This window comes from Novosphingobium guangzhouense (assembly GCF_002896965.1).
Taxonomy (GTDB): Bacteria; Pseudomonadota; Alphaproteobacteria; order Sphingomonadales; family Sphingomonadaceae; genus Novosphingobium; species Novosphingobium guangzhouense.
In genome coordinates this window covers 55279-111631 of the sequence record NZ_LYMM01000014.1, presented here as the reverse complement: position 1 = coordinate 111631, position 56353 = coordinate 55279, and the positions used below count along the sequence as shown (strand labels likewise).

Here is a 56353-nt window from a genome sequence, read left to right as displayed (position 1 = left end):
TTCTCCAATATTGTGAAGTACGGCGGCCAATGCTTGAATTTCCTTGGCTCGTATCGAACAATATGGTGGAATATGCCTCGATCGTCCATCCATTTCTTAAAAATCGGAAGGTAGTCGTAGCTCTGGGGCTTTTCGGCGCCAGTATCCGCGGTCAATACGGCATCCAGCCTTCGTCCCCGCGCCACCCATTCGATAATCATGGCGGTGCTGTTTACGCCCATGCCCCAGGCGGCCACAACTGGGTGGTTGGCAGATGGCATCGTCATGCCACCATCGCCAGCCAGCGATCGGGCCATGCCGGCGGCCGCATCGTAACCCTGAACGCCTGAAGCGGCGCGACGCCATGCACGACATAGTGCGGCACACCGGTCGCACGCCGCAGCTGCTGGGCCGTCCTCAGCGCATGATCGAAGCCGGAGAGTTGCCGCCGCAGAGACGACAGGCTGCTGGGCGGGACAGGCGTGGACATGAAACCTCCGGAAAAGAAGCGGCGGCCGGGATCAGGCAGCGATCGGAAGATCGACACCGGTCGGAACAGCGGTATCGAGCGCCAGCAGGCTGTGGAGCGTGACAGGTGGCCGGTTCGCCCGCCGCGTCTTCGGCCCGCGCGTGGGCCGCGCCGGATCATTGAACCGGCAGCCGAGACGCGCGGCATGCTTGCCGATGACGGCGGGATCGCGGCCAAGGGCCTGCGCGACATCGACCATCGAGACGCCATATGTCCAGGCGTTGCGGATCGCCCTGTCTTCGTCGGCGCTGAACGCGCGCATGAACCCGTGGACCAGCCCCATACGGTTCGCATGATAGAGAACGGCGCGCACGCCGCGGCCAAGCGCTTCGGCGATCTGGCGGGTCGGAACCTTGCCATAGTCCGCGCGTAATCGCGCTTCTTCCTCGGCCGTCCAGACCGGTCCCTGCCGAAATCCGTCCCGGCGGACATGCGAGCCCCTGAGACCAAGCGCCTCGGCCCGCCAGCGGATCGAGTGAGGTGTGCGGCCAAGCCGCTCGCGCAGCGGTGTCAGGCTCGCGCCCGTCGCGTAAGCATGACGCAGAAGCGCGTCCTCCTCGGCGATCCACGGACGCCCCCAGCCCCTGCCATACCCCAGCTTACGAAGCCGTTGCCCAAGGCTACGGCTGTTCCGAGCCGGAAAGCCTTCGGCCACCAGAACCTCGGCGATGGCGACATAGCGTGATCCGGTTGCCGCGAGTTCGAGGGCGCGGTTCATTTCCGCGTCGCTCCAGTCGTCCGGCTGGCAGGCATGACGCAGCCCCAGCGCAGCGGCACGCGAGATGACACCGGTGAAGGCTCGCCCGATCAGGCTCGCGATCTGGGCTACGGGAATGCCTTTCGCGTAGCCGGCGCGCAGCTGAGCGTCCTCCCAGCCACTGTACGGCGGGGATCCGGGTTCGGAGAGGCCGAGCAGCCGGGCGCGAGCATAGAGCGCGCTCACTCCGCGGCCAAGGCGGGCGGCCAGCGTCGCCGTCGGCTCGTGGGCGTAGCAGCGCGCCATTTCCTCGTCGTCCCAGTCGCTCCATGCTCGCCGCGAATTACGGCGCAGGCCCAGGTCATGGATCCGGGTAGCGACAGCGGCCCGGGACCGCCCAAGCTGGGCGGCGATCTCCTCGATCGTGCAATCGTCGATAAATGCCGCGCGGAGACGCGCCGTCTCATCGGGAAGCCATGCATCCCCGCGGAAAGCCAGTTCAGAAAGCGGAATGGTGGGCACGGTCTCCGTCGCGGGGACGAACGGGGTCAATTCGACGATATCGGCGTCGAGATCGAAGCTGGTCTGGGTCATGGTGGGCTTCCTTCAGGCCAGGCCGACGACCGGGGTGTCGACGACGCGCAGGCGCAACCGGGCGGACAGGCGCGCGATACGCGTATCCCCGCGCGGCATGGTGTCCGAGGCGCCGATCGCGGCGAGCAGATCGAGACCGGCGTCGACGTCAGTGGCGGGGAGCGCGAGATGACGCGCGAGGTCGTCTGCGGTGGTGGCGTTGGGCGCGATGCTGCCCAGCGCCCCGACAATGCGCGCGGCGGCGGGCGCGGCAGGATCGAGCAGGAAAGCATCGAGCGCGCGTTGGCCACGCATGGCGGCATGGGTGCTCCTGGCTGGTGCGACTTCGCGCAAGGTGTCGAGGTCGAGGAGCGTCCGGCTCTCGTCCGGGTCGAGGTCGGCAGCGGCGACCAGATCGGGTGTCCGGCCGATATGCGGTGTGATTGTCGTGTCGATTTTCGCCAGTACGGGCAGCGCCGAAAGCGCGGGACCGAAGGCAAAGAATTCTCCCGGTGGCAATTGCCGCAGCACCGCCGCCTGATCGCCGCCGAAACCGAGCAGGTCGGCGGCACGCGCCACGTCGCGATCGAAGACGTTGAGGCCGATCAGGTGATTGTGCAGTTCGGAGACCACCGAACTGGCGAGCTTGGCGAGACGCTGGGTGGCGATGATCGTGCCGATCCCGCGCTTGCGGCCCCGCGCGCACATGTCGGTAAGCGTGGCGACGCCCAAGCGACGGGTTTCCGCATCGCGGGCCGAGGCCGCCATATGCGGCGCGAGCAGATGCGCTTCATCGATGCAGACCAGCACCGTATGCGCCCAATGCTCGCGCGGCGCTGAGAGGAGCCCTGCGAAGAAAGCGGCGGCCTTCTCGATGCGGTGGTCGGGCTCCAGATCGGTGAGATCGAGATGCAGGGCAATGCGGTGCTGGCGTGTGCGCAGCGCGAGCGCGGTAAGACCGTCATTGGCGTAGTCGCGCGCGATGACGGTGGTGGCGCCGATATGCGCGGCAAGATTGGCGAACTCGCCTTCCGGATCGACGATGATGGTCGTCAGATAATCGAAAGCCTCCTCGATGATCCGGCGCAGCGTCTGGCTCTTGCCGGCGCCCGAGGATCCCTGGATCAGGCAGCGGCCCGACATCAGCTTGCCGAGATCCAGTTCCAGCGTGCCGGTCGAACAGTGACCGAGCGGAACTTTCGCATCGCGGGTGAAGTCATGAGTGGCGATGGTCATGGGCATGGCTCCTTCGTCCGGTATCGTCGTAGCGACGCCGGGTCTGATGCTCAGGGGATGGGTTCGGGCGGCGGCTTATCAGTCCGGCATAAAATCGGCAGTGATGCCGCCGCGATCCGCGTGGATGACAATCCGGCGATCCTTCGGGATCAGGCAGGCGAGATGATGCCGCGCCTCCATCAGGATGGCCTCGACGGTGGCGGCGTCCTCCCCCAGAAGAACGCCGGTCGCCACCTGCCGGGCTTCGCGCGCGAAGGCGCGGGACTGGGTCTCCCAGCTATCGGCGTCAGCATCGTCGCGCGAAGAGAACAACGTCGCATGGATCATGCATCCCAGGCGATCCGGGTCGATACCGCTGCCGCGGGTAACAAGGACCACGGCCTCCTCGATATCCCAACTGCCATGGGACAGATCAGGGCCGGGATTTCAATGGAGTGGACGTGTCGCGGCGCATCCTTATGCCCTGTCTCGGCAATCTCCACGTCGGCAACGATCCTGTCGACGAAACCTGAAGCGAAACCGCATGGAAGGCGATCGTCTTCACCATAAGGATGTTCGATGCCGTCCCGGTAAATCCGGAAGGAAACATAGAGGATGATCGGTAGAGCATCGTACCAGTCATAGCCGTCGAGCCAGCGTTCCTCCTCCACCAGCACGAAATCCTGAAGCGGTGGCTGATGGTGGGCGAGTGCCAGCGCCTGCGCGATCTCGGAGCGAAGCGGCGGGACAACCATCAATGCGCCAGCAGAGGCAGTCTCAGGGGCAGTTTTCGCATTGGCGGCCCTTTGATGTTCATCGCTGGACAGTGGATTCCAAATCGAGAGCCCTGGCAGTACCGCAGGCAGCATCACACCGAGTTCTCGAGCCCGCAGCCATAAGGCGAAGGGCAGGCGATGGTCCTCCTGGGCAGCGATGGCCGTGTACAGGGCCCGTTCGGTGGCGATGCGCAGCGCCTTCATCGCCTCGTTCGTGATCACCGCGTTGCGGGCCGGCAGGGCGAGGCGAATTTCAGGCGCGTCGATCACATCGATGCGAACGGACCAGCGGCAGTCCTGCCTCTTCAACTCGAATATATTGGGAAGAGAGCACGGGACAGCCAGACCATGGAAGTTGATGCGCGGGCCATCCTGCTGGACCAAATTGCCTTTATAAACGCCGATACGGCAACCGCAGGCCTCTTCGATCAGCAGTGCATCCTTCAGAAAATCCTCGCGGGGCAGCAACGCACCGTCCAGCATCACCGGCAAGGGATAGTACCGCGCGGCCTCAGCAATGGCCGAACAGATGCCCATCTTCCAGTCGCCGGATATCTCGATGCGGACCATCGTTCCCCAGCCGAGGTCGCAAGGCTCGGGTTCGAGCGCCCTGTCGCCATTCCAGGCTTCAGCGGGAATCCGGACCTTCCAGCCGTGTCCCATCGCGGGCGAGAAGACGTGGATCTCGATGGCACGACCGGCAAGGCTGAACAGGCCGATGCCGGCCGGAGCCTCACGCCGCATGATATCGTCGCCCCAATCGGATAAACCGAGGGTCAGGAGCGCAGCGGGATCGTCGATGCCGCAGCCGTCATCGTGGATATCGAGAAAGGCGCGGCCGTCTTCCTCGACAAGGTTGATCATGATGTTCTGCGCGCTGGCCCGGCGGCAATTCTGCAGGATTTCGTGGATCGCAGCGAGCGCGCTGGTCGCAACAAGGCGGGACGCGCAGCAAATGGCGTCCTGGCTGACTGCGATCTCGATCGTGGCGGGAAGAAGCATGATCATCTCCTGTCTCGGCGACGGACCAACCGGCCGTCTCCCCTACTCCGCCCCCTTCCCTTTCGTCCCGGCTTGACGCTCTGCCGACGCAAAGCGCCAAGACAGTTGTCGTCGCGGTGAGCGTCCTGCAATGAGGAGGCGATGAGCGATTCAAACGATGTGAAACTGCGGGACCTCGTGCGGCGACTGCCCGACTGGATGCGCAAGGACCTGGCCTCGAGCGATGCACCCCGGCGCGAGCGCGCGGAGGATGCCCTCCATGCGATGCTGCTGCCGCTGCTGGAGGCCGGCGCGGACGCTCCGTGATGGATTGAAGGCGATGGTATTCCGAGTGGTGCCCATCGCCGGCGGGATGCCAGCCAGACTCTTCCTGGCTGGTAAGCCGTTCCTCGATGCGGTCACCAGTCGTGGACGGGGAGATCGGCGGCGCGGTCTGCGTCGCAGTCGAGGAGCAGGAACTGGAAGCCGCGATCACGTCCGAACGCGATGATTTCCTGGAGATCATCCGGGATCTGCGCTCGGCGGTCATCCGGAAGCGGCCGCGTCGGCACGAACCAGCCATAGACGGAGGCGGCGATGTCGATGGGGCGGTCGCTCGGAGGCCAACAGGCCCATTTGTCGAGAAGGCCGGCCGTCTGCACCGTCAGATGGGCGGTCGACAGCACGCAGTAGGCGCCGCTTTCGATGGAGCGAACTGAGCGGACCGCCGGGAGAGGCTCCAGGCGCAGGATCTCGGTCGAATAGCTTTCCGAAGGGTGATCGTCGAAATAGGCTGCCATGACCTCGTCAGCTGGCAGTGTATGCGGATCGCGCCTGTCGCCGATCTCCTTCCACCATTCGCGCGCATATTCCGCCATCTCCGCGACGAGAACGTCACGGTTCAGGCCTGCGTAGAAATTGATGCCATGACGGTGCTCGATGATGCCCAGATGGACATCAATCGGCCAAGGCAGCGCACAAACCCTGAGCCCGCTTTCGCTGGCGCCGATCACCCCGATCAATGTGGCGCGCGCGGCGGCATCGAGGCTGTCCGGCCTCTCCAGGGCAGCGCGCACGCGGGCGAGCAGGGCGACATGATCGTGCCGAGTGATTTGCGGCCCCGCTGGCTCGGGCGACTTCGCCCCCGCTTGGGCCGCCGTAGTCACATTGTCCGTCATGTCAGTGCCCGAAGCATCTATCCGGATCGCCGGATTATCGGGATCCGACCAGTCGATGGTGTCGATGACCCACTGTTTCACAAAGGACCAGTCGAAACAGAAGGGGCAGGTCTCCTGGTTCCTGTACCAGGCGGCATCGACCGCATCGATCCAGCCCACGACAATGATGCGCATGGCGCAGGTCCCCATCGCCTCGAACGATTTGCGGATCGCCAGCGCACGAACGAGAGCGTCGGGTTCGGCGGCCGGATGGTCGCGCAGATCGAGAACCGCTTCCCAGAGGGAGGCGGCGGCTTCGAGATGGGAAAGTGTGTAATGTATCATATGCATCTTTCCTGGATCAGGCGGCGCGGCGATCGGTGGACCGAGGCGGCGCCAGTTCGGCGGCGGTCAGGGTGTCGATGCGCGGGACGACGGCATCGAAAGCGGCATTGAGATCAATCGTCGCGACGCGGTGGGACGCGCTTCCCGGGTCATGCTCGAGCCGAAGCGCGATCGGCGCCAACCAGGTGGTCATCTCTGGAAATACCGACGGCAACAGAAGCGCTTCGATGCGCCGCGCGGCGAGGCCGAGCTGGGCGGCAAGATCGAAGGAGACAGCCATATCCCGTTCGAACCAACGATGGGGCGCAATCGTGTCGGCAATGCGCGTGCATGCCGCACGGATGGTCGCGGTCTGGACATGCAGGACCGCAACGCGGTGTCGCCGATCGGGATCGACGTCTTCCAGTGACACCAGCGCGCGATAGGAATAGAGAGGCGCGCACTCGGCGAGGCGGGTGCGGGAAACGATGACATCCATCGGATAATCTCCTGTGGCACGAAAGAGGCAGTCGACCGCCCCGGGTCCGTCGCCCCAGCCCTCCTCCCCTCTCCGCTTCCCGCTCGCTGTCCCGCGCACACGTCCAAGATCGGCCGGAAATCGGCGGCTATGCTACGGGAGACGTCAGTTGTCGGGATGTAAGGTACGCATCATTCAGCCTGCTACGGAGCTGGTCGCCGTGTTGTCGTAGAGCGGCGTATCGCCGGGCTGCCAGTCGCCTGCGAGCCAGATGCGACCGTTATAGCTGATCCGGGCGATAACCGTGTCGCCGATGGTCAGTTCAGCTTCGGCAAGGTCCCTCGCGCCAAGGCCGCTGCGGTCGAGACGGACGCTCTACCGAGCGCCCAGTTCGCGCCCAATCAAGCCGTTCGACAATGATATGGCCGCGCTTGGAAGCAGACATACAGATTACGGGGGTCTAAGACCCGGGCGGCCCCGCTCTGCAGAGAGGGCCTTTGGGTAGGCTCACGTCGTAATCGCGGGGCGTGCAACACACGCTCATTCGTTCAGCTGTTAGCGCCTCTCCCATCGCCGCGGCTCCGTTGGCGCTACCCGTCACGGTATCGCAATGCGTCCACGAACAACTTGAAGGCTGGCGAGGCAAACCGACGGCTCGGGTAGTAAAGGTGATAGCCGGGAAGATCGGGCGTGGCACGGGACAGCACACGTTCAAGCCGACCATCACCAAGATGGTCCTCGACCTGATCGAGCGGAAGGTAGGCGAGCCCATGTCCGGCCACAGCGGCATCGCGAATGAGATCGATCGTGTTGAGAATAAGCGGACCATCGATGCGCACGCGTGTTTCGCGTTTCCGACTGTCAGTCGCCATCCGTTCAGCGTTCCGGAACTTGGCAAGCGGAGATTGATCGCTCGGTGCTCGACGAGCTCTGACGGTGAGTTCGGGCGGCCACGCGCTTCAAAATATGATGGTGCGCCAACGATGGCCATCGGGACATCCGCGCTGATGCGGACAGCGATCATGTCCTTCGCAATCTCGCCGCCGAGCCTCACGCCTGCGTCGAACCGATCCGCCACGATATCGGTCATGCCATAGTCGACCGTTATTTCGATCATGATGTCCGGATGACTTGGCAGAAGCCGCTCCATCGCCGGCAGCAGGACGACTTTGGCTGCATGCTCGACCGTCGTGATGCGGATCGTGCCCGACGGCTTGTCGCGCAGATCGCTCAACGACGCGATTGCGGCATCCATGTCGCGCATCATGGGCGCAAGCGTCGCAATTAGTCGATCACCCGCCTCTGTCGGTGCCACACTCCGGGTCGTGCGCGACAACAGTCGAAGCCCTAGCCTGGCCTCGAGTTTCCGGATGATCTGGCTGAGCGACGACTGCGACATTCCGAGCCGAACAGCGGCTCGCGTGAAGCTGCGCTCTTCGGCGACCATGAGAAACGCAGTCATGTCGGCCATCTCGTCGCGGCGCATTTATCACTCAGATGATAGGTTCATATATAATTGAACGTCTAATCGCAGAACTCGTTTTGGCCTAGATCTGTTTCACCAGCACGCACCGCTGACCACAATTTCCCGAAGTTCACGCACCATCTCGAGGAGAAGCGAAATGAACAACGAAGCCTATACGCTGGCCGCAGGCGACACCTCAGTCGATGTCGGCGCCAACGACATCGATTATAAGAAGGCCCTCGGCGCCGATGACGGCGGCCTCGTCGACACCGCGGTCGAGGCGATAAAGGGCATGGCTGGGAAGGTCGTCGACAAGCTCGACCCGCTGACCGAGCAATATGCCGGCCTGTTTAAGACCGGCCTGCGCACACCTGTGATGCGCAAACCAAGCGACTACGGCATGGACTTTGAGGAGACCTGGTTTCCATCGATGGACGGCGTACCGCTGGAAGCTTGGTTCATTCCGGCGGCCTCCGACAAGCTGCTCATCATCAATCATCCGATGACCTGCAATCGCTACGGCTTTCCGGGCCACCTGCCGGAGTACAAGGCCTATTTCGGCGGCTTCGAGGTCAACTTCCTGCCGGAGCTAAAGGCGCTCCATGACTCGGGCTACAACATCCTGACCTATGACCTTCGCAATTGCGGTCGCAGCGGGGAAGGCAATGGCGGGATCAGCGGGCTCGGACTGCTCGAATGCCGCGACGTCGTCGGCTCGGTGCGCTACGCTCGCGAACATCCCGTCATGGGCAAGATGCGCACCAGCCTGTTTAGCCGCTGCATGGGTGGCAACTCGACAATCATCGCGATGGCCAAGTGGCCGGACGAGTTCCGCCACATCGAGGCGCTTGCCCTTCTCAACGTCGTCTCCGGCCCGACCTTTATCGAGCGGGGGGCGGAAAACCTGGGTCTCGACCCCGCCGCCGCGGCGAAGCGGCTCGATGAGCGCTGCCGGGAAACGACTGGTTTCAGCGTCTTCGATTTCAGGCCGCAGGACTACGGTCACGGAGTCACCATTCCCACATTCGTAGCACAGCTGCGTCGCGACTTCCTCATCCACGGCGAGAAGGACGGTCAGGAGATTTTCGATTCTCTGGCCGCCTCGACCAAGGAACTGCTGTGGATCGATCAGTCGAACCAGCGGTTTTACGCCTACAATCACTTCGGCCAGCATCCCGAACAGCTGATCGGCTGGTTTGACAAGCACATGGTCTGATGGACAGCTGCCAGCTTGACGGCATCACGCTTCAAAATGAATAATCTGGGGTCGCTCTCCAAGCGGCCCCAGATGTCGCCGGGGGATGTGAACGTCGGGCAGCATTTGCCAGATTTGTTGTCCGAACGGCTGCTGTTATGCGCCCATTTTGGTCATTCACTATGGCTTGACACATCGCTGAAACCAGCCGTTCGTTCATGCCGCAGTTTGGTCTTAACCCGGCATCGGAGATGTAATCTCGATAGGAGCCGCATTGGCTATAGGCATAGCTTCAGTGCCCATCATCATGTGATAGTGCTGGGAGTGCCCAGTCTCCTCAAAGATACGTCTGAAGACCTCGAGATAGGCGTCCACCGTGGCGGCATCGCTGGAGATATAGAGATCGTCATGCGAGCTGTGCGAGCCATCGTTCACCCATGAAAAGAGCGAGGCGCAAATTACCTTCTCGCGACCTTCAAATTTCTCAATGATCTTGTCCTTGTCCATGTTTCCAAGTATTTTGAAATAGTTTTCCAGAATGCGGCGCAGCGTGTTTTGGATGGTGAGGTTGGACCGGTTCTCGTTCCGCACTTCGGACCAGAGTAATTCGTAGGAAGTTCTGATCGGGTTGTGATCGAAGGCTTCTAGCGTCGAGACATCGTCGATCTTCTTCACGATCCAGAACGTCTCGTGCGCGCGGAGTTCCCTTTTTCGGTCTGGGTCGAATGACACCTCTTTGTGAAAATAGATATTGTGGGTGAGCACAAACACCTGCCGAATCAAGCCGTTCTGCGCGTGGCTCAACTCGAACACGCGTTTGATAAGGCTAGACACGATGAACAGGATATCGCTGTCGAGGCTCGAAATCGGATCGTCGAACACAATAACCCGGTCGCTCGTCATGCCGGACTCAGAAACGCTGCCTCGGATGAGGTGGTAGAAATAGAGGAAGGTGACGAACGTCTTCTCGCCCTCGCTCAGAGTCCGGGCAGCATTGCTGCCATCAAGGCGGACGATCTCATACAAATTGCCCTGATCGCCCGCCGTTGCGAGCTTGAAACCCCGAAAGCCGAACGAGGCGAGAAGTGCGTTGATCTCGGTCACGGTTGGTTGAACGCTCGTGATGCCCTTCTCAAGGTCACGCAGCGTCTGCTGCGCCGTGGTGAGATTGCCCCGCTTCGCCGTCAAGCTTGCCTCGATGCCGTTGATTGCAGCATCCACCGCCGTCTTGCTGGCATGGTAGGCATCAAGGATGCCTTTGGCGTCTTCCACCAGGCACTTCCAAATTTCGGCCGTAAGGTTCGTCCTCTGGTTGCTGATATCATCGAGAGCCCCGTTGTGTTCGACCACGGCCGCGTTCGCAGCTATGAGGAAATCTCGGACTTCCGCGAACAGCTCGGTGTTGTCCTCGAGCGTTACGACGGCGCTCGGCTCCTTATGCTTGCGCGCGATGTACTGTCCGTTGAGCGCTAGCCGTGCGGTCACGCGCTCGATCAGTCCGGTCAACTGGTCCACGTCGATATAGCGAGAGCCATTCTGAGAGATGCCAGCGAGGGCTTGAAGGTAAGCTGTACCCGCCGCCTCATATCCGGCAACGAGACGCGCGATATCCGCGATGTCGCGATTATAGGCTTCGTCGAAGTAATCGCCGATGCGCTTGGCAAGATCGGCTTCGACATCTTGCTGGCAGAACGGGCATTGCGGCGTGCTCTGCGCGAAGTAGTCGATGCCCTGCTTCACCCAATCACTGTTACCAAGTCGATCAATCAGACCGCCAATATCAACATCGCCCCGCCCCACGACCTTCTTTGCGAGGATCGGCAACGCTTCCAGCCGCGCCAGCTCGTTACTGTCGGGCAACCGGATCACGCTCTCGCGCGCAAGACCCTTTTCAAAGATCACGGCCGCACGCTTTTTCAAGTCATCAAGCGGATGAACCGCAGCCTGGTTGGAAGCCCACTCGTTTAAGATTTTATCGCAGAAGTTTGCCTTGGAGGAGCGTACTCCTGCGAAGGCGGACTGAAAATCCGCATCATGGCGGTTCTTGAGTTTCCAGCATTCATTCTCGATATTCTCGCGCAGGGCAGCACGTTCATTTAGCTTGCCGGGAGCATCGTCCTTTCCGTTCAACACGAGATTGCGAGCGTTGATATCGCGCTCGATGTCCGCAACGTCCTTCCGTGCCTGCTCGATCTGGTCCAACACCGCAGCGTCGTGCTCGCCTAACGTGAAGATGCCGGGGAGGCTGGACCGGAAATTCCGCTCCACGAAATCGGCGTTGTAAACTAAGCACTCAAGAGGCCGCTGGTTGGCCCAGCGGATCGCGCAGGCTGGGTGATCGGCCGGAGCGGCGATTACGCGCGAGATGCTGGTTTTGCCCGAACCGTTTGCGCCATAGATGAAATTGATCTTCCGGAGCCCGGTAACATTCTGGCCTTCCGCGCTGTAGCTAGCACATCCCGCGATTCTCAGTTCTTCAATCAACGCTGCCCCCTCTCTGCCACGTCAATGCTTTGCTTTGGTGATAGCCACAGGACTACTTTCACTATCAATTGATGGGCAAGGTTAAATAACGTCACATGAGCAATGACCGCTTCACCTGTCTTCTGCTTCGATTCCTGCCATTCCCCTACCGGCCAGAGCTGGGCTTTCGCAGCCAAGGAGTGGCATCAACCGGAATCGTCGGAAAACTCGGTTGCGGTAACAGCTCGTATATCAGACTGCGATTGTCGGGAGGATACCAAGGCTTCGCCAAACGTACCCGGCATAAGCGGCGATACCGTTTCCAGTTCTGGTGTGCTTTCGCGCGGGCATCCTTCTGAAGGTTACCGGGCAGGAGCGCGACAAGCACGCGGCGGGAAGTGTGGGGATGGCGTTGCGGATTTCGGCGCGGCTCAATCTCGGGAAGTCCGCTTGCGCCCCGCTCGGTTCAACGGCCATCGTCAATCGATCCCGGCAGAGGATTGCCGCTCGCGCGTCCTTGCCCGGCATGACGGGCAAGCTGGTCATCTCGTTCATGGGGTACTCCCGGATTGCCTGGTCGTGCTGTGCGGGCAGCCATGTCGCGATGATGCGGGATGGCAGATGCAAACCGGCGCAGCATCGCCGCCATGCGCCTGCGCATATGGGCCTTGTTGGTAATGATCGCTTCGGGGCTTAGTGGTTCGCCCTGCGGCGTCATGAAGCCGGTGGCGGGTTCGCCATCGCGCAGTTCGATAACGATGCGGTGTCCGCGTGGCTGGGCTTTATCGGCATAGCGGGCGACGAATTCGCCGAGGCGACCGGACAGACCCTGCGCGAGCCTGGTCCAGCAGATATGGCCGCCGGCGAGCACCTCGCCCTCGCGTAGTCCGCGCTCGAGCCAAGCGCGCAATTGCGCGCGCTGCTGGATCGCCGAATTACGCGTGCGCTCCATGGTCCGGCAGAGCGGAAGCATGCCGGCATGTCGGTCTATCCAGGCGAGATCCGCGCCGTCGGCGACGATAAGCAGGTCATCCGGTTCGATCCCGGCAAACATGGCGCGTAACTGATCGGCTGGATCCCCGATCTGGTGAAGGTCCGCACTGGGCCATTTCCGAAAGCCCCGACCGGCGTCGGCTATGATGATATGCGCCATTTCACGCCCGGGCTGTGCCTGAAGAATGGTCATCAAGCCCGCTGCGACATTCGATGCAGTGGCGGCACCGATGATCACGGTGCGCTTCGACCATAATGCGGGACGCGGGGCGTCTGTCGGAGACGACCAACTGCTCGGAGCCGGCCGTGAAACCAAAGCCTTCCCGGGGGCCGGGAATCGGTCCTCCTGTCGCATGGCAGCCGCGTAGGAACGCCTGGCCACATCGAACAGATCTTCGAAACAACCACCGCGATCGCGGAAGCCCTGGGCGTAAGCGGGCGAGGTTTCACCCGGTGGTGCCGAGAAATCGCGAGGCTCCCAGCCCTGCTCTGCCGCGTAACGTCCCTGGGCATAGAGGACTGCAGCGTCCCAGTTATAGCCATGCTCGGCGCGTGCCTGGAGGATGGCCTGATCGAAGTGCCTGATCTGGCCGCTTGCTACGCGCTTCTCGATGCAGGCGAAATTTGCGCGCTGTCGCTCGCGTTCGGCTTCCTCGCGGATCGCGTCGTTGAAGGGGCGGAGCGCGGCGACGCGCGCGCGGCTGCGCGCCATGCGTTCATCCAGCGGCGCATCGGAAGGAAGGTCCGGATAGTCCGTCCATACCGATGCCAGCACCTCGGCATGCTCGGGGCGGCGGCCATGGGCGATCCAGCACTCCCGGTCGGCGGGATCGAAGGTGGCAGGATCGGTCCTCACGCCGCAAGGCCCGGCATCGATGAGGTGACGAAGGCTTCAGCCGGGCGCCACGAGTGGCAGGGCTGCCGACACTGAAAGTACGAGGTGAGCATGGGGCGATCTCCCTGGGATCACCCTTCTGCCCTCTCCCTCCCCTTCTTCATGCTCGCTGACCACGAGAACCAGACCGGGAACGCCGCGCGAACCGGGCGTCAGGTGGTTCGGAGCCAGTTCACCAGTTGCAGGCCATCGACCCGCTCGAATTCGCGGATGTTGTCGGTAACGAGGGTCGCGCCGATTGCAAGCGCATGGGCGGCGATCAGCATGTCGTTAGCGCCAATCGGCGTGCCACGGCGCTCGAGGTCGGCACGCAGACGCCCATAGCAGGCGTCGGCATCGTCCTTGAGCGGCAGCACTGCAATGAGAGACAGCAAATCCTCGATTTTGCTTTTTAGGCGCGGCGATCCGCGCTTTTCTGCGCCATAGCGCAGTTCGCCGGCAACGATGATGCTGGTCGCAACCGCATCCTCGCCGACATCGGCGATAGCGTGGGCGACCATGCCATCGGGCTGCCGGATCAGGTCCGACAGGATATTCGTATCGAGCAGGAACATGGATCAGATGTCGACCGGTTCTGCGGGCAGGTCCTCGATCGGGCCGATCTCTTCATCGAGCGGCTCCCATGTCTTGAGAACGGCAAGGAGGGAGCGTGGCCGCGCGGGTTCGATGATGAGGCGCGAGCCTTCCTTGCGGATAATGGCGTCCTCGCCCGGAAGCTCGAACTCACGGGGAATGCGGACCGCTTGGCTACGGCCGTTCTTGAACAGTTTGACGTGACGTTCGAGGTTCATGGCGACTCCTTGGCATATGACATAGCCTATACAGGCTACGAATGCGAGATGTTTGCGTGTCCAGCTGCTGCCTCAAGTGATGCGCCATTCGCGAAAGGAAGCGGGATCGGAACGGTCTGACCGCTGGCCAGATTGATGAAGGCCCCGGCATGCCCGATCGAGCCGCGCCCGAGAAGATCGAAGAGCAGCGCCAGCGCATGGCTTGCGACGACGCGGTTGACGAACAGCGACTGACGCTCGAGCGCCTCGGCGACCGAACAGGATGGCGCATCGTCTTCAGCCACGCTTTCGTCGGCGAGTTCCGGAAAGACTTCGAGCACGGTGGGAAAACGGGGGCGATCGCTGTGACTGGTGCGCCGCGGGCAGCCGATCAGGTACTGGCCGTCGCCGGCGCGGTTGCCGAGGTCCATCCAGTAGACGGGCGGCTTCCTGCTCGTCTGGAGTGCCGTCCCCAGCGCGCGGCGGGCCACGGCGGTATCGACGCAGCTGATGAGCATGTCGAAGCCGTCGATCCCGATCGCTTCAGGAGCGCGTCCGTGAACCGCCTCCCAGGCAAGGCCATGCGCGAGGTTGATGCGCTCGGTCAGCGTGCGCGCCTTGGAATGGCCGATATCGCAGCGGTAGAAAGGTTGACGCCCAAGGTTCGCCTCGGTGACGATATCGTCGTCGACCACGGTGACGTCGAGCGAACGCGAGGAGATCGCGCGCAGTGCGGTGTCAAGCGCGGCGAGACCCATCAGCATTTGCGCTCCGTTCCCGCCGCATCCGACCAGCAGGATCGTGATCGCACGATCGTCAAAGACGGCAGGAAGATAGTGCCGTCGGACCTGATCAGTGTGTTCAGTCTGCATCGGGAGCTCCTGCAAAGGGACAGCGCGGCAAGGGCAGGAACATGCGGCCCGCACAGAGCCGCGCAGCCATGGTGGGACCATCGGGATGGTCGAGACGTCCGAAGACGATCGCTATCTTGGTGGCATAGGCATCATCGGCGTCGTCGGTGGCGCTGAAGAATGCACGGCCGCGCGCGTGGCTGTGGATGTCACAGACCATGTGCCAGTCAGGCGGCAGCCTGGGCATGCGATAGACCAGTCGTGTCGGCGTCGCTTCATCAATATCGGGGAACTCCACGGCAAATTCACGGCTCGCCTCGTTCCACAGGATGAATGCGGCGGCCTCGTCAGGAATCTTGCTACGCAGATGCCCCAGTACCTCGTCGTAAAAGGCGCGCGGAACGAGGCCACAGCGTAGATCTGCCCGCGGTGCCCCAATGCTGCCATAAGGAAGATAGCCGGCGATGGGCGCCGCGACCGGCACGTCCAGCGCCAGCCACGGGCGACGCAGGATCAGCTTCACACCGTCATGGCCGATGGCGAGACCATGGCCGACGCGAGAAGCGCGCAGCGCCTCGATGACGGGCGACCTGCCGAAGGGCGGCACCGGATAGCAGGGCATGGCGTCAAGCACCGCCGCCGCCGTCGCATCATCGGCGAGCATCGTCATACCCGGCCCCGCGCGATAAGCCGGCCTACCGTCACCGCGCAGGCGGCGGTCCTTCGCGGGCCCATCCCCTGCCCGGCCGTGCCGGTTCCAAAAGGCTTGAGACGGCTGACCGGAAACCGGGTGGCCCCGCGCGCTGCCAGATCGTCCCAGAGCCGCACCAGCCCGCGCTTCCCGCGTATCGTCCGGTCCTGCCCGGGATTGGGATGCGTCGACCAGCTGTCGAACACCGCGCTCTCATAGGCGGGAATGGAGGCGATGCTGAGCACCCTGGGCTTCGGGATATTGCCCCAGCAGAGACGCCCGTCGACGAAGACGTTGAGGATCGGCGAGTGCAGCACCGGCGTGTCGGCGCCTGGGCGTTCATTTGCCGGGAGGGCATAGACGCCAAGCCCATGGCGTGTGGCGATCAGGAGATGGGGCGGATAGGGAACCGGCAGCGTCGTTCGCGTAGCGAGCGCATGGAGATCGGCAGGAGGATCCGACAGCGCGAAATAGGCCGGGCGCACCCCAGCCGGCACCCACCAGGCCAGCATGTCGGGATGAGCGACCAGCACATGCTCGGGGAGAAGCTCGGGCTGGGCGGTACGGCCAAGCGCCTCCGACCACTGCCGCAGATGCGCGCGCGTCAGCGGGGTGCCGGTCGCGATCGTCGGCCGGCCATCGCCATCGTGTTCCACGGCATGGATGCTGGCGAAGGCGGTGGTATCGCCCTGCGGGGCGCCATAGGGTTTGAGATGCCGAGGCGCCTGGTTCGTATAGAGCAGGATGGCCTTCGTCAGGACGAGACCGCCGCCGCTCGCTTCGAAGTGGGTGCTATGGTCGGACATGGGTGGCTCCTGGCCTTGGGTGGATCGAAGCGGATGAGGTTCTGGACCGTGAGGAGGAACTGTGCGCCGAGCCGCAGCGAGGCGAACCAGTCGTCGATGCAGACCGCATCCGGCAGCGGGCAGATACCGGCGATATCCATGAACCCCATCTCCATGCCGCTGCGCATGATATCGTCGAGTTCGCGGGCGAACGGCACGAAGGGGACCAGCGTAAGCGGCGGCAACGAGGCGCATTCCTCGATACCGGGGAGATATGCGCTCGCGACCTCGAAATCGTAGTGCCAGGCGCCGGCTTCCGGCGAGAGCTTGCCGAGCACCTCCTGCGCCGCACGCAATTCAGCCAGCTTGCGACGCAAGGCAGCAGGAAGCCGGCTCGGCGGCGCCGCGTTCGCTGCGATCATCCAGCCCGGGCGGCGCTCGTCCAGTTGCGAAGGGAGCATGTGGCCGTCGAGATCCTCGGCGTCCGCGCCGTGACATTCGATCAGGCTGCGGCGGGCCGCTTCGTCATCGATTTCCCCTTCCCAGTAGTACATGGACATCTCGTCGAGGAGATCCTGGTAGCTGAAGACCGGCAGCACGCGCCCAAGCGTCTGCTCGAGCGCCCGGTAGGCGGCGGCGCGCCAGGCGGTGGGCGCATCGCCGGTTTCGATCCATCCAAGGTCAAGCTTTCCCATGCTGTCGCAGATGATGGCGATCGCGGGCGGCCCATCCGCCTCGCTGCCCAGGACGGCGATGCGCAGATCGACGATATCGATCGGGTCCAGGATTTCACGCACGGCGGCATCGAACACCGCCTCGATGTGGCGGCGGGCTTCGAACCGCGTACAGGCTCTCGCATCCTGTGCCCGGGACGCGGCGCAGCGTCCGATCACCCGGTGATGGGGCGCCAGCGGCGCGTCGAAGATCGCCGGGACATCGGGCGATAGCGCGACGGCCCTGCCCGCAAGATCATCGGCAGGATCACTGGCAAGATCAGCCAAGCGGCGGGAGGCGAAGTCCGGCCGGCGGCTGGAGCGGTTCGCGGGACTCGCCCGCCCCGCCCTGCGGGTCGGCGACGATCCGCGCATGGAGGGCTCGGGCCCGGGGGCTGCAGGCGGGCGGGGTGAAGCCGGCAGTGTCGTCGTCGTCCGTCTCGATCCAGTCCAGGAGGGTTTTGCGCAGCACCGGCGGGATGGTCGCGCCTAGGCGTCGCGGCGCCGTCGGCACCGGGATCAGCCCTTGGTGCCGACGGCGCGGCGATATTCGGTGACATGCGCGCCGCCCACGACCCCGGCGTCGACCGTCTCGGCGTTGAGGATCGCTGGGTAGAGCGTCGCATGATAGGCGCGCAGAGCGGCAGGGTCCTGCGCGAGATGCGGCGGGACGGGCAGGTCGATGCCGTCATAGCGATAGGTTCGGGTGAGATGATCGATCTGCATGATTGTCTCCAGAGGATGGACGGGAGAGATGGAGCGAGGTTTCCGCGCCGTAATTCACCAAAGGCTGGCGGGCTCTTCGGGCTTGGCGTCGGCCGGCGGACTGCCGGAAGCCTGCGCGCTCGCCGGTTTTGGTGTCGGTGTCGGTGTCGCAGCCTTGGCCTTCGCGGCCGCGGCAGCGCGAGCGGCTTGCGTCGCCTGGCGCTGCTCTTCCAGTTGGTCGGCGAGCGCCTTGCGACCGGCGATGAGCTGGCCGAGCGCGCCGTCCTCGCCGCGCGCAAGTTCGGCATCGATCTCGGCGGCGCTCGCGGTGAGCGAGATCGGCCGGAGTTCACCCGTGTCGGGCTTGTGGCCGCCGCCTTCGATCATGCGCGGGATGATGGTGACCGTGACCATGCCCTCGGGGCCGGCGACAAGATCGCAGCCGAGCGAATAGCGGGCGAGCAGCGGGAGCAGGCTGGTTATCAGCATAGGGAGAAATCCTTCTGGAAGAGCGTGGGAGCGTTCAGGCGGCAAGGTCCGTGATCGGAACCTCGCTAGCGGGTGCGACTGGGCACGCAGGTGGCGGACCATATGCGGCGTCGAGCGTCATGGCGCTCGGCAGACGCCCTGCCCACTCGAAGCCGAGTGCGTGGAGCATGCCGGCAATGAGATCGCTCTTCTTCTGGCTGAGCAGTTTTGCGAACGCCTTCTCGCCGATGTGCGCAATCAGCCCGCATTCGCGGGCAATGCACCGCAGTTCCTCCTTCGAGTAGCTTTCGAGGAAGGCCTTATCGACCTGCCAGGCGTCGCGCAGGTCGACGGCGAAGACCCGCGCCAGATCGGTGACATGATCGAAACTGGCCACATCCTTCGCATAGGCCGCGCCGATGGCGGACAGCACTGTCGCGGCCTGCGGCCCCGGCAGCTCCAGGATCGCGGCAATCTGCTGTCTGAAATCGAGATCGGGGAAGGACGCCCCGACCAGCAGCCCGGCACGCCCACGCAATGTCTCCACCTTGATCTGCGGAAGCGTACCAGACATCGCGGCGACCAGGATCGTGGCCTGGGCATGGGCCGGATTAGCGGCGAGCGCGCGGGCGAGCGCGGTGCGCCAGGTCGCCTCGCGCAGTTCCCTGGTCCGGCTGGCGATCGACCGGGCAGTGACGGAAGACTTCGGCGTGTCCGGCTTCCTGGCGCCAGTATCGCTCGCGGCGATCGGCGCTGTCGGTTTCTCGGCATCATTCGCAGAAGACGCGGCCTGCTCATCCTGGAGATGGAGGGAGGGCGCACCGCTAATCTCGCTGTGGTCGTCGTCATCACCATCGGCAGCGTCAGCAGCATCGGCATCGGCTTCGATATCCGGACCTTCGAGAGCGTCGATCTCGTCCTCGGCCCGATCACCACCGGTGTCGTCGTCTGCGGAAACCTTCGCAGTCCGTGCGGCCTTTTCAGCGCATTCCTCCTGTTCGAAGCGGATCATTTCGGCGGTCTGGGTCTTGAGTTCGAAACACCCGGCGTTGGTGCAATGCCCGTCCTCGATATGCGTCTCGAACAGCGCACGCTGCGCTGCGGAGTTGAACGGGCAGGCCAGGCACTCGCTCTTATCGAAGCAGGCATGGGCGAGATCCTGGGTGACCCGCATCAGCAGATCGCGGGTCTTCCCGACGTCGAGACCGGAGGCGAGGATCGTCTCGAGGGCTTTCTCCTGCTTGTCGGCGGGAACGGCGGCGAGCAGTTCGGCATGACCCAGCTTGATCCGACGCTCGTCGAGCGCGTGCTTGACCGGCTCGCAGAGGCCCGCGAGCGCGAGACGGCGATCGAGCTTGGTTTTGGACCACCCGAGCCGGCGAGCGGCTTCGCCGCGATCGTCCTGGCAGGCGGCAAGAACGCGGACCGCCGCATCGGCCTGCTCGGTTTCCGAGGCATCGTCGCGCACGTCGTTCTCGTCGATCGCCGCCTCGAGGGCCTCCTGGTCGGTCATCTCGCGGATGATGACGGGGACTTTGCCCTCGGGCCCGAAGGCTTCGAGCGCCGCGCGGTAGCGACGCCCCCCGGCGACAATGAGATAGCCCTCACCCGTCTCCGTGGCGGGACGAACCAGTATCGGCTGGAGCATGCCGCGCAGGCGCAGCGAGGCAACGAGCTCGTCATGCTTGCGGCTGTCGAAATAGCGGCGCGGATTATATCCGGCGCTGATGCTGGCGAGCGGCAGCGTCGTGGCGGGCGGGGGCGACGCGGCGATCAGCGCGGAGATTCCGGTACCGAGGCGGCGGGTACGAGCGCGGGTCATGAGCCGGGCCGCAGGGTGGCGGTGCGGCTGAGCCCGGGAATGCGCGGGTCGTCATAGACGCTGCTCACCGACATCTGCAGCGCCTGCTGGCGGGCGCTGAACCAGGTCGACGCGGTGACTATGTAGCTCTGGGTGGCATAATGCTCGCCGTCGCTGAAGAAGGCGACGTCCACGGTGAAATCGGAAAGGGAAATATCGGACTGGGCACGCATGGCCTCATCCTTTCATGAGCATAGCCGCCCCGGTCGAAGACCGGAGCGGGCGATGGAGGGAAAATTCGGATCGGGAACTGCGCCTCAGAGCGCCTGTTCGAGCAGCTTTCGGGCCTTGGCTTCGAGTTCGAGGCGGCTGTCCTGATGCGGCCTCGTGCGCGCAACGGCGGTGATGCCCTGCACGAAATCATAGACGCTCGTGGGCGGGTGCCCTTCCTCGGCGAGGACCGTCTGGATGATCTTCGTCGTCTCGGTTTTCGAGAAGCCGCGCCGCCGCAGGAACGCGTCGCGGTCCTCGTCCTTGCGCGCGACGATACGTTCGCGCGCGGCGTTGATGCCGGTGATGAAGTGCTGCGGGGAGGAGTTCGCGAAGTGCTCGAGCGCCGGGGCGGCCTGGTGTGCGAAGCGGGCGCTGGCGAATTTCGAGTGGCGAATGTTCACTTCCTCGAAATTTTCCACGCCCCACAGGCACCTGTTCGCGCATACGCCGCGTAGATAGAATGTCGCGATGCCGAGGGTTTTGGAGCCGACCTCGGAATTCCAGGCATAAAATCCGCGAAAATAGAGGTCGGGATCGCCGTTCGGCAGTTTACCGGCCTCGATCGGATGGGTGTCGTCGACGAGAAACACGAAGACATCCCTGTCCGAAGCGTAGAGCGTGGTCGTCTCCTTCGTTATATCGACATAAGGGTTATAGCGCATGCTTCCCCAATCGATCGTTCCAGGAACTTTCCACCGTGTATCGCCAACGCCATCCCCGGCGAATGCCATGATGGCCTGTATCAGTTCCCAGTCATACACCCTGCCATACTGACTTCCGGTCGCGGCCCGCAGTTCTGTTCGGCCATCGTCAGTCTGCAATATTTTGACCTGTTCGCCTCTGTGGGTGACAAGTCCGTGTTGTAGATTGATACCGGCAAGCGCCGCGGGCAGCTGGCGCAGGTAGGAGGCCGGGGCGCCGACGAGGCTCGCGACCTGGCCGAAGGACCAGTTGGTGGGTGTGAGTGGACGCTCGTCGCCCGGTGCGATCAGCGTGAGCCGTTCGGGATCATCGCTTCTCGCCTCGACGCGGATCGCGCGGCTTTCGACGGTCCGGGTGGTCGAGCGATCGGCGCGGGCTCGCACGCTGTCGTAGAGGCTGGAGAGCGAGAGGAATTTCTCGTCGTCGGGCCGGGAGAACCATTCCGAGGACACGCGGCCACTGCGGCCGCCGCGCGAGACGTCGATGCGATAGGGAGCGGACACGGGGGACGTGTCGGTCATGCGGGCCATGCTCGCCATGGGGAACCATCTCCTTGAGCTTGAGGGTAACGGGACGATCCACGTCTCCCGTCACCTTCCCGCACCCCCTTCCCCCTTTCCGGGTCATGGGATCGCGCATTCCAAAGCGGCTGATTTGGCGCTAGGATAGCGGCCGCGTTCCAAATCCTCCTTCTGGCTCATTGATCGCCAGGAGGTCTGTGCAGTGACGACATTTGGTATATTGGCGCGGCTGACGCAGCTGATGCTGTCGGAGCCGCTGGGTGCAAGGCGAAGCCTGGTCGAGGCCTTCGCCCTCGAGATACTGGTGATCGCGATGGGCGTTGCCGGACCCTACGCCCTCAAACTCCTGATCGACATGCTGGCAGGTCCCTCGGAATCGCGCCTGTATCTGTTCGTCACCGTGATGCTGTTCGTGGGATGCTGGGCAGGCGCATCGATCCTCGAGACCGCGAGGCTGTCGTGCACCGCGAAAATGGTCGATGCGCTGGCGCGGCATTACACCATCCGCGCGCTCGCTGCGGCCCTGCCCGAGATCACCGCGGCGCGCGACAGCCGCAGCGGCCGCGTTCCCGGCATGCTGGAGCGCCTGCCCTATAGCCTGACGCTGGTCGTCGAGGGGCTGATCTGGCGGCTCGGGCCGGTGATCCTCCAGGCCCTGGCCAGTCTCGTGGTGATCGCGGGCCTGATCCGGCCGCGTTATGTCCTGATCCTGGCGCTGACGCTGGTGGGATTTCTCGTCGCGACCTGGCTCGGCGCCAGGCGTCACCGCGTTCACGCCGAGGCGACGAATGCGGCGGCATCGCATGTCTCGCGCACGATCGGCGATATCGTGCGCAATGCCCGCCGCGTGGTGCTGAACGGCGCGCTCGACCGCGAGCTGCTGCATACCGGCGCTGCCCTCGGCGCGAAACGGCACGCGGCGGCCGGCATGTACCGTTCGCTCACGCTCATGGCCGCGCTGCAATTCTGCGTGGTCGGGCTTGGTCTCGTGGCGCTGCTGCTGCTCGCCGCTCTCGATGTCGGCCAGGGGCGTATGAGTGCGGGCGATTTCGTCCTGCTCCAGACGTACGCCTTCCGGCTGACCGTGCCGCTCAGTTCGCTTGGCTACATCCTCGCGCAGGCGGGGGTGGCGATCGCCAATATTCGCGATGTCCTGACGTTTTCGACAGTCGATGCAATGGAGACCGCCTCAAAGCCCCATCCCACAGATCGGGCCGATCTCTCAGTTGAGAACGTCAGCTTCCGCTACGGCGAGGGCATGCCCGGCGTGGCCGGGATATCTGTGCATGTGCCGGCTGGTTCTTTCGTCGCGATCGTTGGTCCCAACGGTTCGGGCAAATCCACGCTCGCCCAGCTTCTCGCAGGCGTACTTGAACACTCTTCCGGCAGGATCGCGGTGGGCGGGATAGATATCGCGACGATCCCCTGGGCGGATCGGCATCGCCATATCCTCTATGCGCCGCAGTTCATCGGCCTGTTCAACCGGTCGCTGCGCGAGAACATCCTCTATCCCCCGGCGAACCAGGCGATCGGCGATGTCGAGGAATTGCTGCACCTTTGGCGGTTTCATGAACCTGGCAGACCGATCGACTTTGAGATGGAGCTCGGTGAACAGGGCGAGCGTCTTTCGGGAGGCCAGGTCCAGAAGCTGGAGCTCGCGCGGCTGGCGGGCGTGGACGTGCCGGTGCTGATCCTCGATGAAAGCACCTCCGCTCTCGATCCGCGCAGTGAAGCGAACGCGATCGCGAAATTGCGGGGCAGAGCCGGCGAGGCAACCACGCTCATCATGATCACGCATCGGTTGGCGACGGCGCAGGCGGCAGACCAGGTCCTGTTCATGGAGGGCGGACGATTGGTAGGCTCGGGGAAACATCGGGAGCTTATGGATCGTCACCGGTCATATCGGCAATTGTGGTTGGAGGAACGCTCGGCGAAGTTGCCTGATGGTCAATGGCCGGATCAGAAGAGGCTGAGTTGACGTGGTAGCGGCGCTGGTTTGTTGCAGTCGGGCGCAGGTTCGGTCTTCTTGAACGAACCGGCTGATTTGGCAGCCACAACAGGAGAGATCGTTTCGATGGGGGTCTTGTCCTGCGGCGCTGAGGCAAGCCGGGCCTTCCAACCGCCGAGGATATGGGCCGGTGTGAACCACTGTTCGCGGATATCACCGGAAAGGGCATTGCCGACGATCAGTCGCGCGGGAACATGCAGCAGCGACAATTGCGCATAGGCCATATGGACCGCGCGGGGATCGATATCGATCGCGGTCACATGGAGGTGGCGCTGATAATTGATGCCTTGCGATCGCAGGGCGTCGGCAAGCGCGATGACCATGCTGCCGGACCCGCATGCCGGCTCCATGGCGGTAAGATGTCCGCGAGTTTCTATAGTTTCCCGAAGGGTGGCGGTATCGCCGATCAGCATGTCCGCCATCGCCCTGCTGAGCGAATAGGGCGTAAAGAACTGGCCCTTCGCCTTGTTGTGCAATTCGAGATCATGGAACAGCGCGCCGAGCACGTCGCTCATTCCCGCTTCCAGCGTCAGGGCAAGTTCGGCCATGACCTGTGGGAAGCTTTCGACGACGTCGGCGCCGTAGCGCCCGATAATGTCGAGGTAACGGGCTTCGCGCCGCGCACGCGCGCGCAGGTCGACGCTGTTGGCGATCGCGATCGCTATCGCCTCCATGCAGTGCCCGAACACCGTGTAGATATCATGGCGCGGCTGACAGCGCTCGAGGAGCTTCCGCATGGCCTTGAGATGCGGGGCATGGGCTGCGGACGCGTCCGCAGCGAGGGGTGAGGCGGCCATCGCTCAGGCCGCTGCTCGCCACTCGTACAGCAGATGGGCATCCGGGTCGTAATCCGAGCCGATGGAAATGCGCACCAGCTTGCCGTCGCAGGCGAAGGCAGCGGCGCGTGGGAAATCGAGATGGCTCCTGCCTTCGAGGATGAGATCGCCCGATCGTACCTTGGTGATCGTGCGCGTCGTTCCCAGCGATCGATGGCCCGCCGGCGCATCGATGAGTTTCAGGCTGTCGCCCGGCTTCACCCTCTTCTTGAATACGGTAAGCGACACCAGCGCTTCGACCGGATTCCTGGGACCGCGCCTCTTCGCGAGCGCCGCCCAGTAGGCCCGCCCGATCCGCGCTTCGCAGAAGAAGGAGCAACTGTGAAATCCCTGGAGCGCATTGGCGCACGTGAAACCGAACCGCTCCATCTGGTCGCGCACTTCAACGATGAACGCGTTCTGCCTATCGCGGTCGGTAAGGTCGGCAGGCGTATCGAGGACTTCTGCGGTGACCTTCCGGCCGCCCGCAAATTTACTCGTGCTGATCGCGAAGCGCGTGAGGATGAACTGATCAGCGAGATGCCGTCCCATCCGTGACGCAAGGCACGGCAGATCCTCGCCCGAGCGGTACAGATCGCCCTGGTACTGGAAATTGCCGCGTTCGTCGTAATCGGTCTGGCTATAGAGGCGCGTAGGCGCACCCGGCGCGGTGACGTCGGTCATGGGTCTGTCCTTGTTTTGCGGAAGAATGGCGCGACGGGACGCGGCGGCGTCCTCGCTGCCGATCGCTTCACGTCGTGCGGATGACGAGGCGATCGGGTTTAAGGTGCCGCACCGGCCGAACTTTGCCGTGCGGCGATCCAGTCGAGATAGCCGAGACGGGTCTCGTCATTGGCGACATCGGTTTTCCAGTCGGACACGGGATGGTGCGGGTGATCGCTCCAGGGATCGGCAGCGGGCTGCAGCGCTTTCGAAAGTCCCTCGGCAGTCTCGCTGAATTCGATCCGATCGGCAAAGATGGCGCACCATCCGCCGCCGCTATCCTCGGGCCGGGCGCGCGAAGACCCATAGCTCCACGTAAAGCCGATCGGCGCTTCGCCCAGCGTCTGCGGGCAGCAGCGCTGGATCAGCGCGGCGATGGCGTCGGGTTGAAAATCGCTGTCACCATAGATCGACACCATGCAAGGATCTGCTCCGGTGACCCGGAGCTCGGCGCCGAACTGGGGAAACCGCGGATCATCGAAGATCGCCAGCAGGCCATTGAAAGGGTTGCCCAGTTCGACCGGCGGGAAAGCCGCGAGGAACTCGGCGCTCGGATCGCCCGGCGCCAGTTCGTTGTCGAGGTCAGCGGCATGCTGCCACGCCTCTTCGATCAGTGCGGCTTCCTGCGCGGTGGAGGTGAATGCGACCGAGCCCTGAACATAGTGATCAGCCATGGGGGATCTCGGGGATGACCACATCGGTGGGTTCGTCGTCCACGATCAGCAGGGGAGGCGGATTCCTGCGCGCGCGCTGGTAGTCCGCTTCGATTGTTTCGATGCTTCCCAGTTCCCGGATGCGCTCGATGGAGAAGACCTGCTCGTCTTCCTCAGTGGTCAGGAACTTCTGTGGTTCGCCGCTACCGGTGTAAACGATGCGAACCGACGGGAAGCTACCGGGAGAAGCGCCAGACCAGCGTACATAGTGGAGACGATGCAGCCGACATATGCGTTCTATTTCTTCGAAACAGCCGTTGGCGACATCATGATCCATGAGCGCGAGCGGCTTGCCAACCGGGATATCGCCGGGATCGAACGGCGTACCGTCCCAATCGACCGCAGGATTATCGTCTTTGATCGCCTCGATCAGTTGGGGATATCGGGATCGGGCTAGTCTGCCGCCGATCAGGATGTGCGCGGATAAGCAGTTCGCCATGTTGCACCTCATGGAAAAGCGAGACCTCCAACTGATCTCCGCTCTGCTTCTCTCCCTCCCCTTCCATGGCTCACGGGCTTGTTTCACTGACGACTTGCATGAGACGTGGGAACAGGCTTAGCTTTCCGGCAATTCTTTTTCGGCAAGAGACAACTTCCCTATTGCCTTCCCTTAGCCTGGAGTTTTTGCGTGGCCGATACCGAGCAGCCCGATCTCACTGCAATGACGGTGCAGTTACTGAGCGCCTATTTCTCGAACAACCAGGTGCCGGCCGGCGACATCGCCGGGATCATCGAAGCGACACGCGGCGCCCTCGAAGGAAAGGGCGAAGCCGAAACGCCCGCGCCGGTGGAGCATGTTCCCGCCGTATCGGTGCGCAAGAGCCTGGGTTCTCGCGAACACATCATCAGCATGATCGACGGCAAGCCGTACAAGACACTGAAGCGGCATCTGGCGACCAACGGGCTGACCCCGGCCGAATATCGCGAGCGCTACAAGCTTCCCCGGGACTATCCGATGGTGGCTCCCGCCTATTCCGAGCATCGCCGCGCTGTCGCTGCAAAGCTGGGCCTCGGAAGAAAGGCGAGCGAAATGGCACAGACGGAAGCGCCCGTCACCGAACAGGCCGTACAGGAAGCCACTCCGACGCCCGCCCCGGTGAAGGAAGAGAAGCCGAAGCGCACGAATAGAAAAACCAATGCGGCGACGCCGGTCGCTGAGGTCCCCGCCACCGCCGTGGAGCAAACACCGGAATCCGCACCGACTCCGGCGCCGCTGAAGGCACAGAAGCCGAAACGCACGAGCAGAAAAGCCAATACAGTGACGCCCGCCGATGAGGTTGCCGCGATTGCCTTGGAGCAAACGCCGGAATCCACATCGGCTCCGGCGCCGGAAAAGCCCAAGCGCCCGCGCGCAAAGGCGGCTGACGCCAAGCCCGCGACCGAGGCTCCCGTGATCGCCGTCGAGACGTCGGAGGCCGCACCCATGGCATTGGCTTCAAAGGCTGTCTCGGTTGCGGCCGCACCTGCGCCAGCACCCACACCCGCACCCAGAAAGGCGAAGGGCGCAGCCACAAAGTCTGTCGCAAAGAAACCGGCGGCGAAGAAGGCATCCCCGAAGACATCCAGCGATGCGAAGAAGCCCGCCGCTGCCAAGGAAGCTGCTGCCCCGCCGACCGCTCCTGAGACAAGCACTCCTGAAGCGACAAAACCGGAAACGGCGGCGCCTGCTCTCAGGAAGAAGAAGCTCGGGATCGTCACCGGACCCAAGTCCGCCGCATCGCCGAAGCCGAAAGCTTCTGGCAAGCGTTCGAATGCCGCGAAGAAAGACGCAGCCAAGGATGAGACACCGGCATCTGCGGAATAAATGATGAGGGTGAAGTGCGATGCTGTCGCGCTTCACCCTCTTCCTGCAATTTGCCAGGGAACCTGCGCCGCATAACGGGTAGCGCATGCTGAGAATCAATTCCGATCCTCGATGATCCTCGTCAATATGGCCCGCGCGCGATCGGGCGGCAGGAACAACCTGGTCCTGAAACTCAAGACCTCCGAGAATGCCCCACAGGACTTGAGCCAGGTGCGATCCTCCGGCCGGTAATCGCGGATTTCGAGGCGGGGACTATCGTTGACCTGGACCCGAACCAGCCTGGCTGGGCCCAGGCCCGGAATCGCTACGCCGCCGGCCATGCGCGCGCCGGCAATGATCTCGTCAGGCCCTAGAATCACGCCACCGGCAAGCCCGAATGCCTGTTCGAGCCGCTCGAGGGCGCCGGGATGGATGATACGCCCGAGAATGGACATGCCGGTGCCGTCGTCGATCCGCCATACGCACACGTCATCGGCGGGTAGCCTCTTCCACACGGGCAGGAGCAGGCCCGTCGCGAGCGTGATCGTTTCGACCACAAGCTTTTCCCCAGCATCGCGGGCTTCCGCGTCCCAGAGCGCCTGGAAGCTATCACGCTCGATCTCCTCCCAGTGGCTGCCGGCAAGTGCCGCGACGTCCATTCGCGCCCGGCCACCAGGGCGTATGAGATAACAGCGTTCGATCCATTGGCCCTCGTCGTCCTGCCCCGGCCATGTCGGCACATAGAGCGCCACCCGACCCGAGCGCGTGTTGTGCAGCCACCGCACGTCGTCCGAACCGCGCAACTCGTACTGCAACGCGGCCCAACTGGTGACCGGCGGTCTTCGATGAAGTTCGAGCCGTAACAGCCTCGTTTCCGCGCCGGTCACCGGGTCGGCGCGCAGGAGCTGGTCGGACAGAACATGCACACGTTCGGCGCGGATCGTCTCGATCCCCAGATCAAGCGTCCCGGCGGCCCGCGCCGCCTCGACGCGATCCTCGACCAGTCCCAGGAATTCTTCGAAGATGCGGTTCTGCGTGGCGATGCGCAAGGCCAGGATGCGATTGAGCCAGCGGTGGATCGGCGGCAGGCGCTCCTTCAGTTCCCCGCCCTCGTCGCACAGTTCCAATCCGGTGATCTCCTGGAAATCGGCGAGCGTCACACTGCGCAGCTTGCCCTCATAAAGAAGATGGAACCACTGGACGAGCGCATCGCGCGCGAACTCGGATTCCAGACTGTCGGATGGATCGAAAAGATTCTGCGATCCGGCCTGACGCTGGCCCCGGGTCAGCGCGCCGAGCGCTTCGAGGCCCCGGATAATCGTGCTGAGGAACCGGCGCTCGCCGCGGCAATCGGTCGTGAGCGGGCGATAGACCGGCGGCGTCACCTGATTGGTGCGGTGGCTGCGACCGAAGCCCTGTACTGCCGAAAGGATGCGAAATCCCAGTTCGAGGAGAAAATGTGTCCGGCGGCAATGCGCGGTCGGGCAGTTCCGGTCCGAATGCATGGACCGGCCGGTGCTGCCTGCGAGAGAGAAGGCGGCGATCTGTTTGCTGCCATTCTGAAAGGCCTGCACCTCGAGGACATTGGCGCGGGCGCCGCGCCTCTCGATTTTCTGACGGCCCGTACTGTCGGTGACGATGCGCCGGGAACGGCCGGTGATCTCGGCGACCCGCTCCGTACCAAAATGTGCGATCAGCGCGTCGAGCGCGGTCGGAATGGCAGGCAAAGCGCACAGGTCCTCGATCAGTTCGTCGCGGGCGGCGATCGCCTGCCTGCATAGTACGGGATTACCTTGAGCGTCACTCATCGGTTCCGAGCGAACCGTGCCGTCATCGGCGCGAAAGACCCGCATCTGGCGCACCGGGAAGGCATTTTTCAGATAATCGACGAGGGTCTCCTTGGGAGAGACCTGGACATCCATCATCGCCCGTTCCTCCGGCGAGAGTTCGGACAATCGCCGGTCCATGATGGCTTCGCCGGTGCTCGCCAGCTGTACCAGCACGGCATTACCCGCCGCCAGTTCCTGCTCGATGGCCACGATCAGCGTGGGAATCTTCAGGCTCACGAGCAGGCTGGAGAAGAATCGCAACTTGGCCCCCTCGAAGGAACTGAGCGCTGACCCGCGCGCCTGGCTGTTCTGGGTCTTGCCGGATATCCTATCGACCACGCCGATCTCGGCGAGCACGTCTCGCAGGCCGCGATGGATGATCCCCCAACTGTCCGCGTAGGCATCGTAAACCGAGATCTGGTCCGGCGTGAGCGCATGTTCCAGGGGTTCATACTCGACGCCGGCGAAGCTCAAGGCGCGGGCAATGTAGAGACCCATCGCCTTGAGATCGCGGCACACGACTTCGAGCGCCGCGATGCCGCCCTCTTCCATGGCCTTCATGAACATGTCGCGCGTGGCGAAGGCCGTACCGGCTCCCCAGAGCCCGAGGCGAACGGCATAGGCGAGGCTTTCGGGCCGGGCCGCGCCGGTCGCCGACATATAGAGGATGCGGGCACGCGGCAGCGCATTTTGCAGGCGGACGCCGGCGAGCCCCTGTTCCGAGCCGTGCGCCTTCCCGAAGTCCGTCTCGGTGCCGGCGGCATGGGCCATGGCGTGGGATTCGTCGAAGACGATCACTCCGGAGAAATCCTTACCGGTCCAGTCCAGCAGCTGCTGCAGGCGCGATGCCGTATCATGGCGGCTCGAGCGCAGCGCAGCGTAGGTCAGGAAGACGATGCCACTTTCCATCGTGATCGGCGTGCCCAGCGCAAAGTTCGCGACCGGCTGAATATCGATGGCCAGCCCGCCAAGCGCTGTCCAGTCGCGGCGCGCGTCCTCAATGAGATCGGCCAGCGAAATCCAGATCGCGCGGCGATTGCCGCGGTTCCACTGATCGAGAATGATGCCTGCGGCCTCGCGCCCTTTCCCCACACCGGTTCCATCGGCAACGAAGAAGCCGGTCCGGTAGGCGCTGCCCTCCTCGTCCTCGAGCAGGCGATCAACGGCCAGATTGGCCGAGAAGCGCCCGGGAAGATCGCGTTCGTGCGCTTCGCCTGCATGGATGATGGTCTCAAGCTGCGCGTCGGAGAGCGCCTTGAAGGCACGCTTCTGGAGACGGGGGTGGTAGCGAGGCGCCGGAAGCGAGACGGATGCCATCGCGATGGATTCGACGAGTTCGTCCGGATGCGCGCAGGCGTCGTCGATCACAAGCCGAGCGGGTTGCCACAGGGAATAGATGCCGATCGCCTGTCCCGGTGCGAGCGGCGTCTCGCGTACGCTGTACGATACCGGTTCGGGCGGTTCGCGGGCGGGAATGCGGACTGGCGGCGCTATTTTTCGTGACGGCCGCGTTATCAGGGGAGCAGTCAGCGGTGGCTTGGGTTCCGGGGCGGGACAGGGCCTGGCCGTCGGTGCGGGCGCCGGGGGTGGATCGAAAGGATCAAGCCGGGAGGGAAAAGCCAGCACGATATCGAGAGCAGCTTCGATCGTGTCCGCGACATGACGCCGGGCTTCTCCTGTCCATCCCTTGTCGTAAACGAGGAGGCGCACATCGATACTGGTCCCATGCTTGGCATAGGGGGTTCCGCGGATGGTGATCTCGGCGCGCGGCGGCGCCATCTCGGCAACGGCAGTGTAGCCGAGCGAGGCGGTGCCATCCGCCGCGAAGTTCGGCGGCATGATCGCCACGCAGCGGCCGCCGGGAGCGAGGCGGGCCAGCGCGGCCCGCAGATGGCGAGCGCCGGCGTGGCGATCGACACCTCGTCCGGCACTGCGACTGAAGGGTGGATTGATCAGCACCAGCGTCGGCCTTGGAGCGCCCACGAGCAGATCGCCGATATGTTCACCGTCATGGCGAGTAACGGTTCGATCGAAGATCCGGCCGAGCAGGTCGGCCCGTTTCGGATCTAATTCATTGAGTTGCAGGCACGCACCCGCTCGCCATGCATGGACCGCGAGCATCCCCGTGCCCGCCGACGGCTCGAGCACGAGGTCATCCTGCCGGATCTGCCCGGCAAGGCCTACGAGCCAGGCGAGGCTCAGCGGCGTGCTGAACTGCTGAAATTCGATCTGTCGCTCGGAACGATAGGTCTGGGTCGGGAGCGCATGTTCGAATCTCCGCAGTGCCGTGAATATCTGCCGTGGCGATCCCTGCAGGAGCGGGCAGTCGGCGTCCTGGAGCAGCATCACCTGCGCGGCTTCGAGTGCATCGTAGGCATCGCGCATGGTCCAGGCGCCATCGGCGTCGTCGGCCCCCAACGCCTCCAGCATGAAGCGCTTGAGGGCCTGCCGTGTAATCTGCGCGCCGCGGCGCATGTGCTGGGCGATCGAGATGGCGACGCAATGCAAGGATGCTGGTGCATCCATGGTGGCGAAGGCGAGTTGGGACATATACTTGGGCACCTCGGCAGATAACGGGATCAATCATCGTTCCCTTCCCCCCCTCCGCTCCTCGGGCGCTGGTCCCGGTGCGGTTGCCAGGAATTGTGGGGAGATTTCCCGAACGATGACGAGCGGGCGAAGGCGGGCTAGGAAGGGAAATGGCTTTCTCGTTCGACTATCTCGATGAACTCGATCAGCTGCTGCTCGCGCAGGGCGACGACTGCATGCTGCTCACCCAGCTTGACGGCTTCCTCACCGGCGTCATCGTCAGCCCGGACCTCATCGTGCCCAGCCAATGGCTGAAGACGATCTGGGCGGGCGACGACGGCGAGGGCACTCCCACCTTCGCCGATGCCGGGGGCATGCAGCATTTCATCGATCTGGTGATGCATCGCTACCATGAGATCCTCGCATCGCTGGCACAGCCCGGCACGTTCGAGCCGGTGCTGGAAATCGACACCCGGACCGACGAGACGCTGTGGGAGATGTGGATCGAGGGGTTCGGGCAGGCGATGGACATCTCGCCTGCCGGATGGCTACGGGTTCTGGCCGACGATGACGCCGGATGCCGGGCGGCGATCGAGGGCATCCGGACATTGCGCGCCTTTGCCGACGGGACGCGGAAGCTCACGCGCGCCGAGGAGGATCGCTGGGATACCGAGGCGCCCGACCTGATCCCGATCTGGGTGGAGATGCTCCATCAGTGGCGGCTCGAGAATGATCCGCACCGGCCTTACAGCATCAAACGCCAGAAGATTGGCAGAAACGATCCCTGCCCCTGTGGATCGGGGCGCAAGTACAAGAAGTGTTGTGGCCTGAACTGAGGGGACGAGGCGGGACCGGGACAGGCCCGGTCCCTGCGATCTTCACGCGGCGCGCGGCAGAGTTTCGTCGGTTGCCTTATCGGATTCGTCGGCCGACGGGACGGGCATGTCCGCATCGGCATTCGCCACTTTATCATCGGCATCGGCTTCCCCTTCGGCAGGGACAAAGCGCATCTGCTCGGGCAGCCAGGCGAGCGCCCGTTCCTGGATCTCGGGCTCGATGACCACGTCACCGCCAAACAGCCGCTCGGCCGATGCGGCAAGGTCGTGCTTCTTCGAACCGGAATAGCGCACGCGCAATTCCTCGCCGCCGATCTCCTCGAAGAGAGCCAGGATGCCGGGCCTGGTCAGCTTGTCGAAGAAGGTCAGTGCGGTGGGGCGCCACCAGGCGGCGACGTCGATGCCGAGCTTGCGGCCGAGATGGTTGAGGAAGTCGGTGCCTTCTCGGCCATCGGGAACGGCATGGAGCGTGCGCGCAATCGCCCATCCGAGCCAGGCCGCCCGCGCTTCATCGCCAAGCGCGCAGAAGGCATCGTAGCGCTCCTCAAGCCCTGAGCAGCCCGTCCAGCTACGATCGAGCGCCTCTTCCAGCCTGCGCCATTCTGCCGCAGCCGCGGTCCCGGGCTTGAAGTCGGCAAGCAGCGGTTGGGGCGCCGTGGCATATAGATCGCTCGGCAGGATGCAGGGCATATGCCGGCATTCCCGCTCGACCATGAGGAAGGTACCGAGATCGAGCGCGAATGCCGGGTCGCTGGCGACATGGACGGCCAGGAGCTCGGTCTTCATCACCGCCAGCATCTCCCGCAGGCGCTGGCTCATGGCGGGCGCGGTATCGATCGCCGCACCGGAGCCGCTGAGCCCGTCGGCAGGTTCGGCGTCTTCGTCATCGCTCTCGTCGGCACCCGTGTCGGCAACGGGTGCGAGGTAGAGCTGATGATGGATCTGCGGGGTTCCATCGGGTTTCAACACCACATAGCCGAGCGCGGAGGCTTTCTGCTCGGCGTCGAGCACGGGCTCACGCTCGGTGATCGCACCCAGTTCAGCCTGGAGGTCGGCGTAGCGCTGCGCCTCATCGCCTTCGGCCTCACAGGTTTCATCCCCCGCGCGAAGGTCGATCCCGGCGATTTCCGCTTCGATCTCCTGTTTACGCGCTTCCTGGTCCCCGGTGAGGGGCTCGACAGTTCCGCTCAGCGGTTGCAGCGCGAAGGTCGCCATGTAGGGAACGTGTTCGGCTGCGACCACCCGCACCTCGCCCAGCCCCTCACGCTGACGGATCGCCTCGGCCTGCGCGGCGAGCTTCTCTGCGGCGAGGTCGTCGAGGATATGGGTATCGATCCAGCGCTCATCGGTAGCGGTCGAAAACAGATCCTGGTCTTCGACACGCCCACCGGCGGCGATATAGGCGTCGCGCCCGACCAGCAGTGCCCTGGGATCATCGGCGCGGTAGCTGTAGGTCTTGAGTGCCCGCCGGATTTCGTTGACGTTATCGCGCGAATAGCCGGTCCGCAGCGATTCCCACACCGCCATCTGTCGGCCCGTGTCCGCGGTCGTGGCATAGGCCTTGGCGACGTCGAGCGTGATCTCGTCGCCCTCAAGTGCGGCGAAGATCGGATCGGCGAGATTGGCCAGGCGCAGGCGGCCCAGCACGAAGCGTTCCTCGATGCCGAAGCGCCGGGCGATGTCCGCGGGGCTCAGCTTTTCGACTTCGATAAGATCGCGGAAAGCGAGGCAATCTTCGGCAGGAGAAAGCGGCGCCCGTTCAAAATTCTCGACGAGGCTGATCTCGCGGCCATCGTTTGGATTGGAAAGGACCAGGACGGGCACTTCATGATCGGGCCGCAGCCGGCCCTTCTCGATCAGGCGGTGGATCGCGTCGAGGCGCCGGCCGCCGGCAGTGACACGGTAATGGCCCTTCTTTCGGGACACCGGCACGCCGACGAGGTTCTGAAGGAGGCCGTGCGCGGCGATGCTGGCTTCGAGCTCGGCATCGGCGCGCGGATCGGTCCGCTTGCGCACGTTGATGGGCGACTTGGCGAGATGGCTCGCGGGGATGAGAAGGGCTGGTTTGATCATAGGATAACTCCTGGAGCAGAGACGGCCCGCACAATCAGGCCGCGCGCCCTGCCCCCTTCCCCCCTCCCCTTTCCGGTCGCGCCTTTTTGGGTCGTGACCATGGAGTGCAGCGCGGCTAAGGACACGGGCTTCGCCATTTTCCAGGAGACACTTCATGAACAATTCCGAACTCGCAGAAGCGCTGGCGGCGGCGCTCGGCCTCACGAAAGCCGATGCACGCCAGGCCGTCGACAGCGTCTTCGATCTGATCACCGATGCCGCCGCGAAGGGCGAGGAGATATCGCTGAACGGCTTCGGCAAGTTCAAGATCAAGGATTCCCCTGCGCGCGAGGGCCGCAATCCGGCGACCGGCGAGACCATCGCGATCAAGGCGTCGAAGAAGCTGAGCTTCGCTCCGGCCAAGGCGGTGAAGGATCGCCTCAACGGCTGATGGGTTCGCTGTCCCGCGTCTCTGACGCGGGGCAGCCTCCTCTCGTAGGCATCTCGTCAGGCCGCCCGCAGGCGGGTGGCGAGCACATCGGCCCAGTCATTAAGACCGGCAGGCGGCCAGGCGCTGCGGATCTCCAGGCCGGGCCGGGCATAGGCTTCCAGAGCGCGCTGGTGCGCGGACCAGCCGGCCGCATCCCTGTCGAACAGGAGCACGAGCCGTTCGAGACTGTCGGGCAGGAGGATATGCGCGGCGCGCTCGGTGCCCAGTGTGGCCCAGACTGGAAGCCGGTGCAGCCGCATGGCGGCAAGCGCGGTCTCGATCCCTTCGGCGAGACCCAGGATGTCGTTTGCGGGCGCAAGCTGCACCGCGCCGCGACCCGGACGTCCCAGCATCATGCGAGGATTGGTCAGGTCCTTTGCCAGACCCAATGATAGCGGATCGAGGAAGGACCGATGGACTGCGACGATCCGGTGCCTCTCGCGCACCGCAGCGATCAGCGCCGGGCGGAATACCACGTCGCGACCGCGTCCGAGTGGCGCGCGCGCGTTATAGCGCAGGTCATGCCACGGCGGCTGGAGCAGGCGCCCGGACAGGTAGGTCTCGGCAGGCGTCCCGATGAGTGGAGCAGATGCATCCCAGAGGCGCAAGGCTGGCCCCGGTCGCGTAGCGGTCTGGTTCGAGCGCGATAATGGAACATCGGGAGCCGGGCGGGGAAGAGGCAGATGCAGGCGGCGTATCGCATGGAGAACGGCGATCGTGTCACAGCCCGCAAAGCATTTGAACAGCAGGGCGCGGCGGCCGACGCGGATGGACAGGCTCGGATCGTGATCGTCATGGGCAGGACACAGGCAGAGCCCCTGCCCGGTCGTCCATCTGCCGCTCAGCCGCCGGCACAGCCGTTCACCCTCGATCTCGAGGTCAGGTGCTGGGGCCACGATGCTCGCTTCCTGCATGGGCGGGGGATATGCGGATGTCGGCAACGGGCGACATCCAGTGGGAGCTTCGCACGACGATACCTCGTTTCGTTCGCCATTCGCCCTCCCCCTCCCTTTCGCCGCATCCCGCTCGCGCCCGACTCGGATTGGCGTCGGGGTGAAAAAGCGAGTCGTCGCCGGTAAGAACCGGGTTAATAGATTTTAACCGTCTACCGTTGCCTTAAGGCTACATATCGTTGATTCCCTTGACCAATCGCCTGTTTGACCTGTCACCAGGCGGATCGGAGAGGTATAGTCTGAAGCGGCATGTGATCGAATTCGACACCGTTACCGGCAAGCATAGCCGGAAGATCGGATACGACGCGCAGCAGGAAAGGTGCGACTTCATATTGCCCGAGGAGGGCGACGGGAAATGCCCTTGGTTACAGACCATTCGGACAAGATGAAGCTTCTCAGCCGGCGGCATGGCGACTGTCTGCGCGAGGCGGCAAAGAGCTATTCCGCCAAGGAAATCGGCCTGATTTTGGGTCTGTCGCCCAGCACCGTGAACAATCTCATATTCGAGGCGCGCCAGATATTGGGCGGGGTTTCCCGCAGGGTCGCAGCGCAGATGTTCGTGGCCTGGGAGGCACAAAATGCCCCATCAGAATTCCAACATTTTTTGCCCCCTCATTTATTGCCCCTAGGCGAGAACCGCGATTCCTGCCCTGATGTGCGTGTTGACGAACCTACGGACACACAGACGCAGGTAGCACAGGCAGTCGACAGCTTCGCGGAAGAACAACGGCCTTTGGCCAATGGAAACCGCGCTCGCTCGTTACGCGCCCTGCGTGATCTGGCTCCCGTCCGTACAGCAGGGAGGCAAGACAATGACCTGACCGGATCTTATACGCTGATCATCTTTGTGGTCCTGATGGCAGCGCTGCTCGTCATCATAGGTTCCGCAGTGTCGCTGCTCTCGGCGCTCAACACTCTCGTGAGCCAGTAGGGCAGCATCTCTCCCAAAACCCCTATTCTTGAACCTGTCCGTGAGGATGGGAAGGAGCAAACATGCGCGCTCAACGCCAAACCATCGCCCGAAACGTCGCTGAACGTCTCTTCGCCGCTGAAGCGGCCCTCGATATTGCCGCCGCCCGGATTGCCGAACTGAATGCGGCGCTTCCCCTGGCTCGCCTGGACGCCCGTCTCTCGGCGGCCATCGGCCAGGAAGCCTTTGCCAGTTCCGCCTCGGCCGTGGTGCTCGTGGCCGAAACGCGCGAACGGATCGTCGCGACCCACGCCAATCTCAAACAGGCCAGTGACGATATGGGCCTGACCGAGGTGAGCTACGGTGACCTGCTCAAGGTCAGGGGCGCTATCTCGGAGCCCGCCGGCCAGCACCTGCGGGCGGTTTGATCGCCCGCGTCTCGTGATTGACGAGCTTTCACAAATCATGTTGCCATGGGTCATGACGAGACAAATCCTGTTCTCCGCTCTGCTGGTCGTCAGCAGCGGCTATGCGTTCGTGAAAGGGGGCCGTCCCGAACAGATCGGGGCGGCGACCCTGCTTGGAGGCGCCGGTCTCAGCGTTCTGGCTGCATCGCCCGCCATTCACCGCTTTGAGCACGTCGAGACAGGTATTCTTCTGACCGACCTGGCTATCCTGGGAGTATTCCTATGGCTATCCCTTCGGAGCAATCGCTTCTGGCCGATGTGGGTCGCAGCCATGCTGGCGGACGAGGTCATCCTCCATGTCATGCTGCAGACTGTGCCGAATGTCGTGCCGCGCGCTTACATGCATGCGATAGCGGTATGGAGCTGGCTGGCGCAGATCGTCCTGATCGCCGCGACATGGCGTCATCAGGACCGGCTGAAGCGCCGGGGTGCCGACGCGCCCTGGAAGAGCTGATCGGGCTCACCCGGCCCGACCGGGCCCGCGAACTAGCCGATCGTCTCTTCACCCGGTTCGGGTCACTGGGTGGGGCGCTGGCGGCCTGTCCGGCTGAGCGGATCGAGCTGCTCGACCACGCCATGGATGTCGAGCGAACATTCCGCTGCTTCCAGCGCGTCGTGGAGCAGGTGCTGCGGGCACCTTTGGCCGAGCGACCGATATTGTCGAGTGATCGGACCGTCCACGCCTATCTGCGCGGCAAAATAGCCTATGAGCGGGCGGAGCATTTTTGTGTGCTGTTCCTCAACGCGGACAACGAACTGATCGCCGACGAGATCATGGGCGTCGGGTCGGTTTCCGCTGTCCGTGTCTGGCCACGTGAGATCCTCAAGCGGTGCCTTGAACTCGATGCCACCGCCATCCTTCTCGCGCATAATCACCCGTCAGGGTCGCCCGTACCGTCACGGGCGGATCGGGATCTCACGGAGACTATCGCGAACGCCGCGCGGTGCTTCGGTATCGTCGTGCACGATCATCTCGTCGTAGCCCGCCGCGGGATCCTGAGCTTTCGCGAGGTGGGGTGGCTGAAATGATGCTCATCTCTCCAATCCACTGCGCACGCTACGGCCCCGGGGGTAGACAATCCACAATCGCGGGCTTCACAGCTCGATACGCTGGTCCGGCGGATTGGCTGAGCCCTGGTCCAGAACCCGGAAAGCAGATGGACATATCAATGCACGTCCGCCTCGAAGTGTTCGACAATGCGAAGAAGCGCCTCCCGGACATCTTCGGCGTCGACGCCGAGTGTCTCCGCGATGACCGTGACAGGCTGTTTCTGGCGGAAAAAGAGGTCGACGGCCTCGGCCACATAGGGCGGCTCTTCGCGCAGTATCGCTTCAAGCTTGCGGGTATGACGCGCAAGCTGTCGTTCACGTTGCCAACGTTCATGTGCACCACGCGCTCGAAGAAGAAGTTCGCGAAACGCAGTCAGGACTTTTTGTGTGGGCACGGCAGGTTCCACGCTGAAAAGGAAGAAAACTACAGATCATCTGCCTTCCTTCTCCCACTCCACTTCGCGAGACGCCGAAAATATGACGCTCACTCTCGAACACAACGCCAAACATGGCGCGACCAATGGATGCGTTGAAAGGAAATTTCCGAAGATGAATTAAGGAGACATACGATGTTCGACAGGGACGACTACAAGCAGGTAGTCAGTATTCTGGGGGAGACGTCAGACGATAACCGGGTCTATGAGGCCCTTGAACGCCTGACATTCGTTTTGGGATTCGATCGGTTCGCGATCAGCCATCATGTCGATCTGCTGCACCCGCCGGTCGGCGCTTATGGTCTCACCAATTACGACAACGACTGGCTGAATGAGATCATAAGCGGGCAGTATTTCCTCGATGACCCGGTCCAGATCTCGTGCGACGGGCGAAACACCGGCTTCCTCTGGCCCAACCCCCGGATGCTGGAAACGCTCACGCCGCGTCAGCGCTACATCTTCGAACAGGGTGCGAAGCGGAACCTGTGCGGCGGTTACACGGTACCGATGCACCTCCCCGGCGAATATGCTGGAAGCTGCACTTTCGCCACATCGCGGCTCGAGACAGTGCCATCCGAGTCGATGCCTGCCGCCTTCTTCGCGGTGTCCTTTGCCTTTGAAGCGATGCGGCGCGTCGTAAGGCTCCGGGCAGGTCTTGAACTCCCCGCGCCGCCCAAGCTCAAACCTCGAGAGCGAGAAGTGTTGATCCTGCTCGGGCGCGGCAAGACCTATGGCGAGATCGCCGACATCCTGCACCTCTCGGAACATACGACGCATGAATATGCCAAGCGGATCATGCGGGCCTATGGGAATATCCAGCGCAACAACCTCATCGCGCGCGCCCTGTTCGACGGCATCGTCACGTATCCCGAGTTGCTCTCGATGCACTGATCAAGTCCCAGTTCCGGGTACAGACTCGCGGTGTCCCTCACACCGATGATGCTCCCTGCCGATTCCGGCCAGACAGGGAGCATCACCATGATCCGGATTTTCGAAGGACACGAACCGCCGGGCGCCAACCCGGTTCTCGACGCCATGCATCATGCGCGCAAGCGGGTGTTCGTGGACCTGCTAGGCTGGGACGTCCCGGTGGTCGCCGAAGCGTTCGAAATCGACCAGTTCGATGACGACCATGCAATCTACATCGTCGCCAGCGACGACAGCGGCGCCGATGAGGGATCCATCCGCTTGTTGCCCACCAACCGTCCGCATGTGCTGGGGACGATCTTCCCTTCGCTATGCGACGCAAGCGTGCCCGTTGGCCCGCAAATCTTCGAACTGAGCCGGCTATGCCTTTCGCGCGGCCTGCGGGCCGCCAGGAGGCTGGAAGTCCGCAATGCGCTCGCAACAGCCGTGGTTCAGTTCGCCCTCCAGCGCGGCATCGCCGGTTATAGCTGCGTTGCCGATTCCAGCTGGCTTAGCCAGATCCTCTCGCTGGGCTGGACGGTTCGGCCACTGGGCATACCGCAGATGATCGCGGGTCTGCCGACTGGCGCCCTCCTCATCGAAATCGATGCCGACACGCCTGACAAGCTGCGGGCGGCCGGAACCTACGTTCCGATGCGCATCCTTCCCACCGCCGCGATCGATCGCGAAGCCGCCTGAAGGGAGATAGTCATGACCCTCATTGCTATCGACAGCCTGCAGCAGGACATCGAGCACTATGGCGATCAGCTCGACCGGGACGGCTACTGCATCGTCCGCGGTGCAGCGCCTCGGCTTCTGGTCGAAAAGCTGGGCGATGATCTGCGTGCCGGTTTCGAAACCACACCGCTCTCGCAGGGGCCCTTCTACGGCGAGACGACGCGGCGATTTCATGGGCTTCTGCACCGTTCGCCGCGCACTGCCGGTTTCGTTCTCGATCCCCTGATCCATGGCGTTGCCGAGCGAATTCTCCGGCCCTGGTGCGATACGATCCAGCTCAACCTCACCCAGGCGATCGAGATCGAACCGGGCGGTCTCGCCCAGCCGCCACACCGGGACCAGGACATGTGGCCCATCCATGCGCCCGGCGTCGAATATCTTCTCAACGTCATGTGGCCGTTTTCCGCTTACACGGCCGAGAATGGCGCAACGCTGGTATGGCCTGGCAGTCACCGGCGCCAGGACGAAATATTCATCGGCATGGAGGAGGCGGTTCCTGCAGAAATGGAGCCGGGTGATGCCCTGATGTTCCTCGGATCCACCCTTCATGCAGGCGGAGCGAACGTGACCGCGACGCCGCGGCGCGGGATGATCATCAGTTACAGTCTCGGATGGCTCAAGCCTTACGAGCTGCCGTGGCTTGCCTATCCGCCACATGTCGCCCGGACACTGCCACGCGATGTGATGGGCCTTGCCGGCTACCGCGCCCATCGGCCCAACCTTGGCACTTACGAGGGGCGCTGCCCCTCGCTGCTGCTGGATGAAGCGCAGAACGGTCCGGTCGGCGCAATCGACATGCTTCGCCCGGATCAGGAGGCGCTGATCGCCGACTATCGGTCGGGGCTCCTGCCGGTCGCTCCCGTCCCGCTTCGGACCAGGGCTGGGTAAGCGCCATGGATCAGCGACAGCGCATCTGCGAAGCGCTCAAGCAGCAGCACCGCCTCGCTGAGCTCAAGCTCGGGCTCGAAAGGCGGCAATGGCCCGAATGGCTCATGGTGATCGATCTCTATCGCGCGAGGGAGCAGGGAATGAGAGAGGGATTCAAGGCACTCGCCGCGACATCCGGGCTCTCAACCGCGACGGCCTTCCGCCGCACGGTGGAGATGATCGATGCGGGCATGTTGGACCGTAAGGCCGATCCAGAGGACCGGAGGCGAAGCCTTGTTTCGCTATCGGACAGGACCCGATGCCGGATGGATCACATTATGGATGAGTTGGGAGATATTTTGAAAAACTGACGAGCTACCCGACACCGCATTCACGCCAGGATCAGTGAGAGCTCCACTGATTATCGTGTGTTCTCCTGACATTCATCTCCTACCGTTCTGCACTGCCATATACCGACGCACATCGTATGCTGAGGTCCGCTGCGCATGAACGGGCGAACGGTGATCCCCGCTCACGGATAGATCGCCAACGGCGAGCCGGATGCGCGCTCGATCCCTGCACAGGGCGTTGTTGATTGCACCTGGTGTCAATTCCCTCTTGCCACTCAACGGCTTCCATGTGCAAATGAGGTTGCTCTCGTAAAAACCGGGAGTGGGGCGTGGAAACCCCAACTTAGAGGAACTCGGTCGGATTTTTACGGCCGGGTGGCATGTGCGTATGTCCAGCCGGCAACGGTAAAGGCGCATGCGCCTGTCTCTAAGCAGGTTTCCAACATCCGGCTTCGGCCGTCGCCCCGAGTGGACATAGGTGCGACGCATGGAGCCAAGACGACAAACGGGAAAAAACAGCGGCGCGAGCGCCGCGCTGGCGACGTCCCCTTATTCGACCGGGAATCCGCGCGGCCTCCCGAACCGAAATGTCCGTCATGGCCGGTGAAGGTCATGCCACCACCGATGCGGGTCAGGAATTCGAAGATCGCGGCGATGATGTGATCGTTCGGCTGTACCGCGAGGAGACTCGGTGGCTCGTCCGCTATTTCCACCGCAACTCGGTACCCCATGCAGAAGCTGACGAGCTCGCTCAGGAAACCTTCTTCCGTTTCCTCCGGAGCGGCACGGCAAAAATGCTGACGACACCGCAGGCCTATCTACGCCGGATCGCCACGAACTTGCTGCGCGACCGGGCCGATCTCTCGTCAACGCGCGTCGATAATCTGAAAAGCCCCTTGTCGGATGCTGAAGATCTCCCGACCCCGTTCGACCCGCTCCGCATCCTCACAGCGCGTGACGACATCGCCTTTTGCGAGCAATTGCTGGAAGCACTGGACCCCTTCGACCGCGAACTATTTCTGCTAAACCGTGTGGAAGGATATAGCTTTCGCGAAATCGGTCGGCTTAAGGGACTGAATGAGTGGGCGGTGAAGAGGAAGATATTCAAGGTGCTGGACCATCTGCTGGACAGGATGGAAAGCCGATGACCGACGAAGAGCCGGGCTCGCTCACTGTCAAGCAACAGGCACGGCGCTGGGCGATGGAGGTTCACACGGATCCCGCGCTGCGCTCCGCCGCAATGCATTGGTGCGCTCAGTCGCCCGAACATCAGGCGGAATTCGACATTGCCTATGCCGCGATCTCGAACGTCGTTGATCCCGCATCCGTGAACGTTCACGAGCGCCACAACAGCAGTCCACGAGAGAGCCGCCCACGCGTGCCCTGGGCAAAGTTGGCGATCGCAGCTTCGCTGGCCGCCATCCTGCTTTTGGGAGCGCATTTCGTGCTGGGGCAGAATGTGCGTTCGCCCTCCACTCTGCCACCAATTGCCTCGTCAGGCGCGAAAACCGAGGATGCGCCACAGATCTTTACCACCCGGAAAGGCGAGGTGAGGACTATTACGCTTGCCGACGGGTCGGTCGTAACGCTCGATACCGATAGCCGCTTGCTTGTCTGGTTGCATGAAGAGCGCCGGGACGTCACGCTTGATCATGGCCGCGCCATCTTCGCTGTTGCTCATGACGCTTCGCGCCCTTTCACCGTCACCGCTGATGGCGGCACGACCACAGCGCTCGGTACGCGGTTCGGTGTGGAACGACGCGCGCATTGCCAGATGAATGTGGTATTGTACGAAGGGCGCGTCGCAGTCACTCCACCGTGCGAGACACGCAAGCCATCGGTGCCGGCAGCGAAGAGCTACCTTCAACCAGGCGAACGGATACGCTACTCTGGCACACCCACGGTATCCGGCAATGCTGTCACCGAACCGGCGCCGGCCAACGACGAGCAATGGACAATCGGCGTGAAGAGCTATGACGATGAGGCCGTTAGTGTGATCCTCGCCGAGGTGAACCTCTATTCCGACGTCAAGCTGGTGGCAGCTTCTCCAGAAGTTGCCGCGATGCGGGTGAGTGCGGAGCTGCATATCCGCAACCCCGAAAGTGTGGCGAAACATCTTGCCCGCGCGCTCGGCCTTACCGTTGAGAACCAAGGGTCGGACAGGCTCGTACTGACAAAATAAACGGCGGAATGCTCGCCGCTGAATTTCTCCCGTCAAGCTTTGTATGCGCGTCACGCAACGCGCCATCCAGGCAATGGGGGATGAAATGCGAGTGGTTCGTAACGGCTTTTTCGTCGGTGTTTGCGCCTGCGCGTTGATCGGCGCCACACCTGCACTGGCGCAAGCCGACAAGGTATTGACTTTCAACCTACCGGCTCAGTCCCTTACGGACGCGCTACGAGCAATCGCACGGCAAAGCGGCCTGGAGTTCTCAGCTCCGGCTGATCCCCTGCGCGGTAAAACTTCAAAACCCCTCAAGGGTCACTTCTTACCTGCGGAAGCTGCCAAGCGATTGCTGAAAGGCACCGGTCTGATTGCCGAAGTTGTTGAAGGCGCATTGATCGTGAGGGCTGTCGAAGCGTCGACCGGCGCGAGAACTGCGGGAAACGGCGATGACATCATTGTCACAGGATCACGCATCCAATCTGCGGAAACATCTTCCTCAACAATCAGACTTAGCGCGGATTCCATTCAATTGGCTGGCCAAGCGGATCTTGGAGAGGCGCTGCGCGCCCTTCCTCAAAATTTTGGCAGCGGACAGAACCCGGGTGTATTAAGAGGGGTCACGAGCCGAGGCGGGATCAACGCCACCTCGGGCTCGTCGCCGAATCTCCGAGGTCTTGGCGGGGATGCGACACTCACACTGCTTAACGGCCATCGTCTTTCGTATGGGTCTACTGTGCAAGCGGTAGATACAGATGCTATCCCGCTGGCTGCCATAAACCGGATTGACGTTGTTCCCGATGGAGCCTCAGCAATTTACGGGTCCGATGCTGTCGGCGGCGTCATTAATGTAATCCTCAAGCGTGATTATGATGGCGCTTCATTGTCGGCGCGATTAGGCAGCGCAACTTCGGGTGGCGATTTTCAGCAACAGTACAGCCTGGTTGCGGGAAAAAAGTGGCAACGCGGCGGCATTTTGGCAGCGGTCAGTCACGATTACAATTCCGCAATTTATAGCGATCAGCGCGCCTATACCAAATACATGCCAGGCAACAACACGTTATATCCGAAGATAATTCAGACGAATGCAGTGTTTTCAGGCCAGCAATCTATCTCGGATTCCGCAGAGTTCGTAGTCGACGCTACCTATAGCCACAGGAAATCTTTCCAGACAATGGGCCTCGTCTCCGGCTATGTCTACGAAAATCGCCCGAGAACGACGTCATACTCGATTTCCCCGTCTGTCAATATCGCGATAGCGCCTGAGTGGCGCTTTAATCTCATGGGGACATACGGACAGAGCGACACCAAGTTTGACCAGATTGGACTTTATAATAGCACCCAGACCAGCCACATCACAGGATGTTATTGCAATAAACTGGCCAATGTAGAGACGTTTACCTCCGGAAAAATATTTGGACTACTGTCAAACCCCGTCGACCTCGTTTTCGGGGCCGGATATCGATATAATCATCTTACGTCGGTTCGGTATTCAGCCACAAGAGCCGACTCCCGGGGATCAGCCGAGAGTTACTACGGATTTTCCGAACTTTCATTGCCTTTTGTTGAACCTGGTCAAGGGAGCAACCTTATCTACCGCCTGTCGGCGAACGCTGCCGTGAGATACGAACGCTATCCAGGAATTGGTGCAGTTGCCGTGCCAAAATTTGGCTTCTTGTACGGAATTTCGCCATCTATCGACGTGAAAGGGACTTGGGGGAAATCTTTCAAGGTTCCCTCACTCAACGAGTTGCGCTCGGCTACCTACGCTCAATTGTATCCGGCAGCGACTTTCGGGGGACAGCGCTTCCCGACCGGCTCGACCTTGCTCATCGCCTCTGGAGGTAATCCGGACCTCAAACCTGAGAAGGCAACTTCGTGGTCTGCCTCGCTGGTGTTCCATCCTGAATTTATCAGCAACCTGGATATCCATGCGACGTATTTCAACGTCAAATATAAGGATCGAGTCGTCCAACCTCTAGCTGGAACGGCGGTTTATCAGGCACTATCGAATGCCGTGTACGCCCAATACGTCACGTATAGCCCCAGCGAGGAGCTTATCGATCAAACAGTGTCGGATGCCGACTTATACTATAATTATGCGGGGACAGACGGACTTAATAACGTCGTCGCCATTCTAAACAACAGTTACATGAATGCTGCCAGACAGAAAATTGACGGCATAGATCTGACGGTCGATTACAAAATTTCGACCGGTGATGTCTCCTCTCTCCTACTTAACGCCAACGGCGCCTGGTTGTGGTCAAAGCAAAAGTTGTCATCAACCAGCGCATATGTCGACATGGCTGGCATCATCTTCAATCCGCCGCGCTTCAAAACACGCGCAAGCATCGGCTGGACGGATGGAAGCCTCACGTCGATGTTCTATGTTAATCACGTCAGCAGGCTGGAAGATACCCGTTCGACCACCGTAGCGAAGGTCGCGTCGCAGACGACGTTCGACACCTCTATCCGATACAAATTTCCGGAACAGTCCGGCGTCCTCTCCCAGACAAGTCTGCTGTTCAATATCCAAAACCTACTCAATCAACGTCCACCTTATGCCGCACCGACGAGCAATAGCCTCGACTATGTGAGTTACGATTCGACCAATTTCTCGCCGATCGGACGCTTCATTAGCCTGACGGTGTCCAAAGATTGGTGAAAATAAGGGGGCATCGAACCGCCCCTCTTTGCGAGTTTCTCGACATGAAGCTTTTCCGTCTGGCGGGCTATGCCGGCTGCGCGCTACTGGTGCTCCCGTTTCCTGTTAGTGCCAAATCACAAGGTACAGCCTGTCAATTACCACACACCGCCGTTGAACCTGCGGCAAGAAAGCAGTCAGTTACACCGGATGACCTTCTGCGCCTCAGGGATTTTGGGGGGCTTGGTGTCGCCATCGCCTCTCAGCCTTTCAAACTTGCGCCAGATGGCAACCTACTGGCACTTCAAATTCGCCAGGCCGATCCTATCGCCAACAGCTATTGCACGGCGGTCGTTCTCGTCCCCACGGATGCACGCCGAAAACCGTTCGTAATCGATTCCGGTGGAGAGATCGTTGCCACCTATAGCACGGCGTATGGAGCGGCGGAGGTCCCCCAGGGCCTGCCGAAAAGCCCGCTATTCCGATGGTCGCCCGATGGTCAATCACTGGCCTATACGAAGTCGTTCCCCGATCATTCGGAACTATGGCGATTCGACCTGCAGGACCGTTCCATCAGGCGGCTCATGACAACGCCGGTCGATATTGAGGCTCTTGCCTGGTCATCTGATGGTTCAGCACTTCTTTATTCCAGTCGTCCCGGCCGGATCGAAGCCTTGGAGAAGATCAAGGACGAGGGGCGGACCGGGTATCTGTACGACGAGCGATTTCGCCCCTTATACAGCGACCGTCCACTTGTAGCCGCAGACGTTCCGCTCGTGGAGCGCGCCGTAGATTCAGCGCATGGCAAAGCGATCCCATTTCCGTCCGATGAAGGACAACGGCTTGCTCCGACAACAGAATGGCCCGAAAAGGCTGTTGCCTACGCATCTTATCGTGAGAATGTTGCTTGGTCGGCACCGTCGGCGAATGCCCATGGTAGTAAACCGACACTGAATGTTCGCATGAATGGGCGGGCGATCGGCTGCGACAATGCTGTATGCACGAATGTCCATGGCGTTTGGTGGTCGGGCAACGGTCGGACATTGGTTTTCGAGCGCCGCGCGGGCGTGGCCGATAGTCGTACCGAATTTTATACGTGGAAAGCCGGCGACACATCTCCGCGCGCCCTGCTCAGTACAGCCGATGCGATTTTCGGCTGCGAACTGACTGGCAACAATCTCTTCTGCGCGGAAGAGACGGCCACCAAGCCTCGGTCCGTGATCGCAATCTCAATTGGCGATGGGAGGCGCCACCGAATATTCGATCCCAATCCGGAATTCTCTACACGCCTTTTAGGAAATATTCAGCGTCTGGAATGGTCGAACGCCTTTGGGATCAGCACCTTCGGAGATCTCGTACTGCCGCCGGGTTTTCGACATGATCACCGGCTTCCGCTGGTAATCGTGCAATATGAATCTAGGGGCTTTCTGCGCGGAGGAACCGGGGATGAATATCCTATTCAAGCACTTGCTGCACGCGGTTTCGCCGTATTGAGCTTTAATCGCCCCCCATGGTTCGCGCTGACCGGCGCACCGCGTACCGGGACGGAGTTCGACCAGTATAACAACAAGGGGTTCGCCGATCGCAGGAGTAACCTTTCTTCCATCGAAACGGTCATCCACAGACTAGTTGATGCCGGGATAGTTGATCCCGAACGGGTCGCGATCACGGGACTGAGCGACGGCGCGGTTACCGCCACGTTCGCACTGGCAAATTCTTCCCTGTTTTCCGCAGCCATTCTAAGTACATGTTGCGAGGGGCCATTCGGATTTGAAATCGCAGGCGTGGCTCTCGATGATCACTACATCAAGGGCGGCTATCCCTCCACTCGGCGCGAAGATCGGGAATTCTGGGAACTCGATTCGTTGTCTGATGCGCCTCGTGCGAAGGCGGTCCCCCTCCTCATTCAAGCGTCATCTGCGGAGTACAGGATGGCCTTAGGTACATATCGCGAATTGCGTCATCAGGGTTGGCCAATCGAGATGTACGTTTATCCTGACGAAGGGCACATCAAAATATGGCCCGCGCATCGATTGACCATCTATCAAAGGAATATAGAATGGCTCACTCGGAAAATCGGCCTTCCTGAATAGCGAGCAATCTGCAATCAGTGCCAGTTTCGGCACCACATTTCGGTCTCGTGGATATACAGAACAGTGAATATCCTATTTGAATCGGCGCCTTGTGCCCCAACTTCGCCGACTGCGCTAATGTCGAGTAAGCCATGCTGCGCTAGAAGCCCTTCTTTAAGGTCATCGTAAATCCGGTCCCAATTGTTGTGCAGAATCTCAGCCAATAGCCCAGTGAATGCACCTTTTCCTCTTCGGTCAAGGATCGACGCCGGAAGATATGCGCGCAACGCGGCCCGTGCGAGCGCCCTGTCTCGTCCCCCTGACACCCAATACCAGGTAGGAAACGACAAGCATTGTTCGACTATCGGCTGAGATAGAAGCGGACAGATTGTCGGCAAGTCGCCTTCAATGTTGAGATGGTCGGTCAAGGCCGTGGCGCGAGCAATATTCCGGACAAGTTGCCACTCGCCAGGCATGACGTTTCGACAGCGAACTAGCCAAGGATGCGGTTCCTCGTTGATAGTCGCCTTGACTTTCGGGGTCAGCAAATCGGGCCGCACACTCCACGCTTCGGGAGTTGAAGTAGGTTTCAGTCCACGTAGCGCCTGGCCCAATACTGCAGGCATAGAGGCTCCAGTGACATGACAAACATCAAGGGCGGTCGAAATCAGGTCTCTTCCAAGTCCGTTCCTTCGATATCGATCCGCCAACGGATAGGCAGAGTGCAATTTTCCAAAGACATTGTCTCCACCGCCTCCGCTGAAATGAGCGCTGGCTCCGACCTTGGTCGCATAGCCGGCGGAGATCTCATCAAAGACCTGTGTGAATGCCCGTGCAGATGGCCGCGGGCGCCCGGATGACAGATTCTTTTGGACCGTGACAGCGTCTGACTGGCATAAGGCGATACTCATCTCGCAGCCCAGATGCCCAGCAAGCATCGCGGCATACCGCCTTTCATCGCCGACAGGTGATCTCGTGTAGAGGTGCAGGAGTTCCGTCGATCCGAATTTGTTTGCGAGGACAGCTACGGCCGAAGAGTCGAAACCGCCTGATACGGACACCAGCGGGTGGGCGTATCGATCGCACCACGTCTTCAGTGTTTGGATCATGGTGGCTTCGAGCAGTTCGGCAGCCTCCTCGAAAGTACATAGTCGGTTTCGCCCAATAAAATTGCCCGGATTCCATATCTGTTCACGGCAAGAGCGGTCACCATCTATGACGACCATCTCGCCGGGAGCGACTTCGAAGATGCCTTTCAGACATGTTTGATGGCGTCTCAGATTTGGCATTATGAGCGAATTTGCGATCTCGTCCCAATCAATGCGGTGCTGCCTGAGCCCGATGACATCAAGTGAGCGAACATCGGTGCCGATGGCCACGGTTTCGCCGATGAAGCTATAATAACAGGGGACCATCCCGGAAGGATCACGATAGATGGTAACTGCACCTGTCAAATGGTTCCGCGCTATGAAAATGAAGCGACCCCAATGTGTTTCCGCCACTGAGCGTACAGTCTGGATCGGATCTTCATTAACGTCACCTCGCTCGCTTAGGGACGGGAAGCAGTCGCCTATCACCAGACATTGATCTTGGCGAAGCCATTGAACCAATAAATCTCCGCTCGCGGAGATCTCCCACGTGTCAACTACCTGCTCATTTTTCGAGTTCGGATTCTCGTAGGCGCCTCTACGCAGAACGACTGAAAACGCCGTGTTCATGCGACAGCCAATATTGGGCAGAAAGCCTGCACATTTTCAATGTCCTGCCCAAGGACGACGTCGTCCTGTTGCACCCAGCAGTGCGCTTGAAATGGAAGGCGACGAACGCCAAACGTGATCTGGACGGGATAGCCGCTCGCCGCAAGCAGGCTAAACAAAGCCAGCGCGTCCGGCAAGCAGCGATCTTTCCTTCGAAACAGAAGTGTCGCGAAGCCAAATGCTGTAAGAAGAGCATCTTTATTGCCATTTTTTATGCGCAATAGGGGGTGGTTCGACAGAGATCGTGCCAAGGCGATCGAGTTCTTGAGGGATTTCCTCCTGGCGAAGCCATGGAACACGGCGAGCAATGATATCGCACGGACCCAATGGACTATGAATTTAGAGGTCGCGCCCTTGGAGACGTCTGGCACCGTGATCGCCCGTGAAGGAGTGATCAGCTTCCTCGATGGCTGTGCGGCACAGTTTTTTGGAATGGCCTCGAACAGGCCCGTTTGTAGCAGTAACAAAGCGAGATGTGGCTCGACACCCTCGCCTGAAGCGCAAATGCGCCGAAACGCCGCCTCCAAGTCGGGCGTAATCGAAACATAGCGATCGCGCATCACATCAAGAAAGATGAAGCTTCTGTCGAGCTCGCAATAGCCGACATCAGCCCTGAGGCGAACGATGGTCATCCTCTCACCTAACGAGAATGTCTGTCCCGGTGCAGCAGACCGGGACAGACAGTTGATTTCAGCCCTCAAGGATTCCCGGATTGGGCTGCTGGTCGGGATTGTCGGCACCCGAGCCGCCGAAGCCGTTCGTCACCTCGCTGGCGACACCCAACTCGACCACACGGTCATCGGTGGTTTCATATTCGCGTTCCATACTTACCTCCTTCTATTCGCCACATTGTTCGTGGCGACAGAAAGGCTATTCCTGAACCCTAATATATTCAGCCCCTTTTGCTTTCATGGTGAAACTAATAAAAATACCAGATTGTGAATTAATCTTTCACACGCATCGGTTGTCATTTTATGGCGCAATTTCAGCTTCGTAACCGCGATTTCAACGCTTCAGAAAACATATTGGCGGCCCGGATTCGGCGACGGTGATAGTTCCAGAGAGCCTCCAGAAGCCTGCTTCCGGGTTCAAATCTTGCCAATACATTGGCAGAGACAAGCTCGTCGCCGCAGTCCGACCAGCGTTCCGTTTCGACGAATCGGATGGTGCGCAGGCGTTCACCTGTGTTGATGACAGCGGCCACGAGCTCGTTGGAAGAGGACCTTTTCGCCAGCGTGAGAAACATACGCTCCGCGGTCGCGACGATGCGATCAGGAGTGCTGTAATCGGTCAGCCATCCCTCGGGCGCCACCGGTTCCCGAAGCGCCTTTGGTCCGATCGCCTTGATGGCCATGCGCATGAGATGACCATGCCATGTGTAGCAATCTCTGAGCGCATCGGCACTCCAGCTGGGCACTCTAAATCCCCGATGCGGGCCCGTCTGCAGGAGCCCCTCACCATAAAGACGATGCAAGCCGTCGCGGACCGGTGAGCCGCCGGCCCCGATATCCTCGGCGATAGCCGCAATCGACAGCTCCGTGTCGGACGCATAGCGCCCAGAGAGCACGGCTTCCTTAAGGTCCGCATAGACTTTCTCACCCTGGCGCGTTCCCGGCGACATCATCGTTTAGTCGTCGGGCGTGTGGTCGGCATCGCGTGCGAAGAGCTGGTGCGAGAGCGTGTCGAGGTTATGCCGGGCAATGGCATCTATGCAGACGGTTTCGAGCTTCGAGAGATCTCCTTCGAGTAGGCCGCGGGGAAAGACCCGCTGATGTTCCATGAACAGCAGCGGAATGACGAGATGCCCGGTGGAAAGTCCGAGGGCATGCGCGCAGCGGAAGTGATCGTCGAGCCGCGACTTGGGGTTGCCGGCCTCGATCTCGCGCAGCCAGCGCGCGCCGATGCCGACGCGGGCCGCGAAGTCTTCCTGCGTAATCTTTTCGGTACGCCGTTGCATTTCTATCCGTCTCCCCGACATCAGCTTGATCGTCGCAAGCACCGAGGGATCGCGTGCAGTGGGCATCGCCTGAAGCGGCATGACAAGATCTCCCTGCCAATGGCTCAAAGCTCCCGTGCACAGCCCAGTTCGGAGAAAATGTTGTTCGTTACGCCAAACGTCAATCCGGTAACGCTTTCATGGTGAAAGCATTATTCAAATAATCCCTACAGATAGTCGGTATCAGCGCGATCGCCGAACCGGAATGGTCTGGGCGGCTCTTCGATAGGCGGCCTGTAGCTCCCCGTCCTCGGAACTCAGCAGCAGACTGAGCCCGGCATTATAAAGGCGCCATGTCGCTATGGATCGACCACAGTGACCACTATCGGCGAGGCGCGCGCCAACCTGTTCAACGAGATCGGCAAGGTGTGACGTCGTTCCCACGAAGCGGTTCGAGGAACCACCGAGCGCATTGCACATCGGGGATTCCAGTTCGGCGGCGATATCGGCCGGGTCGCTGGCGTCGAGTAGACTCATAGCGACATAGAGGGTCATGCCATAGGGGATGAATTCCTTCGCCAGGCGTGCGACCCGGCAATGGCAGGCGAGGAACTGGTCGATGCCCTGCCCTGAGAGCTGCAGCTTGTATGTTCTCGAAGTCCTCATGCCGAGGCTCCCTGGCTGATTCGCAATCGAAGCGAACCGTCGTGCGACAGTGCTCCCACAGACAAGACGGTAAAATCCACGTGGCGGGGCATGAAAAGCGGAACTGACGTGCCGATTCCGGCACTGTATTTCCGAACCGGCATCTCAGTACCCTGCCTATTGTGCGGGTTATTTCTTCGCTTCATCCTTCATCCATCCGATCACCACGGGGAAGGCGAGCGCAGCCCAAACCACGCTCCCAGCCAGAACCGCATGACGAAAACCGGCGCGCGGAATCGCACGCGCCGGAAGAAGGAGGCGTGTGCCAATGTTCCACAATCCTCGTGAATTGGCGATGACCGTCAGGCTACATCTTATGCCCGGAACCGGGCGCGCTGCGTCGCGGCGGGAAGACTCAGCCACGAATTCGTCATGGCCGAAGCGGCCGGGTTTATTTGGTAGTGTGGCTGGTGTCGCAGCGCTGGCGCTCATGTCGGCTGCCCCCGCCCATGCCGGTGAACCGGAACATGTCGCGGCCCAGCCCCAAGATGCTGCGCGAGCGCAGGCTCACGGTGACCCGCTGGCCAACGCGCAGGCGCAAGCCGAGCAGCAGTTGCACCAGACCTTCACCAACCTGCGCTTCGAGGACTTCGGTCCCGCACCGGTCGAAGGCCCGCTCTATCAAGCCACGGCGGGCGGCAAGATCATCTATTTCGCGCCGCAGAGTGAACACCTGCTGTTTGCCACGGTCTACGATCGTAATGGCGTGAACCTGACAGCGCTTGCCCAGGAACAGGGCGCGAGCCGGCGCCTGAAGGCGATCGATCCGGCCAAGGCCTTGGCGATCGGCCCGGTCGATGCGCCGACGGTGATCGAGTTCACCGATCCCGACTGCCCCTACTGCCAGGCGCTCGACCGCTACTGGAGCGCCAAGGCAGCCGAAGGCAAGCCGGTCCGGCGGCTGATCTTCTTCGTGAGCGGCATCCACCCGACCGCCGCCGCGAAGGCGGAGCATATCCTGTGCTCGCCCGATCGCGAGGCCGCGTTCAGGACTGCCTATTCAGGCCAGACCCCGCCGGTTCTGCGCCAGTGCGCGGCCGGCCACGACAAGGTCGCCGCAGACGCCGAATTGGTCGCCAGGGTGGGTGTCTCGGGAACGCCGACCCTCATCGCGGACGGCAAGCTCATCTCGGGCTTTCAGCAGGCCGAGCTCGAGGCGTTCCTCGACCGGCACGCAAAGCCCGCGCTCGCGAAGGCCGCAACCGATGCGCCGCGCTGAGCGCGCACGCACCGTCGCAGATAGCGACGATCTCTTTCCGGAGGGCATCCAGCCTGCGCCAATCCCGGCGGGGCGGGTGAACCAGGATGCCGGCGGCGGCGGGCTAACGGAGCCGTCCACCGACGCCCCGGCCGACACCGATCCCCGTCGATGCCGGCAGGCGAATGTCCGGACGGCTCCTCTTTGGAGCAATGCCATGATGCGTACATTCGGTAACAAGGCTCTCGCCGCGGCGAATATCGGCCTCCCTTTGGGCGTGATGGCCCTGATCGCCGGCCCGGCCCATGCCTTCTCGGCGCCGGCCCAGGGCGATCTCGGCTACGACATCTACGATATCGTCGTGAACAAGGGCGTGAAGGGCCCGCTGGGCTTCGTGGGCGGCGTCGCCGCCTTCCTGTTCGGCGTCTCGCGCCTCTTCTCGAACATCATGATCGGCATCCCGACCATCGTCGCGGCCGTCTGCCTGATCAAGGCGGATTCCATCCTCCAGACTTTCGGGATGGTCGTCTGAGACGCCGGGCGCGGGGCGCACCTGACTGACCGGCCAGGTCCGTCCCGCGCCGGCACCGTGCTGGGGGCCGATGGTCGGTCCCCGGAAACCGACACCTTCGCAAGGTGTCATGAAGCAGGAGGAGAAGGGCACATGGACGAGCGCCTGCCGCGATATCTGCATCGGCCGGTCCAGATCCTGTGGTTCGGATCGGACGAGTTCCTGCTCGCGACCTCGAGCGTGTTCGTGGCCGCGATCGTGGGCGGATTTGTCGGCTGGGCGCTCATCGCCGCCCTTCTCCTTTTCATCCCGTGGAAGCGGAGCAAGCCCAGGGGCTACCTGTCCCACCTCGCCTGGCGCTGGGGCCTGGTCTCCTTCCCTCACTATCCGGGTCCGACGCAGACCCGCTTCTTCGAGTAGGCGCGATGGGTATCCTCTCACACAAGCGGGCGGCCGAAGATCCGCTGCTGGGTAAACCGGCGAGTTTCGGCATCCATCGCTATCTGCAGGGCTCGGCCAACCTCTTCGAGGAGAACCGCCTGCTCAAGGTCGCGGTGGCCGGCATGTTCGGCGTCACGCTCGTGCTGGGAGCGGTCATCTACACGACCAACCAGAACGCGCGCACCGTGGTCGTTCCCTTTGGCGCGTCCGGTGACCTCTACGTCTCGGGCAGCAAGCCGTCCGAAGCGTACCTCGTCGCGATGACGCGCAACATCGTCGCGCTGTCGGGAACCTGGTCGGCCTATTCGGCCGACCGCCAGTTCCAGGAGCTGCTCGGGCTTGTCCATCCATCCGCCTACGGCGCGATGCGCGACAGCCTGAACGGCGTGCTCGACGAACTGGCCGATAACCCGACCCTGTCGATCGCTACCTACATCCGGGGTGATCAGCCGGTGCGCTGGACGCCGCATGA

The 56353-nt window shown here is 62.1% G+C and carries 59 protein-coding genes (2 of these 59 running past the window's edge); 23 read left to right on the top strand and 36 right to left on the bottom strand.

Annotated elements, in window-relative coordinates; translation table 11 throughout:
• From A8V01_RS04750 to A8V01_RS04730, 6 genes are all read right to left on the bottom strand, one after another.
• Positions 1-266: the 5' portion of a hypothetical protein gene (locus tag A8V01_RS04750; RefSeq protein WP_211294956.1), read on the bottom strand. It extends 658 nt beyond the left edge of the window; the window shows 266 of its 924 coding nt (coding positions 1-266); the start codon lies at positions 264-266; its stop codon lies off the left edge, out of view.
• Positions 263-469 (bottom strand): hypothetical protein, encoded by a 207-nt coding sequence (locus A8V01_RS04745; protein ID WP_103094823.1) that lies wholly within the window; start codon positions 467-469, stop codon positions 263-265. Before A8V01_RS04745 ends, A8V01_RS04750 begins: the two co-directional genes overlap by 4 nt.
• Positions 470-500: 31 nt before the next feature.
• Positions 501-1799 (bottom strand): sigma-70 region 4 domain-containing protein, encoded by a 1299-nt coding sequence (locus tag A8V01_RS04740; protein ID WP_103094783.1) that lies wholly within the window; start codon positions 1797-1799, stop codon positions 501-503.
• 12 nt (positions 1800-1811) lie between these two features.
• The gene (locus A8V01_RS04735) at positions 1812-3014 is read right to left on the bottom strand and encodes an ATP-binding protein (protein WP_103094782.1); all 1203 of its coding nucleotides are present in this window, start codon (positions 3012-3014) and stop codon (positions 1812-1814) included.
• A gap of 78 nt (positions 3015-3092) precedes the next feature.
• A complete protein-coding gene (locus tag A8V01_RS29115) occupies positions 3093-3341 on the bottom strand; it encodes a hypothetical protein (protein ID WP_245892335.1) in 249 nt (82 codons plus the stop codon).
• Positions 3338-4771, bottom strand: coding sequence for a sensor histidine kinase (locus tag A8V01_RS04730; protein ID WP_245892334.1), 1434 nt, complete (start codon positions 4769-4771; stop codon positions 3338-3340). The genes A8V01_RS29115 and A8V01_RS04730 overlap by 4 nt, the downstream gene beginning before the upstream one ends.
• A 141-nt stretch (positions 4772-4912) precedes the next feature.
• Here A8V01_RS04730 and A8V01_RS28470 point away from each other — a divergent pair, with 141 nt between their 5' ends.
• A complete protein-coding gene (locus A8V01_RS28470) occupies positions 4913-5077 on the top strand; it encodes a hypothetical protein (protein WP_170065831.1) in 165 nt (54 codons plus the stop codon).
• A 92-nt stretch (positions 5078-5169) separates the two neighbouring features.
• Here A8V01_RS28470 and A8V01_RS04725 read toward each other — a convergent pair whose 3' ends face one another.
• From A8V01_RS04725 to A8V01_RS29685, 3 genes are all read right to left on the bottom strand, one after another.
• On the bottom strand, positions 5170-6252 hold the full coding sequence (locus A8V01_RS04725; RefSeq protein ID WP_103094781.1) for a DUF5983 family protein: 1083 nt from the start codon (positions 6250-6252) through the stop codon (positions 5170-5172).
• 16 nt (positions 6253-6268) lie between these two features.
• Complete coding sequence (locus A8V01_RS04720; protein ID WP_103094780.1) at positions 6269-6730, bottom strand: hypothetical protein; 462 nt, start codon at positions 6728-6730, stop codon at positions 6269-6271.
• A gap of 439 nt (positions 6731-7169) precedes the next feature.
• Positions 7170-8195, bottom strand: coding sequence for a LysR family transcriptional regulator (locus A8V01_RS29685; RefSeq protein WP_425437262.1), 1026 nt, complete (start codon positions 8193-8195; stop codon positions 7170-7172).
• Between the two features lie 136 nt (positions 8196-8331).
• Between A8V01_RS29685 and A8V01_RS04710 the strand changes: the two genes are divergently transcribed.
• On the top strand, positions 8332-9390 hold the full coding sequence (locus A8V01_RS04710) for an alpha/beta hydrolase (RefSeq protein WP_103094779.1): 1059 nt from the start codon (positions 8332-8334) through the stop codon (positions 9388-9390).
• A gap of 213 nt (positions 9391-9603) precedes the next feature.
• Here the strand turns inward: A8V01_RS04710 and A8V01_RS04705 are convergent, their stop codons facing one another.
• From A8V01_RS04705 to A8V01_RS04640, 13 genes are all read right to left on the bottom strand, one after another.
• Complete coding sequence (locus tag A8V01_RS04705) at positions 9604-11853, bottom strand: AAA family ATPase (RefSeq protein ID WP_103094778.1); 2250 nt, start codon at positions 11851-11853, stop codon at positions 9604-9606.
• A 445-nt stretch (positions 11854-12298) separates the two neighbouring features.
• On the bottom strand, positions 12299-13681 hold the full coding sequence (locus tag A8V01_RS04700) for a hypothetical protein (RefSeq protein ID WP_211294955.1): 1383 nt from the start codon (positions 13679-13681) through the stop codon (positions 12299-12301).
• Between the two features lie 191 nt (positions 13682-13872).
• Positions 13873-14274, bottom strand: a complete 402-nt coding sequence (locus tag A8V01_RS04695) for a type II toxin-antitoxin system VapC family toxin (protein WP_048938827.1) — start codon at positions 14272-14274, stop codon at positions 13873-13875.
• Positions 14275-14277: 3 nt separating this feature from the next.
• Positions 14278-14511, bottom strand: coding sequence for an antitoxin (locus A8V01_RS04690; protein WP_010338822.1), 234 nt, complete (start codon positions 14509-14511; stop codon positions 14278-14280).
• A gap of 35 nt (positions 14512-14546) precedes the next feature.
• Positions 14547-15362 carry a PRTRC system ThiF family protein gene (locus tag A8V01_RS04685; RefSeq protein WP_103094777.1) on the bottom strand — a complete coding sequence of 272 codons (816 nt, stop codon included), beginning with the start codon at positions 15360-15362 and terminating at the stop codon, positions 14547-14549.
• Positions 15352-16011, bottom strand: coding sequence for a PRTRC system protein A (locus A8V01_RS04680; protein ID WP_103094776.1), 660 nt, complete (start codon positions 16009-16011; stop codon positions 15352-15354). Before A8V01_RS04680 ends, A8V01_RS04685 begins: the two co-directional genes overlap by 11 nt.
• Complete coding sequence (locus A8V01_RS04675; RefSeq protein WP_103094821.1) at positions 16008-16838, bottom strand: PRTRC system protein B; 831 nt, start codon at positions 16836-16838, stop codon at positions 16008-16010. Before A8V01_RS04675 ends, A8V01_RS04680 begins: the two co-directional genes overlap by 4 nt.
• Entirely contained in the window at positions 16787-17629 is an 843-nt protein-coding gene (locus tag A8V01_RS04670) for a hypothetical protein (RefSeq protein ID WP_245892333.1), read from the bottom strand. The genes A8V01_RS04675 and A8V01_RS04670 overlap by 52 nt, the downstream gene beginning before the upstream one ends.
• A gap of 420 nt (positions 17630-18049) precedes the next feature.
• Positions 18050-18256, bottom strand: coding sequence for a PRTRC system protein C (locus A8V01_RS04660; protein ID WP_103094774.1), 207 nt, complete (start codon positions 18254-18256; stop codon positions 18050-18052).
• A gap of 54 nt (positions 18257-18310) precedes the next feature.
• Positions 18311-18724, bottom strand: a complete 414-nt coding sequence (locus A8V01_RS04655; protein WP_103094773.1) for a PRTRC system protein E — start codon at positions 18722-18724, stop codon at positions 18311-18313.
• A 34-nt stretch (positions 18725-18758) separates the two neighbouring features.
• Positions 18759-20525, bottom strand: a complete 1767-nt coding sequence (locus A8V01_RS04650; RefSeq protein ID WP_245892332.1) for a PRTRC system ParB family protein — start codon at positions 20523-20525, stop codon at positions 18759-18761.
• Positions 20522-20737, bottom strand: a complete 216-nt coding sequence (locus A8V01_RS04645) for a hypothetical protein (RefSeq protein WP_103094772.1) — start codon at positions 20735-20737, stop codon at positions 20522-20524. The genes A8V01_RS04650 and A8V01_RS04645 overlap by 4 nt, the downstream gene beginning before the upstream one ends.
• An 84-nt stretch (positions 20738-20821) precedes the next feature.
• On the bottom strand, positions 20822-22018 hold the full coding sequence (locus A8V01_RS04640) for a DUF932 domain-containing protein (RefSeq protein WP_103094771.1): 1197 nt from the start codon (positions 22016-22018) through the stop codon (positions 20822-20824).
• A gap of 184 nt (positions 22019-22202) precedes the next feature.
• On the opposite strand from A8V01_RS04640, the gene A8V01_RS04635 reads away from it, so the two are divergent.
• On the top strand, positions 22203-23978 hold the full coding sequence (locus A8V01_RS04635; protein ID WP_245892331.1) for an ABC transporter ATP-binding protein: 1776 nt from the start codon (positions 22203-22205) through the stop codon (positions 23976-23978).
• On the opposite strand, the gene A8V01_RS04630 is transcribed toward A8V01_RS04635, so the two are convergent.
• The 4 genes from A8V01_RS04630 to A8V01_RS04615 all read right to left on the bottom strand — a co-directional run bounded on the left by A8V01_RS04630 (position 23960) and on the right by A8V01_RS04615 (position 26698).
• Positions 23960-24745, bottom strand: a complete 786-nt coding sequence (locus A8V01_RS04630; protein ID WP_245892330.1) for an N-6 DNA methylase — start codon at positions 24743-24745, stop codon at positions 23960-23962. The genes A8V01_RS04635 and A8V01_RS04630 overlap by 19 nt on opposite strands.
• A gap of 63 nt (positions 24746-24808) precedes the next feature.
• Positions 24809-25507: a hypothetical protein gene (locus A8V01_RS04625; RefSeq protein ID WP_103094768.1), complete on the bottom strand. Its 699-nt coding sequence runs from the start codon at positions 25505-25507 to the stop codon at positions 24809-24811.
• A gap of 98 nt (positions 25508-25605) precedes the next feature.
• The gene (locus A8V01_RS04620) at positions 25606-26220 is read right to left on the bottom strand and encodes a hypothetical protein (protein WP_103094767.1); all 615 of its coding nucleotides are present in this window, start codon (positions 26218-26220) and stop codon (positions 25606-25608) included.
• Positions 26213-26698 carry a hypothetical protein gene (locus A8V01_RS04615; RefSeq protein WP_103094766.1) on the bottom strand — a complete coding sequence of 162 codons (486 nt, stop codon included), beginning with the start codon at positions 26696-26698 and terminating at the stop codon, positions 26213-26215. The genes A8V01_RS04620 and A8V01_RS04615 overlap by 8 nt, the downstream gene beginning before the upstream one ends.
• A gap of 189 nt (positions 26699-26887) precedes the next feature.
• On the opposite strand from A8V01_RS04615, the gene A8V01_RS04610 reads away from it, so the two are divergent.
• Positions 26888-28063 (top strand): Ros/MucR family transcriptional regulator, encoded by a 1176-nt coding sequence (locus A8V01_RS04610; RefSeq protein ID WP_103094765.1) that lies wholly within the window; start codon positions 26888-26890, stop codon positions 28061-28063.
• A 95-nt stretch (positions 28064-28158) separates the two neighbouring features.
• Here A8V01_RS04610 and A8V01_RS04605 read toward each other — a convergent pair whose 3' ends face one another.
• Positions 28159-32421: a strawberry notch family protein gene (locus tag A8V01_RS04605; RefSeq protein ID WP_245892329.1), complete on the bottom strand. Its 4263-nt coding sequence runs from the start codon at positions 32419-32421 to the stop codon at positions 28159-28161.
• 149 nt (positions 32422-32570) lie between these two features.
• Between A8V01_RS04605 and A8V01_RS04600 the strand changes: the two genes are divergently transcribed.
• A complete protein-coding gene (locus A8V01_RS04600) occupies positions 32571-33236 on the top strand; it encodes a UPF0149 family protein (RefSeq protein WP_103094763.1) in 666 nt (221 codons plus the stop codon).
• 42 nt (positions 33237-33278) lie between these two features.
• Here the strand turns inward: A8V01_RS04600 and A8V01_RS04595 are convergent, their stop codons facing one another.
• On the bottom strand, positions 33279-35309 hold the full coding sequence (locus tag A8V01_RS04595) for a ParB/RepB/Spo0J family partition protein (RefSeq protein ID WP_103094762.1): 2031 nt from the start codon (positions 35307-35309) through the stop codon (positions 33279-33281).
• A gap of 154 nt (positions 35310-35463) precedes the next feature.
• Here A8V01_RS04595 and A8V01_RS04590 point away from each other — a divergent pair, with 154 nt between their 5' ends.
• The gene (locus tag A8V01_RS04590; protein WP_010336351.1) at positions 35464-35739 is read left to right on the top strand and encodes an HU family DNA-binding protein; all 276 of its coding nucleotides are present in this window, start codon (positions 35464-35466) and stop codon (positions 35737-35739) included.
• Between the two features lie 56 nt (positions 35740-35795).
• Here the strand turns inward: A8V01_RS04590 and A8V01_RS04585 are convergent, their stop codons facing one another.
• Positions 35796-36674 (bottom strand): DUF7146 domain-containing protein, encoded by an 879-nt coding sequence (locus tag A8V01_RS04585; RefSeq protein ID WP_245892328.1) that lies wholly within the window; start codon positions 36672-36674, stop codon positions 35796-35798.
• 442 nt (positions 36675-37116) lie between these two features.
• Here A8V01_RS04585 and A8V01_RS04580 point away from each other — a divergent pair, with 442 nt between their 5' ends.
• The 13 genes from A8V01_RS04580 (at position 37117) to A8V01_RS04520 (ending at position 49354) form a co-directional block, all read left to right on the top strand.
• The gene (locus tag A8V01_RS04580) at positions 37117-37662 is read left to right on the top strand and encodes a LuxR C-terminal-related transcriptional regulator (protein ID WP_170065830.1); all 546 of its coding nucleotides are present in this window, start codon (positions 37117-37119) and stop codon (positions 37660-37662) included.
• A 62-nt stretch (positions 37663-37724) separates the two neighbouring features.
• Positions 37725-38069 (top strand): hypothetical protein, encoded by a 345-nt coding sequence (locus tag A8V01_RS04575; protein WP_103094759.1) that lies wholly within the window; start codon positions 37725-37727, stop codon positions 38067-38069.
• A 13-nt stretch (positions 38070-38082) separates the two neighbouring features.
• Positions 38083-38562 (top strand): hypothetical protein, encoded by a 480-nt coding sequence (locus A8V01_RS04570; protein WP_245892327.1) that lies wholly within the window; start codon positions 38083-38085, stop codon positions 38560-38562.
• On the top strand, positions 38505-39137 hold the full coding sequence (locus A8V01_RS04565) for a JAB domain-containing protein (protein WP_170065829.1): 633 nt from the start codon (positions 38505-38507) through the stop codon (positions 39135-39137). The genes A8V01_RS04570 and A8V01_RS04565 overlap by 58 nt, the downstream gene beginning before the upstream one ends.
• Before the next feature lie 140 nt (positions 39138-39277).
• Complete coding sequence (locus A8V01_RS04560; RefSeq protein ID WP_146037183.1) at positions 39278-39691, top strand: hypothetical protein; 414 nt, start codon at positions 39278-39280, stop codon at positions 39689-39691.
• A 36-nt stretch (positions 39692-39727) separates the two neighbouring features.
• Positions 39728-40483 carry a helix-turn-helix transcriptional regulator gene (locus A8V01_RS04555; RefSeq protein ID WP_103094755.1) on the top strand — a complete coding sequence of 252 codons (756 nt, stop codon included), beginning with the start codon at positions 39728-39730 and terminating at the stop codon, positions 40481-40483.
• Positions 40484-40570: 87 nt separating this feature from the next.
• Positions 40571-41197 carry an acyl-homoserine-lactone synthase gene (locus A8V01_RS04550; protein WP_103094819.1) on the top strand — a complete coding sequence of 209 codons (627 nt, stop codon included), beginning with the start codon at positions 40571-40573 and terminating at the stop codon, positions 41195-41197.
• Between the two features lie 12 nt (positions 41198-41209).
• Entirely contained in the window at positions 41210-42124 is a 915-nt protein-coding gene (locus A8V01_RS04545) for a phytanoyl-CoA dioxygenase family protein (protein WP_103094754.1), read from the top strand.
• A gap of 5 nt (positions 42125-42129) precedes the next feature.
• Positions 42130-42474: a MarR family transcriptional regulator gene (locus A8V01_RS04540; RefSeq protein ID WP_103094753.1), complete on the top strand. Its 345-nt coding sequence runs from the start codon at positions 42130-42132 to the stop codon at positions 42472-42474.
• A gap of 566 nt (positions 42475-43040) precedes the next feature.
• On the top strand, positions 43041-43601 hold the full coding sequence (locus A8V01_RS04535; RefSeq protein ID WP_245892326.1) for an RNA polymerase sigma factor: 561 nt from the start codon (positions 43041-43043) through the stop codon (positions 43599-43601).
• Entirely contained in the window at positions 43598-44635 is a 1038-nt protein-coding gene (locus A8V01_RS04530) for a FecR family protein (RefSeq protein ID WP_103094752.1), read from the top strand. Before A8V01_RS04535 ends, A8V01_RS04530 begins: the two co-directional genes overlap by 4 nt.
• 43 nt (positions 44636-44678) lie before the next feature.
• Positions 44679-47282, top strand: a complete 2604-nt coding sequence (locus A8V01_RS04525; protein WP_245892325.1) for a TonB-dependent receptor plug domain-containing protein — start codon at positions 44679-44681, stop codon at positions 47280-47282.
• 44 nt (positions 47283-47326) lie between these two features.
• Entirely contained in the window at positions 47327-49354 is a 2028-nt protein-coding gene (locus A8V01_RS04520; protein WP_103094751.1) for an Atxe2 family lasso peptide isopeptidase, read from the top strand.
• Positions 49355-49368: 14 nt separating this feature from the next.
• On the opposite strand, the gene A8V01_RS04515 is transcribed toward A8V01_RS04520, so the two are convergent.
• From A8V01_RS04515 to A8V01_RS28060, 7 genes are all read right to left on the bottom strand, one after another.
• A complete protein-coding gene (locus A8V01_RS04515) occupies positions 49369-51051 on the bottom strand; it encodes an asparagine synthase-related protein (RefSeq protein WP_103094750.1) in 1683 nt (560 codons plus the stop codon).
• Positions 51048-51722 carry a lasso peptide biosynthesis B2 protein gene (locus tag A8V01_RS04510; protein ID WP_103094749.1) on the bottom strand — a complete coding sequence of 225 codons (675 nt, stop codon included), beginning with the start codon at positions 51720-51722 and terminating at the stop codon, positions 51048-51050. The genes A8V01_RS04515 and A8V01_RS04510 overlap by 4 nt, the downstream gene beginning before the upstream one ends.
• A 58-nt stretch (positions 51723-51780) precedes the next feature.
• Positions 51781-51915 (bottom strand): benenodin family lasso peptide, encoded by a 135-nt coding sequence (locus tag A8V01_RS28065; protein WP_146037182.1) that lies wholly within the window; start codon positions 51913-51915, stop codon positions 51781-51783.
• A 160-nt stretch (positions 51916-52075) separates the two neighbouring features.
• Positions 52076-52714, bottom strand: coding sequence for a GntR family transcriptional regulator (locus A8V01_RS04505; protein WP_245892324.1), 639 nt, complete (start codon positions 52712-52714; stop codon positions 52076-52078).
• A 3-nt stretch (positions 52715-52717) separates the two neighbouring features.
• Positions 52718-53128 (bottom strand): helix-turn-helix domain-containing protein, encoded by a 411-nt coding sequence (locus A8V01_RS04500; RefSeq protein WP_010336447.1) that lies wholly within the window; start codon positions 53126-53128, stop codon positions 52718-52720.
• Positions 53129-53269: 141 nt separating this feature from the next.
• The gene (locus A8V01_RS04495; protein ID WP_103094748.1) at positions 53270-53692 is read right to left on the bottom strand and encodes a hypothetical protein; all 423 of its coding nucleotides are present in this window, start codon (positions 53690-53692) and stop codon (positions 53270-53272) included.
• Between the two features lie 168 nt (positions 53693-53860).
• Complete coding sequence (locus tag A8V01_RS28060) at positions 53861-54163, bottom strand: hypothetical protein (protein WP_146037181.1); 303 nt, start codon at positions 54161-54163, stop codon at positions 53861-53863.
• On the opposite strand from A8V01_RS28060, the gene A8V01_RS04490 reads away from it, so the two are divergent.
• From A8V01_RS04490 to A8V01_RS04475, 4 genes are all read left to right on the top strand, one after another.
• Positions 54162-54950 (top strand): DsbC family protein, encoded by a 789-nt coding sequence (locus A8V01_RS04490; protein WP_245892323.1) that lies wholly within the window; start codon positions 54162-54164, stop codon positions 54948-54950. The two genes, A8V01_RS28060 and A8V01_RS04490, sit on opposite strands and share 2 nt — an antisense overlap.
• Before the next feature lie 196 nt (positions 54951-55146).
• The gene (locus tag A8V01_RS28885; protein WP_029547519.1) at positions 55147-55461 is read left to right on the top strand and encodes a hypothetical protein; all 315 of its coding nucleotides are present in this window, start codon (positions 55147-55149) and stop codon (positions 55459-55461) included.
• A 132-nt stretch (positions 55462-55593) separates the two neighbouring features.
• The gene (locus A8V01_RS04480) at positions 55594-55860 is read left to right on the top strand and encodes a type IV conjugative transfer system protein TraL (RefSeq protein WP_103094745.1); all 267 of its coding nucleotides are present in this window, start codon (positions 55594-55596) and stop codon (positions 55858-55860) included.
• Positions 55861-55865: 5 nt separating this feature from the next.
• On the top strand, positions 55866-56353 hold the 5' portion of the coding sequence (locus tag A8V01_RS04475; protein ID WP_103094744.1) for a TraE/TraK family type IV conjugative transfer system protein. Its footprint extends 148 nt past the window's final position; 488 of the gene's 636 nt are visible here — the first part of the coding sequence; its start codon is at positions 55866-55868; its stop codon lies off the right edge, out of view.

Bases quoted from the DNA above. Each gene is read 5' to 3' on its own strand.
- A8V01_RS04745 (WP_103094823.1), bottom strand. From the start codon at position 469: ATGTCCACGCCTGTCCCGCCCAGCAGCCTGTCGTCTCTGCGGCGGCAA.
- A8V01_RS04740 (WP_103094783.1), bottom strand. From the start codon at position 1,799: ATGACCCAGACCAGCTTCGATCTCGACGCCGATATCGTCGAATTGACC.
- A8V01_RS04735 (WP_103094782.1), bottom strand. From the start codon at position 3,014: ATGACCATCGCCACTCATGACTTCACCCGCGATGCGAAAGTTCCGCTC.
- A8V01_RS29115 (WP_245892335.1), bottom strand. From the start codon at position 3,341: ATGATCCATGCGACGTTGTTCTCTTCGCGCGACGATGCTGACGCCGAT.
- A8V01_RS04730 (WP_245892334.1), bottom strand. From the start codon at position 4,771: ATGCTTCTTCCCGCCACGATCGAGATCGCAGTCAGCCAGGACGCCATT.
- A8V01_RS28470 (WP_170065831.1), top strand. From the start codon at position 4,913: ATGAGCGATTCAAACGATGTGAAACTGCGGGACCTCGTGCGGCGACTG.
- A8V01_RS04725 (WP_103094781.1), bottom strand. From the start codon at position 6,252: ATGATACATTACACACTTTCCCATCTCGAAGCCGCCGCCTCCCTCTGG.
- A8V01_RS04720 (WP_103094780.1), bottom strand. From the start codon at position 6,730: ATGGATGTCATCGTTTCCCGCACCCGCCTCGCCGAGTGCGCGCCTCTC.
- A8V01_RS29685 (WP_425437262.1), bottom strand. From the start codon at position 8,195: ATGCGCCGCGACGAGATGGCCGACATGACTGCGTTTCTCATGGTCGCC.
- A8V01_RS04710 (WP_103094779.1), top strand. From the start codon at position 8,332: ATGAACAACGAAGCCTATACGCTGGCCGCAGGCGACACCTCAGTCGAT.
- A8V01_RS04695 (WP_048938827.1), bottom strand. From the start codon at position 14,274: ATGTTCCTGCTCGATACGAATATCCTGTCGGACCTGATCCGGCAGCCC.
- A8V01_RS04690 (WP_010338822.1), bottom strand. From the start codon at position 14,511: ATGAACCTCGAACGTCACGTCAAACTGTTCAAGAACGGCCGTAGCCAA.
- A8V01_RS04685 (WP_103094777.1), bottom strand. From the start codon at position 15,362: ATGCAGACTGAACACACTGATCAGGTCCGACGGCACTATCTTCCTGCC.
- A8V01_RS04680 (WP_103094776.1), bottom strand. From the start codon at position 16,011: ATGACGATGCTCGCCGATGATGCGACGGCGGCGGCGGTGCTTGACGCC.
- A8V01_RS04675 (WP_103094821.1), bottom strand. From the start codon at position 16,838: ATGTCCGACCATAGCACCCACTTCGAAGCGAGCGGCGGCGGTCTCGTC.
- A8V01_RS04660 (WP_103094774.1), bottom strand. From the start codon at position 18,256: ATGCAGATCGATCATCTCACCCGAACCTATCGCTATGACGGCATCGAC.
- A8V01_RS04655 (WP_103094773.1), bottom strand. From the start codon at position 18,724: ATGCTGATAACCAGCCTGCTCCCGCTGCTCGCCCGCTATTCGCTCGGC.
- A8V01_RS04650 (WP_245892332.1), bottom strand. From the start codon at position 20,525: ATGACCCGCGCTCGTACCCGCCGCCTCGGTACCGGAATCTCCGCGCTG.
- A8V01_RS04645 (WP_103094772.1), bottom strand. From the start codon at position 20,737: ATGCGTGCCCAGTCCGATATTTCCCTTTCCGATTTCACCGTGGACGTC.
- A8V01_RS04640 (WP_103094771.1), bottom strand. From the start codon at position 22,018: ATGGCGAGCATGGCCCGCATGACCGACACGTCCCCCGTGTCCGCTCCC.
- A8V01_RS04630 (WP_245892330.1), bottom strand. From the start codon at position 24,745: ATGCGGAAGCTCCTCGAGCGCTGTCAGCCGCGCCATGATATCTACACG.
- A8V01_RS04625 (WP_103094768.1), bottom strand. From the start codon at position 25,507: ATGACCGACGTCACCGCGCCGGGTGCGCCTACGCGCCTCTATAGCCAG.
- A8V01_RS04620 (WP_103094767.1), bottom strand. From the start codon at position 26,220: ATGGCTGATCACTATGTTCAGGGCTCGGTCGCATTCACCTCCACCGCG.
- A8V01_RS04615 (WP_103094766.1), bottom strand. From the start codon at position 26,698: ATGGCGAACTGCTTATCCGCGCACATCCTGATCGGCGGCAGACTAGCC.
- A8V01_RS04605 (WP_245892329.1), bottom strand. From the start codon at position 32,421: ATGTCCCAACTCGCCTTCGCCACCATGGATGCACCAGCATCCTTGCAT.
- A8V01_RS04600 (WP_103094763.1), top strand. From the start codon at position 32,571: ATGGCTTTCTCGTTCGACTATCTCGATGAACTCGATCAGCTGCTGCTC.
- A8V01_RS04595 (WP_103094762.1), bottom strand. From the start codon at position 35,309: ATGATCAAACCAGCCCTTCTCATCCCCGCGAGCCATCTCGCCAAGTCG.
- A8V01_RS04590 (WP_010336351.1), top strand. From the start codon at position 35,464: ATGAACAATTCCGAACTCGCAGAAGCGCTGGCGGCGGCGCTCGGCCTC.
- A8V01_RS04580 (WP_170065830.1), top strand. From the start codon at position 37,117: ATGAAGCTTCTCAGCCGGCGGCATGGCGACTGTCTGCGCGAGGCGGCA.
- A8V01_RS04575 (WP_103094759.1), top strand. From the start codon at position 37,725: ATGCGCGCTCAACGCCAAACCATCGCCCGAAACGTCGCTGAACGTCTC.
- A8V01_RS04565 (WP_170065829.1), top strand. From the start codon at position 38,505: ATGGCGTCATCAGGACCGGCTGAAGCGCCGGGGTGCCGACGCGCCCTG.
- A8V01_RS04560 (WP_146037183.1), top strand. From the start codon at position 39,278: ATGCACGTCCGCCTCGAAGTGTTCGACAATGCGAAGAAGCGCCTCCCG.
- A8V01_RS04555 (WP_103094755.1), top strand. From the start codon at position 39,728: ATGTTCGACAGGGACGACTACAAGCAGGTAGTCAGTATTCTGGGGGAG.
- A8V01_RS04550 (WP_103094819.1), top strand. From the start codon at position 40,571: ATGATCCGGATTTTCGAAGGACACGAACCGCCGGGCGCCAACCCGGTT.
- A8V01_RS04545 (WP_103094754.1), top strand. From the start codon at position 41,210: ATGACCCTCATTGCTATCGACAGCCTGCAGCAGGACATCGAGCACTAT.
- A8V01_RS04540 (WP_103094753.1), top strand. From the start codon at position 42,130: ATGGATCAGCGACAGCGCATCTGCGAAGCGCTCAAGCAGCAGCACCGC.
- A8V01_RS04535 (WP_245892326.1), top strand. From the start codon at position 43,041: ATGTCCGTCATGGCCGGTGAAGGTCATGCCACCACCGATGCGGGTCAG.
- A8V01_RS04530 (WP_103094752.1), top strand. From the start codon at position 43,598: ATGACCGACGAAGAGCCGGGCTCGCTCACTGTCAAGCAACAGGCACGG.
- A8V01_RS04525 (WP_245892325.1), top strand. From the start codon at position 44,679: ATGCGCGTCACGCAACGCGCCATCCAGGCAATGGGGGATGAAATGCGA.
- A8V01_RS04520 (WP_103094751.1), top strand. From the start codon at position 47,327: ATGAAGCTTTTCCGTCTGGCGGGCTATGCCGGCTGCGCGCTACTGGTG.
- A8V01_RS04515 (WP_103094750.1), bottom strand. From the start codon at position 51,051: ATGAACACGGCGTTTTCAGTCGTTCTGCGTAGAGGCGCCTACGAGAAT.
- A8V01_RS04510 (WP_103094749.1), bottom strand. From the start codon at position 51,722: ATGACCATCGTTCGCCTCAGGGCTGATGTCGGCTATTGCGAGCTCGAC.
- A8V01_RS28065 (WP_146037182.1), bottom strand. From the start codon at position 51,915: ATGGAACGCGAATATGAAACCACCGATGACCGTGTGGTCGAGTTGGGT.
- A8V01_RS04505 (WP_245892324.1), bottom strand. From the start codon at position 52,714: ATGATGTCGCCGGGAACGCGCCAGGGTGAGAAAGTCTATGCGGACCTT.
- A8V01_RS04500 (WP_010336447.1), bottom strand. From the start codon at position 53,128: ATGCCGCTTCAGGCGATGCCCACTGCACGCGATCCCTCGGTGCTTGCG.
- A8V01_RS04495 (WP_103094748.1), bottom strand. From the start codon at position 53,692: ATGAGGACTTCGAGAACATACAAGCTGCAGCTCTCAGGGCAGGGCATC.
- A8V01_RS04490 (WP_245892323.1), top strand. From the start codon at position 54,162: ATGTCGGCTGCCCCCGCCCATGCCGGTGAACCGGAACATGTCGCGGCC.
- A8V01_RS28060 (WP_146037181.1), bottom strand. From the start codon at position 54,163: ATGAGCGCCAGCGCTGCGACACCAGCCACACTACCAAATAAACCCGGC.
- A8V01_RS28885 (WP_029547519.1), top strand. From the start codon at position 55,147: ATGATGCGTACATTCGGTAACAAGGCTCTCGCCGCGGCGAATATCGGC.
- A8V01_RS04480 (WP_103094745.1), top strand. From the start codon at position 55,594: ATGGACGAGCGCCTGCCGCGATATCTGCATCGGCCGGTCCAGATCCTG.